This is a genomic window from Actinomadura gamaensis (assembly GCF_042652125.1).
Taxonomy (GTDB): Bacteria; Actinomycetota; Actinomycetes; order Streptosporangiales; family Streptosporangiaceae; genus Spirillospora; species Spirillospora gamaensis.
This window is the reverse complement of the sequence record NZ_JBHSIT010000005.1, coordinates 622,168-663,192: the sequence shown is the minus strand read 5'-3', so window position 1 is coordinate 663,192 and position 41,025 is coordinate 622,168. Positions and strand designations below refer to the sequence as shown.

Here is a 41,025-nt window from a genome sequence, read left to right as displayed (position 1 = left end):
GAGCGGGCGCCGCGGAGCCGAACCGGCCGTACAACCGGATAGGCCGGACGGCCGGATAGATGGTGTTGTTCCTCAAAAGGGGGCCCCGGTGCCGCAGCGCGGCGCCGGGGCCCATGTCGGCGTCGGCCCGGCACGCACCCGCATGATCGACACGGAAGGAATGCATGCAACCTGAGACCACCCGCGCCACCGCCACCGGCACCGGTCCGGACCCGCTGGACGACAAGCTCAACGACGAGGACTACCCGGCCTACAGCATGGGCCGCGCCGCCGAACTGCTGAACGTCGCCCCCGCCTTCCTGCGCGCCCTGGACGCCGCCAAACTGTTCGTCCCCCAGCGCTCGGCCGGCGGCCACCGCCGCTACTCCCGCTACCAGCTGCGCCTGGCCCAACGCGTCCGCGACCTGGTCGACCAGGGCACCGCCCTGGACGCCGCCTGCCGCATCATCATCCTGGAAGACCAGCTCGCCGAAGCCCACAAGATCAACCTCCAACTCCAGCAACGCCTCGACCAGAACCTCAGCAAAAGCCCCTGAACGGGTCTGGCCTGCTGGCCATGGCCGTCGGGTTCTTCCCCGGCGGCCTGGCCATCCGGCGGCGGCAGAGGGGCGGCTGGACGCCGCCAGCGCGCCAGCGGTCCTCTGCGAGGTCCAGCGAGCTCCTGGCGAAGGCTTCCGGGCAGCGAATCACCCTAGATCTGTCGCAGGCGTCCTTCGGCGATTCCGCCGGGCTGAACACGTTCGGGCGGCTGGGGAAACAGGCCAGAATCACCGACGGAATTCGGTGCTGGTACTTCGCCGAAAGTTGCTGTTTCCGGGTCCCCCGCAGGGCCCGTCCACCTCGGCGGCTGACGCCCAAAGTTGCCGTGGGGGGCTGAGCCCAGCGGATTCTGCCGATCTGGTGTAGGGTCGGTACCAATGGTTGTAGTCGAGTTTTGCGAACGTGAAAACGCCCGCGGAGTTCTTCCGGCGGGCGTTTTGCCTTTTGGGGGCAACTCCAGACGGGCGTACGGCCAGCAGCCCGGATCGCGCAGCCGCGCGGTCCGTCGCCCGATGAGAGGACACCCCAATGACTCAGGGAACCGTGAAGTGGTTCAACCCCGACAAGGGATTCGGGTTCATCGCCCCCAGTGACGGCACCGGCGACATCTTCGTCCATCAGTCGGTGATCGACACCGACGGGTTCCGCACCCTGGAAGAGAACCAGAAGGTGGAGTTCACCTCCATCCGCGGCCCCAGGGGCATGCAGGCCGACATGGTCCGCGCGCTCTAACGACGCGCACCAGCAGCAGACCACCGACGGGCAGGACCGCGCGAGCGGCCCTGCCCGTCGGCACGAGATCCACCGAACACCCCAAGCGCGCAGGGCCAACGGGACGCCGAAAAACGCCACCGAGCAGGACCGGGGCCGCGGCGCCGGCGTCTGCCTCCCCGAAGTGTTCTTTGCGCCCGCGCCCCTGTCCCCGCGCCGCTCTCCAGGCGGACGGGCGGCCATCGCGATGGGCTTGTACCGAAGTCGACCGGCAGCCACCCTTGCTGGTGCCGGGCCGATCGAAGTAGGCCCGCGCGTCGGCTGCCCGTTTCTTCAACGTGCGGCCGAGTGCGGTGACCTCGACCAGTGAGTTCGGGACACCGGTGCTGATCGGGTGAGCAGCCCGGCACCGGTCTGCAGGGTCCTGCGCGCGGAGTAGAGCGGGTCGTTCTTCATGCCGCGGTGACCTTGGATCGCCAACTGGCCCCGGCGGCGGCACCGGCAGCGGCACCGGTCCAGCGCATCGGTCGGCCAAGTGCACGACGTGGAAGGGATCCATGACCGCTGTCGCGTCGGGGAGCTCTTCGGTGGTGGCGGTCTTGAAGCCGGTGACGGCTGGGCCGAGCTCATCGAGCCGGCACAACTTGGTCAGGTCAGGGCAGGCGAAGGTAGCGGCAGGCGAGTCGAGGTTTGCCGATCTGGAGGATCTCGACTTCCATCCCAGGGCAGCGATGCACGAACGCAGCCGAAGGCCCGGTCTGGTGTCACCGTCGCAGTGGACTTCTTCGCGTGCTCGCTCAGATCGGTCACCGGCGCACCCGGTAGCGCAGGTGGAGCACCCGGTTGCCCTGGATCACCACGTCTGGATCCTCCAAGAGGTGCTGTGCGTCGACGGAGCCGAAGTAGCGCTTGCCGGACCCGAACACGACGGGCGCGATGTCCATGCGCACCTCGTCGACCAGCCCGGACGCGAGCATCTGGCCGCCGACGTCGCCGGCGGCGACCTCGACCGTACGGTCGCCCGCAAGCTTCTGCGCCTCGGCCATGGCGGCCTCGATGCCGTCGACGAAGTGGAACGGCGCCCGGGTGTCCCAGCCCTCGGGCGTCGGCCGATGCGTCACGACGACCACGTGGGCGACGCCGGACGGTGGCGTGCCGTCCCAGCCGTCGGTCATGTCGAAGACGTGGCGGCCGGCGATCGTCACTGCGATCTCGTCCCAGTACGGCCGGGTGTAGTCGTAGGACGCCTGCGACACCTTCAGTACGCCACCGTCGTCCAACGGCACGTCACCGCTGGTCAGCCACTCGAAGATCGGACCGGGATCGTCGTTCTCGGCCGCGATGAATCCATCCACCGAGACCGACGCGCTCATGACCACTTTCCCCATGGTTCCTCCTCGTTTCGGGGGCCCCAGTCTTGTGCGGCATGAGACGTCGCTCTTGTAAGAAATCAATCGGCCGGCAGCGGCCAGCCGTCCAGTGCGTGGCCGGGATGGTCGCGCAGGAATCGCCGCCGGACTTCGATGTACCGGGTCGGCGTGAGCCCGGTGAACTCCCTGAACTCGTGCACGAAATGGGCCTGGTCGAAGTATCCGGCGTCAGCGGCGACGTCTCCCCAGTCGATCGGTGCGGCGACGTCGATCGCCAACACGGCGGAGCTGAAGCGGTAGCTGCGAGCCAGCCGTTTCGGCGTGACGCCGACGATGGCCTTGAACCGCTTCGCCAGGTAGGTGCTGCTGGCGCGGGCTGCGACACCGAGGTCGCTGATCGGCACTGTCCCGCCTGTCTCCGCGATGGCGCCGCTCGTTCGGCGGATCAGGTCCAGACCATCGATCACCCGCAGCCGTCGCTCCAGTTCCTCCTCGAGCACCATCAACATTTCGTCCGGTGCGTCCGCCAGGCTCAGCCGGCGTCGCAACTCGGTGATCGCGGGCCGGCCCCAGATCTGCTCCATCGTCGCCGGTCGGTCACACAACTCGGCCGCGGGCACCGGAAGGAACGGTGCCAGGCCCCACGGCTTGAAGTGGACACCCACGGAGCGGGTCGGGGTCGGGTAGCCGAACTCCCACGCGCGGGTGGGTGTGGTGACCGCGCAGCCGTCGGCGTACTCCAGGGCCTCAACGGCGGTGCCGGCGCGGATGAGGAACGGGTCCCCGAGATTGACGATGAGCAACGGCGCCGGTGCCGCCGGCAGCATCAACCGGGAGTACGGCGGGACGCCCTCCAGGTAATAGATGTCGTCGATCAGCCCGTCCAGCGGCGGACGCGGCACTCTGGACCCGTACTCCACGCCCACATCATCGCCGACGGCCTGCCTGGCGTCGCGCGCCGGGACGGTCCGGCCGCGCCGCCGCCCGGCAGCGATATCCGGCGCCGATCCATGACGGACCCCCGGTGCGGGCCGTCAGCAAGCGATGGAGGCTGACATTTGCCATCGAAGAGGAGCGGACGGAGCACGACCAGCGAAGCGAAGGGTCAGGTCGTGGCCGGGGTGAGGGTGGGGAGGAGGTACTCGCCCACTCGGTAGGCCTCTTCCAGGTGGGGCCAGCCGGACAGGATGAACTCCTCGATGCCCAGGGCGGCGTACTCGCGGATCAGGGTGGTGACCTCGGCGTCGGAGCCGACCAGGGCCGTTCCCGCGCCCTCGCGGACCAGGCCGACGCCCGCCCAGAGGCCGGGCGAGACCTCCAGGCTCCGCGTGTCGCCGCCGTGCAGGGCGGTCATGCGGCTCTGGCCGGTCGAGTCGAAGCGGGCGAAGCGTCGCTGGGCCGCCTGGATCCGGGCGGGGTCCATGCCCGCCAACAGGCGGTCGGCCTCCGCCCAGGCCTGCTCGGTGGTGTCCCGGGCGATGACGTGGAGGCGGATGCCCAGGCGGAGCGCGCGGCCGCGGGCGGCGGCCGCGGCTCGCAGCCTGGTGGCGCGCTCGGCGATCGCGGCCGGGGGTTCGCCCCACATGAGGGCGACGTCGGCGTGCTCGGCCGCGACGCGTTCGGCGGCCGGGGACGCGCCGCCGAAATAGATCTCCGGGGGGTCGGTGAGGGGTGTGGTCAGGCCTCCCTTCTCGATGGTGTAGTGGTCGCCGCGGAAGTCGAAGGGGTCTCCCGTCCAGGTGCGGCGGAGAGCGTGAAGGAACTCGGCGGTGCGGTCGTAGCGGGCGTCGTGATCGAGGAAGTCGCCGTAGGCGCGCTGTTCCACGGGGTCGCCGCCGGTGACGACGTTCAGCAGGAGCCGTCCGCCGGAGATCTCCTGGAAGGTCTGGGCCTGCTGGGCGAGCAGGGTGGGCAGGGTGGAGCCGGGCCGGAAGGCCACCAGCAGCTTCAGCCGGTCGGTGTGCTGGGCCACCGCGGCGCAGACGATCCACGGGTCGGGGCAGCCGGCGCCGACCGGGGTGAGCGCGGCCTCGAAACCGGCGTCCTCGGCGGCGCGGGCCACCTGGGAGAGGTAGCGGACGCTGCCCGGGCGTGACGCGGAACGGGACGCGTCGGTGTTCATGATCGCCGTACGGACGTCGTGCCCGTCGCCGGTGGTGGGGAGGAACCAGTGGAAACGCACGGGGCATCCCTTTCTAGTCAGGCGGTGTGGACGGCCCGGCCGCCGACGATGGTCTGCAGCACCTCGCTGTCCTTGATCGCGTGCGGCCGGACGGTCAGCGGGTTCTCGGCCCGTTGTTCGGGGCCGAGGAAGATGTCGCGGCGCGGGTCGCCCCAGTAGTAGGTGTGCGAGACGAAGAACGACGCCTGGACGCCGAGCCGTCTCACGCGGTCCGGCTGGTCCTCGCGAACGGTCTGGGCGTGCTCGATCCGCATCCTGTGGTCGCGCCGTCCGTGCTCGGCGATGGCGGACTCGTAGGCGTCGAGCAGGTCGTCGATGGCCGCGTCGCCGTTGCCGTGGATACGGACGTCGGCCACGCCCATGTGGACGTCGGCCACGCCCATGTGGACGTTGGCCACGCCCATGTGCGCGTTGGTGTGCGCCGCCCAGATCGGCAGCGTGCCGCCGGCCCGGTCGAGGTCGGCGGCGGTCGAGCGGTGGCCCTCGGCGAGCAGTGCGGTGCCGGCGGCGGCCAGCGAACCGCCGAGGACGGCGCGCCTGCCGACATTGTCGGAGCACAGGATGCACATGGTGGTGGTTCTCCAGTGGTCAGGCGGCGGCCGCGCGCACGGTGGCCGCGAGCTTCTCGCGAAGGGCGAGGAAGCCGGGGTGGGCGTGCGGGGACTCCTCGCGCGGCAGCGTGGAGGTCTCGTCCAGGACGACGCGGCCGGGGCGCCTGCTGAGGGCGATGATCCGGGTGCCGAGCAGGACGGCCTCGTCGACGCTGTGCGTGACGAAGAGGACGGTCGTGCCGGTCCGCCGCCAGATCTGGCGCAGCTCCTCTTGCAGGCGCTCGCGGGTGAGGGCGTCGAGAGCCGCGAACGGCTCGTCCATGAGCAGGATGCGGGGGCCGGGGGCCAGGGCGCGGGCGATCGCGGCGCGTTGCTGCATCCCGCCGGACAGCTCGTGCGGCAGGCGCGTGGCCGCCTCCGACAGCCCGACCAGGTCGAGCAGTTCGGCGGTACGCGTCCGGCGGTCGGCCACGGGGACACCGGTCATCCGCAGGCCGAACTCCACGTTCCGGCGCACGTTGAGCCAGGGGAAGAGCCGGGGCTGCTGGAACACGACGCCGCGGTCGGGGCCGGGACCGGTGACCGGCTCACCGGCGACCTTGACCTCGCCTCGGCTCGGCCGGGCGAAGCCCGCGACCAGGCGCAGCAGCGTGCTCTTCCCGCAGCCCGACGGTCCGACGATCGTGACGAACTCGCCTGCCGGGATGTCGGTGTCGACCTCGCGCAGGGCGTCCACCGTGTCCGTTCGGCCGAGCAGACCGCCCAGCCGCCGGTCACCGCCGTACGTCACCGAGACCGCGTCGAGCGAGACCGCCGCCGCCTGGCCGCCGGAGGGCGTCGGGCCGTCCGAGGTCGTCGGGCCGTCCGAGGTCGAGGTCGGGCCGTCCGAGGTCGGGATCGGGCTATCGGAGGAAGGCATCGCCGAGTTCCTTGCCGGCCAGGCCGCGCTGGAAGACGTCCAGGTCGGGCACGGTGGGGATCTTGTTCTGCGCCTTGAGGAACTGGGCCGCGCTGTACAGGTTCTGCGCCAAGGCTCCCGGCCGGGACGCCGTCCCGAGGTACTGGGGCCCTGCCTGCTGCCTGCCGTCCAGCAGGACGAGCTGGTCGATCTGCTTGGACGCGTCGTCCGGCGACACGTTGAGCTGGCGGCCCACCGCCGCTGCGGCCGTCGTCCTGTCGCTGCGGATCAGCTTGATCGCGCGGTCCTCCTGCTGGAGCCAGACCGACAGCGCCTTGGGGTACCTGTCGGCGAACGCCGTCCGAACGACCGCGAGGTCGGCCGTCACCTTGCCCTTGGCGGCGAGGTCCTTGCTGGTGACGAGGACCTTGCCGGTCTTCTCCAGCTCCGACAGGACGGGCGTCCAGACGTAGGCGGCGTCGATGTCGCCGCGGCTCCAGGCGGCCTGGATGTCCGGCGGCTCGAGGTCGACGATCTTCACGTCGGTCTCCTTGAGCCCGGCGTCCTGGAGCGCGGCCAGCAGGCTGTAGTGCGAGGTCGAGGAGAACGGGGTGGCGATCTTCTTCCCCCTCAGCTCGGCGATCCCCGTGGCCCTGCGGGCGACGAGGGCCTCGTTCTCCCCGATCACATCGAAGATCCACGGCACCTTGTACCCGATGTTCAGCGGCGCCGACAGGCCCTTGGTGACCGGGCTGGACCCGGCCAGGCCGATGTCGATCGAACCGGCGATCATCGCGGTGTTGACGTCGCCGCCCGAGTCGAACCTCGACCACGTGATCCTGGTCTTGGGCAGGGCCTTCTCCAGCCACCGCTGGTCCTTGACGACCAGATCGCCGTTCGGGATGAGCTGGTAGCCGATGCGCAGCGTCTTGGGACTGCCGTCGGAGTTCGCGGCGCCGCCCCCTGCAGCCTTTGCCGCTCCCGTACCCGAGGAGCAGGCGGCGAGTGCGAGGGAGAGCGCGGTGGCGAAGGTGGCGAGCAACGCCGGGCCGTGGGTCTTCTTCATGGATGCCTTCTGTCCGTCAGTGTCGTACGGGGGTCAGGACTTGCCGCGCCAGGGCGCCAGGCGGCGTTCGGCCAGCTGGAGCAGGCCGTCGATGAGCAGGCCGGAGGCGCCGATCGTGAGCAGCCCGAGGACCACCACGTCGGTCTGCGTGTAGCGCTGGGCGTCGCGGATCATGCCGCCGATGCCGGGCACGCCGTTCACGGTCTCCGCCGCGACGACCGTGGTGTAGGCGACGCCGACGGCGACCCGGACGCCCGTGATGACCTCGGGGAGGATCGAGGGCAGGACGATCCGCAGCGGGATCTGCCATCGGCGCGCCCCGAGCGACCGGGCCGCGAAGACGTAGTCCTCGTGCACGCCGCGCACGGCGTCGGCGGTGGCCACCGCGACCGGCGGCAGGGCGGCCACGAACAGCAGCACGATCTTGGGTGACTCGTCGATGCCGAACCAGATGATCAGGAGGCTGAAGTACGCCAGCGGGGGCAGCGTCCGGACGAAGGTCACCAGCGGGCCGAGAAGCGCGCGCACCGTCGGAACCAGCCCGAGCACCAGCCCGAGGACGATGCCGCCGACCACGCCGTAGAGGCTGCCGAGCAGGATGCGGCGCAGGCTGGCCAGCAGGTGTTCATAGAGGAGGTGGCCGCCGTAGCCGCGCTGCCCGTCGTGCGTGGTGGACGTCTGGACGAGCTGGTGCCAGACGGCTCCGGGGGACGGGACGAAGACCTCCGACCAGAGGTGCGTGGCCGCGACGCCCCACCAGATCGCCAGCAGGGCGAGCACTCCCCCGGCCCGCAGCCCGACGGCTCGCAGCACACCGGACCCCTTTCGATATAACCGACCGAAATAGTTGGAAATGGATCGTAGGCGCTGGAGTGGCTCCCTGCAAAGAACCAGTTCGTTCAGTTCGGCAGGTACCAGATGGCTAGCCGAGCAGCTTCTTCGCCTCGTCGGCGATGACGGCCACGCCCTCGTCGATCCGCTCGGGGGCCAGGGCGCCGAAGCCGAGCTTGATCCAATGCCGCGGGATCGGGCCGCGCGCGGGTCCCGGCGAGTCGAAGAAGAACGTGTCGCCCGGCTCGATCAGGACGCCGCGCGGGTCCAGGCGCGCGGCCAGCTCGCGGGTGTCCAGGCCGGGAGGGCCGCCGATCCAGACGCTGACGCCGCCCGCGCGCGGGCGCATGACCCAGTCGGGCAGGTGCAGGCGCACGGCTGCGACCGTCCGTTCCCAGCGCACCCGCATCGCCTCGCGCAGGTGCCGTACGCCGCGCCGGTACTCCCCGGACGCGATGAGCAGGGCCAGCGCCCGCTGCTGGTGGCCCGAGGGGTGCCGGATCGTGTACCGGCGCAGATCCCGCAGGTGCTCGAGCAGGACGGGATGCGCGGACACGAAGCCCAGGCGCAGCCCCGGGGCCAGGAACTTGGAGAAGCTGCCCAGATAGATCACCGCGTCGGGATCCAGCGAGGCCAGCGCCGGTGAGGCCCGGCCGACGTAGCGCAGCTCGCTGTCGTAGTCGTCCTCGACCAGCACGATGTCGCGCTCCCGGGCCAGCGCGACCAGGCGCTGGCGCCGCTGACCGGTCATCGTGACGTTCGACGGGTAGTGGTGGGCCGGGGTCGTGACGCACAGGGCGACGTCCAGAAGCCGCTCGTCCACGATGAGGCCGCCGTCGTCCACCTCGCCCGGCACCAGTTCGGCGCCGGCGCGCGCGAGGATGTGCCGGGCGTCCGGATACCCGGGATTCTCGACCATGACCCGGCTGCCCTCGCCCACCAGCGCACCGGCCACCAGGTGCAGGCCCTGCTGCGATCCCACGGTGATCAGCACGCGCTCGGGGTTCGCGGCGATCCCCCGGCCGGCCAGGATCTCCCGGCAGACGAGCTCGGTCAGCAGCGGATCGTCGACGTCGATGCCGTCCTGCAGGCTGAACCGCCGGTGCTCGCCCCGCAACGCCTCGCGCAGGGAGCGCAGCCAGGCGCGGTCGGGGAACGCCTCGGAAGGCAGATGCCCTGTGACGAACGCGTACCGATAGCGGTCCCAGTGCTCGGGCTTGCGGACGTGCGGCAGGTCGTCCGCGCCCGGCGGTGACTCGAGCCGTGCGAGCCAGCCGGGCGAGGCGTGCTCGGTCGGGTCCGCCCTCCTGCGCGCCGCCAACTCCTCGTTCACCACATGCCCGGACCGCGGCCGGGCGATCACCACCCCGTCGGTGATCAGCTCCTGGTAGGCCAGGTTCACGGTGTTCCGCGACACCCCGAGCTCGGCCGCCACCTCCCGCGACGACGGCAGCCGCCCGTCCTCGAAGCGCCCGGCGAGGATGGCGTCCTCCAGGCCGCGCCGCACCCTCCGGTACAGCGGCCCGTCCTCGTCTTCTCCCAGCGGAAACAGCAGCCCCATCCGCGCCAGCCTAGGCGCCCGCACGTCGGCAAGGTCCTGGCGCCCGCCGTACGTGACGGGCGCGTCACCGCCGCCCCTCCGGAACGGCACGGTTCGCCCCACCGCTTCGACCTGGCCGTCCATACGAACGGAGCCCGTGGGCCGGAGGGTTCTCTCCGGCCCACGGGCTCGTCGGTCCTCCAGCCGGCCGCCGCAGCGGCGCCGGTCGTATCCGGCTCGACGGGTCGGTGCCACCGCCCGTCCTCGCTCGCTGCCGGGCGTCAGGTGGTCAGGCGCTTCTTGAGGAGTTCCTTGGCCTGCTCGGCGCCCTTGCGGCTGTCGGCCTGGGCACGGCGGAAGAAGTCGGACAGTTCCTGGTCGCCGGCCCGCTGCGCGTCCTGGATGTAGGTCTCGAGGCGAAGGACGTTGCTCAGACACGCCTCGGTGAACCAGATGATGTTGTAGTCCTTGTCCTTCGTGCCGGTCACCTGACCGGTCTCCTCATGGGACATCTCGTCCTCCTCGTCTTGTCCTCTGCGCCCGTCTACCCGCGCTCTGGGTGCGAAACCTCCACCCTTCGGGCACTTCCGGACACCTGTTTCGCCGCTGGTGACGGGAGATGGGAGCAGGGAGGCGCGTGGGACTCGCCTTTTGCTGGTATGAGCGGCGCAGCACACCCTCAGTCTGGCGATGCTCCTCTGCGGCGGGACGCCGACGCCTTCGAGGCCCGCTGTTCCCGATTCGATCGTGCCGCGGCATCGGCTGCGCGGGCAGCTGTCCTAGGCGGCGAGCGCCGCCGCCCGCTTCGCCGTCCGCTCTGCTGTTCGGAGTCTCACCTCTTCACTCCCTCAACCCCTGAGCGGCGCGATCAGTCCTGCCCGCTCTCTAGAGCGTGGACGGTTGGGACGGCTGCGCGTCGAGTGGACCGCACTCGTCGAGGAATGCGATCACGGCGTCGGCGAACTCGTGCGGGGCCTCTTCGGCGATGTGGTGGCCGCAGTCGATCGTGCGGTCGCGCACGTCCGTCGCCCAGGTGCGCCATATCTCCAGCGGATCGCCGTACAGGTAATGCATGTCGTCCTGGGCGGCCCACACCAGCAGGGTCGGTGCGGTGACGACGCGTCCGGCGGCGCGGTCGGCGTCGTCGTGGGCTCGGTCGATGCCGAGGCCGGCGCGGTAGTCCTCCAGCATCGCGTGCACGGTGTCCGGGTCGTGGATGGCGGCCTGGTAGTCGGCCCAGGCCTCGGGCTCCATGTGGGCGTCGGTGGCCTTGTACCACGCGTCCGGGTCGGCGTTGATGATCCGTTCGGCGGGCTTGGCGGTCTGGCCGAAGAAGAACCAGTGCCACCAGGCCGCGGCGAACTTCGCATCGCAGCGGGCCAGTGCCTCGCCGATCGGCACGACGTCCATCGCGACCAGCGCCGCCACGGCGTCCGGATGATCCAGCGCGATGCGCGTCGCCACGTAGCCGCCGCGATCATGCCCGGCGACCGCGAACCGCTCGTGGCCGAGTGCCCGCATCAGCGCGACGCAGTCACGGGCCATCGCCCGCTTGGAGTACGGCGCGTGATCGTCGGTGGTCGGGGGCTTGGACGACCGGCCGTACCCGCGTAGGTCCGGGCACACCACCGTGTAGCGCTCCGCGAGGAGCGGCGCCACCTTGTGCCAGGTCGCGTGCGTGCGGGGATGCCCGTGCAGCAGGAGGACGGGCGGACCCTCACCGCCGTACCGCACCCGCAGCTCGGCCTCACCGACGTCCACCCGCTCCAGCGCGAACCCCTCAAAGATCATTACCGCCCGGTTCCCTCGGACATCCGGTGTAAACGGTGCATTGAGGCCCCTCCCTACAGGCGGGTGAAGATGGTGGGGACTCCGGGCGCGGTCCCAGCCGAGCGCGGCGGCCAGTTCGCTCTGCCGAAGGCCGCCGCCGGCCTTGTCGATCAGGAGGTCGGGCTCGGAGAGGCCCGCGGCTTCGGCGACCTCGGCGATGCTGGCGAGGCTCGCGCCCGGACGACCTCGCAGGCGCGCTTGAAGGCGAACCAGAGCTGCACGGCGGCGTCCACGGGCAGAGCGGCACCGCCCTGTGGTGTTGATGTGCAACACCACCCTTCCTACTGTTGATGGGTCAACGCTTGCAGGACGCGCCCACATCCCCCAAAGGCGGTCTTCCATGCGGTTCCGTCGTCTCGGCACCGAAGGCCCCCTGGTGGCGCCCATCGCGCTCGGCTGCGAGGCGCTGTCCGAGGGCACCGATGAGGCCGATCTCGTCGCCACCGTCCGCGCGGCTCTCGACGCGGGGATCACGGTCCTGGACACCGGCGACTTCTACGGCATGGGCTACAGCGAAGAGATCATCCGCAAGGCGCTGGGCGCGCATCGCGACAGGGCGCTGCTCAGTGTGAAGTTCGGCGGGCTGCGCGACCCCGACGGGACGTTCGTCGGCATCGAGGGCCGTCCTGCGCACGTCAAGAACGCGCTCGCCTACTCGCTGCGCCGCCTCGGCACCGATCACGTCGACATCTACCGGCCCAGCCGTCTCGACCCCGCGACCCCGATCGAGGACACCGTCGGCGCGATCGCCGAGATGGTGCAGGCCGGGCACGTCCGGCACATCGGCCTGTCGGAGGTCGGGGCCGGGACGATCCGGCGCGCCCACGCCGTCCACCCCCTCTGCGACGTGCAGATCGAGTTCTCCCTGTTCAGCCGCTCCCCCGAGACCAACGGCATCTTCGACACCTGCCGGGAACTCGGCATCGGCGTCACCGCCTACGGCGTCCTCAGCCGCGGCCTTCTCACCGGCGCGTACGCGCCACCGCCCGGCGGCGACCCGCGCGCCGGCTACCTGCCGCGCTTCCGCCCCGAGAACCTGCCCACCAACCTCGCCCTCGCCGACCGCCTCCGCCCCCTGGCCGACGCCCGCGGCGTCACCATCGCCCAGCTCGCCATCGCCTGGGCCTTGACCCGCTTCCCGTCCCTGGTCGCCGTGGTGGGCACCCGCCGCCCGCACCGAATCCCCGCCACCGTCGCCGCCGCCGGACTCTCCCTCACCCCCGACGACCTGACCGCGATCGACCGCGCAATACCCGCCGAGGCCGTAGCCGGAAGCCGCTACGCCGCCCCCCTCATGCCTCTCCTGGACAGCGAGCGCACCTGACCCAGAACCTGCAGACGATGAGAGGGAGTTTCGTCCTGCCTTTGAGGGTGTCAAGTGCCTCGCCAGGTAACGGCGTTCGCGCCGGTGAGGCGGCGTGTCATCAAGTCACTCACCGCGATGTGGATGATGGCGGCGGAGAGACCAGCGCAAAGTACCTCGGCAAAACGCACTCACTCGTCCTAAGAGGACTGACATGCCCCCCAGAAAGACGGTGACGCCGTCCGTGGTGCGTCCGGCGGAACGCGGTTAGCGTTCCGCCGGACGCACCATCGTCAACACCCCCGGGCCCCGAAATCGCCGGTTGCACTTCCACCCTCTGGGGCGAACAGACCGGTGGGTGCTGGTGCCTGACCACACCGTATCTGGGCGGCGGTGGTGTGCGCGGGATGGCCCGTGATCCGCTGTTCGGTGGCCGGCTCCCACCTCACCGGGTCATCGTTCGAACGCAACTTCTGACCTTGCCGTTCAGCCCGCTTCGATGCTTCCCTCAAAGTCTCTGCGGAACGAGCTACCGATCGACGGTGACCGGGACGCCGCGAAGCCGCAGCCGCGTCATCAAGAACTCCATCTCCGGAAGTGTCCCCGTCAAGCCTCCACGGCTCAGTTCTTCAACCAGCTCACGAGCCCCCGGCAGCGTGGCCCCTGAAACCTCCCGGAAAACCTTCAACGCGGGCACCAAGCGGCGGAGCGGGCCGGCCAGTCGCAGCCTCGCCGGTCCGTGGACAGCGAGCAGCGCTTCTCGAACGTGGTCAGGCGCCGGACCCGGCCCCGAGTGTTCACACAGGCGGGTGCCGCAGGACGTGCAAGAGAACTCCGAATCGCACCACAGCTCATCATCATGGACGAACTGGTTCACCTGTCGTCGCGCCAGACCGCCGCACTCGCAGCGCACTGAGATCGTCGCGGTTTGACCAGACATCCGTGCCTCCCTCGACTGAATGCGGACGGCGCCTTAGGAGGACCTGCTGCGCGTCCGTCCACATCGCCCCCGGTCAGGGCCAGGCGTCCCAAAAAGTTCGCGGCGTGCTCCTGTCCCCTACGGCCAGGCACTCACCATCATGGCCGACGCTGCATCTTCGATGCTTCACCGGAAGTGTCGGGGTGAACCGGCACAATCGCTCCGCTAGGTGATCACCAGATCCGTACCGGAGGCTGCTCATGCCCGCGCTCGACGACTTCGCCACCTGGGAGCCGCTGCTGCGGGTCATGCGGGACGCCCTCGGCGTGCCCGTGGGCCAGGCCACGGGTTCGATCTCCACCAACGGCTGGAGCACCGCGCTGAAGCCACCGCCCACGGACCCCGAACGAGCCGTCCGCTTCACCCCCACTCGGGCCACCGAGGAGGCTGTGAAGCCGGTGCAAGCAGTTCTCGGCGACAACACCGTCATCGACGAGGTCGCGTTCGTCGCCGATTTCGAGGCGTCCGGACGGGTCGTCCTGCGGTGGATGGCCTCCCTGGACGTCCCCCGGACGAGCCTCGGCCCCGAGGGCCCGCAAGAGCTGATCCTCGTGGACGGGGCTGTTGCTGAGCCATGGCGCAGGCTGCCTGAGCCGACCCCGCACGCCACGCCCTCGCCCACCGCCGACCCGGCGCTGCTGGAGCGCACGCTGCGCGAGCGGCTGCCCGAGGCGATTCCCGCCACCGACGCCGAGATCGCCGCCGCCGAGGCGCGGCTCGGGTTCCTGCTGCCCGAGGAACTCAAAGCCGTCTACCGAGTCACGCGCGGGACCCGGTGGAGCGACTTCGACAACGACGTCGCGGCGGTGGGACGGTACACCGACGCCGTCCGCTTGGAACTGTACGAACTGGACGACCTCCGTATCGCCGATCCGGAGTCCCGCCCGGACCAGTGGCGGTTCGCCGCCTTCGAGGCGGTCGTCACGCGCCCGGACTCGCCCGTCCAGGGCCTGGTCGGATCACCGGGCTGGATCGCGTTCGGGGAGGACGGCGGCGGCGACGTCTACGCCATCGACCTCACCCCCGGCCCGGCCGGGCACACCGGCCAGGTGATCCTGCTCAGCCACGAGAAGAGCATCGGCGCGGACCTGATCGCCCACTCGCTCACCGACATGATCGTCGGCGGTCAGGAGCTCTACCTGAGACAACCGCCGGCCGGGACACCGCAGGTCGCCTACATCACCGACCGCAGCGTTCCGAGCATCGAGGCCGCCGCGCACCCCGACCTGGAGGTGCTGAGCCTCGGCACGGGGGAGGGCGACCCGGTCAGCCTCGCCGCGCTCTTCGACTGCCCGAAACTACGGACCCTGACCGCCGCCCCCGGCACGCTCGCCGATCCGCTGGAGATCGTCCGCCTGACCGGCCTGGAATACCTGTCGCTGCCCGCGGCGTACTGGCGCGTCCTGCTCGACGCCGACGCCGTGCCGCGAAGCCTGCTGGCAGCCGGCTTCGCGGGCTTCGAGGGCTACACCGACGACCCACTGGGATGCGTGGAAGTCGCCAACCGGCTACTAGACCTGTTCACCGGGCCGCCACTCACCCAGACAGTCGTTGAAGGCGTCCTGTAGGGCCGGGCCCGGTGCAATCCCAGCCCACCCGCTCGCACCGGCAAAGGCGCTGACAGGCATGCGGCGCCCGGCCCAGGCGGCGCGGCCGAAGGCTACCAGCAATGACCGGACCGAACGATACCCACGACTCCGAAGTTGGCTCGCCATCCGTCTCGCGAAACCCCCCACGACTGCACGCACCGTGATACTGCACGGATGCGGCCGACCAACTGGTGCAGCGCGCTTGCAGCGGCCCACCCGGTGGCACCGGTTCTTCGGCGTCTTTTGAATACCCAGTCCGGGGCGCCGGTGCCGAACGGGTGCAGGATCTGCTCGGCGGGGGTGGGTTGGCCGTCGCTGTGGTGGCCGCGTTGTGCCTGGAGGGGTGGGGGTCAGGCGGCGGTTGTCCATCTGCGGGGTGGTTCGGTGATGTCGGCGAGGGCTTCCTGTCGTTGTGCCCACGCCGCGTCCCATGTCCGCTGCTGCTCGGGGGTGAGGGTCAGCGGGTCGGTGATCTCGGCGGCGAGTGTCGACAGCACCGCCTCGGCTTGACGGAGGCGGTGCCGGGCGTGGAGCCGGGGCGCGGGGCTGTTCACGGGGCGATCGTACGGGACGCCTGTGACTGTTTCGGGGTGTCCTTTGCGTGATGGTTCTCTGCTGGGGTATGTGACCTGCGCCGTCGCAGTCGGGTGGCCTGGGAGGTTCGTTCTGGGGCCGGGTTGAGGTGAGGGAGATCAGTCGAGCTCGGTGACCTGGTCGGCGACGGTGAAGGCGGCGCCGCATTCGGTGCAGGAGGCGGTGCCGAACAGGTGCAGGATCTGCTCGGCGAGGGTGGCCTGGCCGTCGCCGTGGGCGGTGTCGTACAGCCGCTTGCCGATGGTCTGTAGCTCGGCGGGATCGGCCGGGTGCAGGGCGAGCGCGTGAACCTGGTTTTGGAGGGCGTAGTCCTCGGCGGTGGAGAAGTAGCCGCGCGATCCCAGCGCGATGAACAGGCTGGTCTCGCAACCGGGGCATTCCACCTCGTACTCCTCGCCGAGGAGCTGTTCGAGATTGGAGCCCCAGATCGGTACGCCCTCCAACGCCAGGATCGTCTGCAGCAGCATGGTGTAGGTCTCGTGATCGGCTTGTGCGTCCAGCAGGGTCTGGGCGGCTTTGTGAAGTTGGGAGATCTCCGCCGCATACTGTCGCCGGACGTCGCCGGCGTCGTGCATCTGGTGCTCGTCGGACATGATCGCGCCGCCGAGGCCGGCCGCTTGCAGACGGTCGTCGCGGTGCCGTTCATCGTCGGCGGCCAGGGCCGCCAAGGGGGTGAGCGCGGCGAAGCTCGCCGAGTACACCGTGCCCTGGTGCCACAGCGCCGACCACAGCTGCTCCCACGCCTGGTCGTGATCACCGGGCACATCGAGTTGCTCGAACAGGCCGGGAATGTCTTCGGCCGAGCCGTAGGCGTGGGTGAGATCGGACCAGGTCGTCATGTCGGAGATCAAACCACTCCGTACCGACGTTCCTGGTCTGAGGTCGGCGTCCTGGACGGCGTCGGGCTCGTCCCTGGAGAGACCGTCGCGTTCCTGCTCCACAACAGCGGCCGTGCCTCCGCCGCGTCCTCGCGGCCCAGGCCGTCGGCGGGGTCGCCAACCCCGTCAACCCGCTGCTGCCCGAAGAGCACGTCCGCAACGTCCCAGCCCTGATGACCTCGACGGCGCCGTCAGCCTCTCGGGACTGCCCCCGCTGTTTTACGTCAACGCGGTGCACGTCACCGGGCTCGCACCCGTCCGGTAAGCGACACCGGCTCGGCACCCGCAATACAGGTAGGGCCCGGTTGATCAGCTAAAGGTCTCCCGGCGTCAGCCGAGGACTTCGCGGAGCTTGCGGGCGAAGGCCTCGGGCTGTCCGGGGTAGCCGGTCTCGGGGCCGGCGAAGCCGCCGTGGTGGCTGGGGAAGACGACGGCTTCCCGACCGAGCAGGGCGGCCGTCGCCCAGGCGGTGCGTCCGGTGAGGGCGTCGCCGGTCTCCTCACCCACGGCGATCACGACGCGGGTGGAGGCGCTCCTCAGGGCCGGGAAGTCGGGCTCGTAGCCGGTGATCGGCCGGGACGCGTCGGACAGCAGGGGGTCGCCGCGGCTGCCGTCGTCCTCGGACGGCATGCCGAGCGCGGCGGGGTCGGCGGCGGGCTGGGCGAAGTAGGCGTCGGTGAACTCGCCCTGCCAGGACGTCATCGCGATGAAGGCGGCCATCCCGGCGAAGAAGCCCCTGGCCTCGTAGGCCTCGCGGACGGCGTTCCGGGCGCGTTCGGCGGCGTCCGCGTCGGGAAGGACGGTGAGGAGCGGCGGCTCGTGCGCCACCAGGGTCGCCACGTCGCCGGGGTGGGCGGTGACCAGGGCGAGAGCGGTCACGGCGCCGCCGCTGCTGGCGAACATCTCGACCGGACCCGCGCCCAGCGCCTCGATGATCGCGTGGACGTCGCGGGCCTGGGTCTCGGGATCGTTGTCGGTGCGGTCGTCCCGGCGCCTGCTGCGCCCCAGGCCACGCGGGTCGTAGGTGACCACGGTCCGGTCGCCGAAGTGCGGCGCGAGCGCGCGGAAGCCCTCGGCGGTCATGGGCTGGCCGATCATGACGAGCGGCGGCCGTCCGCCCTCCGTCGGGAGCGGCCCCTGGACGTCGTAGACGAGGTCCACCTCGGGCGTTTCGAGCACGTTGAAGGTCATATCGACTCCTGCGGATTCGCGAACTCGTCGGTTCCGTCACCGGGCCCTCGCGGGCCCCTTACATCTCTTGGTCGGAGCCGCCGCCGACTTCTCGACATCCCCGAGAAGAAAGCTGGCACGCCTACGCCGCACTCCCTCCGATCTTAGGCGCGCATGGCCCACGACCTCGTGGAACGCATCCGCCGCGCGGTCGCGCCTCACTCCAGCCTCCCCTGCGGCATCCTGTTCCGGCCTCGCCGATCCGTTCGGGCTTGGCCCCTCGGGAAGTGAGACCATCGGACGGCACCTGATTCATCGGCGAACCCGTCCGTGCCGACCTGCTGGTCGCAGAAGCGGTGCGGGACAACGGGGACCGCGTCTGGGCGCAGAGATCCCGCCTGCGTTTCACCGACGGGTCAGCAGCCGAGTTGACCAGCGAGATCGAGGAAGTCGGCGGCGTTGATGTCGAACTCGTCCTCGAACACCACATCGACCACGCCATGAGGGCCGAACTCATCGGGACGCGCCACGAAGGCGGTTCGAAAGCCCAGCGCTCCGGCCGCGCGGAGGTCGTACTTGTGACACGCCACCATCATGATCTCTCCGGGCGGCAGCCCCAGATAGGCGGCGGCCATCCGGTAGACCGCTGGATCCGGCTTGAACGCCCCCGCCATCTCGGCGGCGAAGACGGCGTCCCACGGCAGGCCACCGCGCTTGGAGATGTTCACCACCGCGGACACGTCGGCATTCGACAGGGTCGCGAGCACGAAGCGCTTCTTGAGACGAGTCAGTCCCTCGATCACGTCCGGCCACGGCGTCAGTCTCTGCCACGCCGACGCCAGCTCCTCGCGTTCCTCCTCCCCCAGGACGGCGATGCCGTCATGGTCGAGCAGCCTGTCCAGCTCCCGGCGATACACCGAGTGGACGCTCGTCCAAGCCTCCCGGGACACCGTTGCCGACTCCAACGCAGCGAAGTACGCGGCACGCCACCGCGTGACGAAGGCGCCCCAATCCACGCCTTCGCACCGGCCCGCGGAGATCCGTTCGGCCTCACCGCACACCGTGGCGAAAAAATCCGTCGCAGTGCCCTGAACATCGAACAGCAACGCCTTCGGAGCGACCTTCATGACACCCTCCCGAGCTCTCACGAATCGTCCCACTCCCGATCGTCCGGACCGCGGCCCGCACCGACAGGACACCGCAGCGCCCCGGAAGCCATCGGCGGCGGCCACCGGGGGCGAGAAGCCTGCGGACAACCGACGGCGCTGGATTGTCACGTCTGTTTGGGCCCGCTGACCGGCCGTCTAGGGTGAGGGCATGACACGTGGGTTCGAGGTGGTGTGTGAGATCGAGCCGCCGACCCGGCCGGATCTTCGGCGGGTCCGACACCAGATCGGGGTACTGGACGCCGTCGCGGACGCGTTCCTGATCCCCGACAACCACATCGGGCGGGCGACGGTGTCGAGCGTGGCGGTCGCCCACGAGGTGCAGGCGATGGGAGCGACCGGGATCGCCTGCCTGAACGCCCGCGACCGCAACCTGCTCGGCTTCCAGCGGGACCTGCTGACCGCCGCCGCCTACGGCGTCCAGCGGTTCCTGTTCGTCTACGGCGACAAGCCCGCCTCCGGCGACCGCACCGGCGAACTCACGGTGCGGTCCATGCTCGACCAGGCCCGCGCCGCCGCCTCCGACCCCGTCTTCACCGGGCATCCGCGGTTCCGGATCGGCGTCGCCGCCGGCATGCGGCCGCTGCCCGCCTGGAAGCAGCAGGCCGACTTCGTGTTCGCCCAGGTCAGCTACAGCCTGGACGACCTGCTGCGCTGGCGCGAGACCGTCACCGTCGACGCCCCCGTCTACGCCGGAGTGATGGTCCTGGCCAGCGCGACCATGGCCCGCAACCTCGCCGCCACCATCCCCGACATCACCATCCCCGACGCGCTCGTCCGAGCCGTGGAAGCCGACCCCGACGCCGGCATCGCCGCCGCCTGCGACCACGTCCTGGCCATCCGCGACAGCGGCGCCTTCGACGGCGTCCACCTCGTCCCCGTCAGCCGATACCGCCAGACCGCCGCCCGCCTCGAACCCCTCCTCCGCAAGCCGCCCAGAAATCCCCTATGACGTTCGGAGCTCCTTGGCCGAATCGGGCGAGGGCGAGGCAGTAGCCCTGGCCTGCGTAGGGACCGCCGGGGGGAGCCGGTCGGCCTCGGCCCGGGCGGCGTAGGGACCGGCGGGGGAGCCGGTCGGCCTCGGCCTGGGCGGCGTCTCGCTGCACGGTGAGATGTCGGCCGTTTCTCCTGGTCGCGGGCCAGACGCCGGGGCGGCATGCGTAGATCCGGGCTCGTCGCGGTCATGCCAGGGTTCGACAGAGGTCCTCGATTTTCGCGTGCGCGGCATGGACGATCTGGTTCCCGTCCGCCTTGAAGACGACGGTGAACTTGCCGTGGATGATGTACTCACCCGCCGGATAGCCGATGTTGCCCTGCCGGACGCCGATGCTGAGGCCGCCGTCGATCCGTGCGCGGCGCGTGCCGTCCTTGAGGTGGTGGAACCACCCGTAGCCCGAGACCTCCCGGACGACCGAGTGGCCGTTGCCGGTGAAGCGGATGACCAGCGGACCCCGGAACTCCTCCAGCTTGACCTTGCCGTTCGGGTAGGTCTGGAGCGTGCGGACCTCTTCCTCGTCCCGGACGATGTCGCCGTGCACGGTGAACGCGCATACGCCCGTGTCGGTGAACGGGCTGGTCCGGTACGGCCGCCAGCCCCCGTGCTCGGCGGCCGAGGCCGACGGCCCGGCCCAGGTCGCCGCGGCGGCGCAGGCGATGGCGGCGGACGTCAGCATCACCCGGCGAGCGGCGATTCTCCTGTCGAACAACAGACACCTCCGGTTCGATGGACTCGCCGGATAGTGTCCCGACCCCTGGTGCGCAAGGAAATAGAGCGACGAATTTAATCCGGCGTGCGCAAATCCCCGCCCGTGAAAGCGCTGGACAGCGGGGTGGACGCGCTCGTCCATGGCGCGACCTGTTCCGGTCACGCCGCGGACGACGCCCAGAAACGGGGTCGGGCTTCTCCAGGTCGTCGGCGTCGGCGACCTGGCCGGAGTTTCTGAAGATGCTCCGGCGGGCCGAGCTGATCGACTCGGTGGCAGCAGGCGCACGTAGGTCTCGTCGGCGGTCCAAGGCCCGGCTGGGGTCGTCAGAGCACGCGGACCGACGGCCCCGTCATGCGGTCGCGGTGTTCGCGTCCTTGGCCGCACGGACGAACTCGCGGATGCGTTCGCTGGAGTTGGCGGTGAGCCAGACCGGGCCCCACGCGATGGGCGGGGCGTCGTGGATGGGGACGTAGGCGATGTCCGGACGGGGGTAGAAGCGGGCGGCGTGCGCGCCGACGGGGAAGACGCCCTTGCCGGCCGCGATGAGTGTCAGCGCCTCCCCGAAACTGGCGGCCTGCGGCCCGGGAGTGACCGGTCTGCCGTCGGGGGTGCGGTGCGGGAAGCGGTCGGTCCGGAACGTGTGCGGTGCGTCGGTCAGGCCCTGGATCAGGGGATGGTCGGCGAGCATCGCCAACGGCACCGACCGCTCGGCGGCCAGGGCGTGGTCGGCCGGCACCGCCAGCATCCGCGGCTCGGTGAGCAGCGCCGGACCGGCGGTCAGGGCGGGGTGGCCGGCGAACAGCAGATCGATGAACTGGACGTCGACCTCGCGCTGGACGAGCCGCGAGACGGTGTCGTGCCACTGCGTCTCCGCGATCTGCACCGCGCAGTCGGGATGGCGGTCGGTGAAGGTGCCGACCGTCTCCAGCAGCAACTGGCCGGCGGCCGCGCCGAGGAATCCGGCTCGCAGGACTCCGCCGACGCCGCGGCCGGCGTCGACGGCGCGTTGCAGGGCCTGCCGGATCCCGTCCACGTGCGGGCGGAGCTCCTCGGCCAGTTGCTCGCCCAGCGGAGTCGTCCGGACGTGCCGGCTGGTGCGTTCGAACAGCGGTGCGCCGATCCGGCGCTCCAGCTTCTTGATGATCTGGCTGACGCGGCCCTGCGCCAGCCCGAGCCGCTCGGCCGTGCGCCGGAAGTGCAGTTCTTCGGCCAGCGTCAGGAACGTCTCGATCTCATGTCGCTCCACTGCGCCCCGCACCTCCAGCGGTGAGCGGGGCTCACCGGCTCTTCCCGGTATTGATCTTGATGCGGACATTCTCGACCACCGAATCTGAACAGGTCCACTTTCCTGACCTGGAGCCCCAGAGGAATGACCGTGTTCAAAAGCACCAGGCGCTGTGCTCGCATGCTCGTCCCGGCGCTCGCGCTGGCCGTGGGGGCCACCGGCACCGTCGCGGCCGCCGGCCCGGCTCCCGCCGCCACGTCCAAGGCCGCTTTCGCCTCCGGCGGATGGACGACGGGCTGGGCGGCGGCCATGCAACGCCCCAGCACGGGCTTCGAGCCGAACTGGGCCGAAGCGGGATTCTCCGACCAGACGGTGCGGCAGGTCGTGCGCGTCACCGAGGGCGGGACGCGGGCGCGGATCCGGCTGTCCAACCAGTACGGCGGCTCGCCGCTGGAGGTCACCGGCGCGACGATCGCGCGCGCCGGGCGGGGCGCGGCGGTGAGCCCGGGATCGCTGCGGCATCTCACCTTCGGACGCGGCGCGCGTTCGGTGGTCGTCCCGGCCGGCGGCCAGGTCGTGAGCGAGCCGGCCGACCTGCCGGTGAAACCGCTGGAGTCGCTGACGGTCACGCTGTACCTGGCCGGGACGACCGGCCCGGCCACCACGCACCTTCAGGGATACGCCACCACCTACCGCGCTTCCGGTGACCACCGCGCCGACACCGACGGCTCGGCCTTCCGCGAGGGCGCCACCACGCACAGCTGGTACTACCTGTCCGGCGTGGACCTGGCCGGCGAGCCGCCCCACCGCGACACGGTGGTGGCCCTCGGCGACTCCATCACCGACGGGTTCGGGTCCGGCAACGACACCGACAGCCGCTACCCCGACCAGCTCGCCGCCCGCCTGGCCGCCGCGGGCAAGCGGCGCCCGGTGCTCAACGCCGGCATCGGCGGCGGCATGCTCCTGTCCGACTCGGCCTGGTTCGGGGAGAAGCTCGGCACCCGGCTGCAACGGGACGTCCTCGACAACCCCCGCGTCGGCACCGTGATCGTCCTGGCCGGACTGAACGACATCGGCTTCAGCGAGATCGACCGTCCCACCTACAAGCCCGACCCCGACCGCAGCGTCGCCGAGCTGATCGCAGGGCACCGCGCGATCATCCGCCGCGCGCACGCCCGCGGCATCAAGGTGATCGGCGGGACGCTGCTGCCGATGAAGGGCGCCGAGTACTACACCGCCACGTCCGCCGCCAAGATCCGGCAGCTCGACCGGTGGATCCGCACGTCCGGCGAGTACGACGCGGTCGCCGACTTCGCCAGGGCCGTCGCCGACCCCGCCGACCCCGAACGGCTGCGCCCGGAGTTCGACAGCGGCGACCACAAGCACCCCAACGCGGCCGGCTACCGCGCGATGGCCGCCGCGGTGAACCTCGCCGACCTGCGCTGACCTGGACCGCCACCCACCGACGGACACCGCTGCGGGCCGGGCCGGTAAACCCCGGCCCGGAGCGGCATCACCCGAACAGGACATCCATGAAATCCGGCCCGCCCCCGGCGCACCCCGCCTCACCGCTGCGGCACGTCGCCGACCTGCGTGACCGCACCGTCGAGCGTCTGCCCGCCCTCCCCCGTCCCCGGCAGCTCCCGGCCGAGACGACCAGCCACCCCGACCTCGACATCGGCCAGAGCCGCGGCATCGCCACCACCGACCCGCGCCATCCCGACGCCTTCCCCGTTCTCACCGAGGCGGCCCTGGCATGACCGCCGAACCGACGACGACCACGACCACTGGCACAAGCGCCGGCGCGAGCACCGCGGCAGCGCCCCGCGCGATGCCCGCCGCACTTCTGGCACTGGCGGTCGGCGCGTTCGGCATCGGCCTCACCGAGTTCGTCATCGCGGGCCTGCTGACCGAGATCTCCACCGACCTCGCGGTGTCCATCCCGGCGGCGGGCCTGCTGGTCACCGCCTACGCGATCAGCGTCGCCGTCGGAGCGCCGCTGCTCACCGCCGCCGGCACCCGGGTCCCGCGCAAGACCATGCTCGCGGCGCTGATGGCGCTGTTCATCGCGGGCAACCTGACCTCCGCGCTGGCCCCCTCCTACGGCGTCCTGATGGCCGGACGAGTCGTCGCCGCGCTCACCCACGGCGCCTTCTTCGGCATCGGCTCGGTGGTCGCCGCGAGCCTGGTCGCCCCCAACCGAAAGGCCTCGGCGGTGGCCATGATGTTCACCGGGCTCACCGCCGCCAACGTCCTCGGCGTGCCGCTGGGCACCGCACTCGGCCAGCAGCTCGGCTGGCGCGCCACCTTCTGGGCGGTCACCGCCATCGGCGTGGTCGCCCTGATCGGCATCGTCGTCCTGGTCCCGGCACGGCCGGCCGAGCCGTCCGGCGGCCTGCGCGCCGAACTGCGGGTTTTCCGCCGGCCCCAGGTGTGGCTGGCGCTCGCCATCACCGCGCTCGGCTTCGGCGCCGTCTTCGGCACGGTCACCTACATCGACCCCATCATGACCCGCGTCGCCGGCTTCGGCCCGGGCGCGGTGCCCTGGCTGCTGGTCCTGCTCGGCGCCGGGCTGTTCGCCGGCAACCTGATCGGCGGACGGGCCGCCGACCGCCGTCCGATGCCCGCCCTGCACGCCTCGCTCGCCGGCATCACCCTGGTCCTGACCGTGTTCACCGTGACGGCGCATGCCCGGATCCCCGCCGCGCTCACCCTCCTGGCCTTCGGCGTCACCGGGTTCATGCTCGTACCCGCCGTCCAGACCCGCGTCATGGACCAGGCCGCCGACGCGCCCGCCCTCGCCTCGGCCGCCAACATCGCCGCCTTCAACCTCGGCAACGCCGTCGCCGCCTGGCTCGGCGGCGCCGCGATCGACGCCGGCCTCGGCTACACCGCTCCCACCTGGATCGGGGCACTCCTCGCAGCCACCGCCCTGCTCCTGGCCGCCGTCACCGGCGCACTCGACCGTCGGGCGAGAGCGTCTCGGCCATGACGACCATGCCCCGGCCGCTCTCCGCGTATGGCATGACCAAGGGGCGACGAGGACGTCGGTACGTGCGGCGGTACGGGCCGCCCGTCAGGGGCTGTCATGGGCTGGCGGTGAGGGCTCGGGAGTCGGTGACGGCGGGCTGGTCAGAGGCCGGGGACGTGAGGGGTTCGGGGGTGCCGGTGCGCAGGACGCGGTTGACGCGGGCGGTGTCCAGGGTGTGTTCCCAGCGGGCGACGACCAGGGTGGCGACGCTGTTGCCCGCCAGGTTGGTCAGGGCGCGGCATTCGGACATGAACTTGTCGATGCCGAAGATCAGCATGATGCCCGCGGCGGGGACGGTGCCGACGGTGGACAGGGTGGCGGCCAGGGCGATGAACCCGGCGCCGGTGACGCCGCCGGAGCCCTTGGAGGTGAGGAGCATGACGGCGAGCAGGCCGATCTGCTGTCCGAGGCTGAGCGGTGTGTCGGTGGCCTGGGCGATGTAGACCGCGGCCAGGGACAGGTAGATCGAGCTGCCGTCGAGGTTGAAGGAGTAGCCGGTGGGGACGGTGAGGCCGACGATCTCGCGGCGGACGCCCAGCCCTTCGAGTTTGGTCATCAGGCGCGGCAGCACGCTCTCCGACGAGGAGGTGCCCAGCACGATGAGGAACTCTTCGCGCAGGTAACGCAGCAACCGGAAGATGTTGATCCTCAGCAGTGCGGTGATGCCGCCGAGGACGACCACGACGAAGAACGCCGAGGCGCCGTAGAACAGCCCGAGCAGCGAGCCGAGGCTTGTCAGCGTGGAGACCCCGTACCTGCCGATGGTGTAGGCCATCGCGCCGAACGCACCGACCGGCGCGGCCTGCATGACGTAGTACATGATCTTGAAGATGACGGCGCTGAGCCGGTTGACGCCGTCGATAATCGGCTGAGCCGGCGGGCCGACGGCCTTGAGCGCGACGCCGAACAGCACGGACACGAAGATGACCTGGAGAATGTCGCCGTCGGCGAAGGCTCCGATCGCGCTGGACGGGACGATGTCGGTCAGGAAGTGCCACCAGCTCTGATCCTGGCCTTCCTTGACGTACTGGGCCGCGTCTCCGGCCAGGTCGAGGTGGTCAAGGCGGGCGTGGACGCCGGTGCCGGGCTTGAACAGGTTGACCGCGAGCAGGCCGACCGCGAGCGCGGCCAGCGTGCCGGCCTGGAAGTACAGCAGTGATTTCAGGCCGACGCGTCCGACTCGGCGCAGGTCGTCGACGCCGCCGATGCCCGCGACGATCGTCAGGAACACGATCGGGGTGATCAGCATCTTGATCGCGGACACGAACGTGGACCCGACCGGTTGCAAGGAGGTTCCGGCCGAGGGCCACAACCATCCGGTCAAGATCCCTGCGAGGATGGCCATCAGCACCCACAGGTACAACTGCTTGTACCACGGTTTGGCCGGTGTCGCCGGGAGGGCCGGGGTGTGGGGCGCCGGTGCTGCCATGGCTTTCTCCTCAGGGGGGCGGGCGGAGGGATGCAGCGGGGCTCTGATGTCGCGGTGCGACCCACGGGTAGACGCGACGGGCGCGTATCGCGCACCACGGACGGCTCGCGCGACGGGCGCGGCTCGCGCGACGGGCGCGGCTCGCGCGACGGGCGCGGCTCGCGCGACGGGCGCGGCTCGCGCGACGGGCGCGGCTCGCGGGCTGGGGGCGGCTCGGTCATCGGCCGGCGGCCCGGGTGATCAGAGCAGTTCGAGCAGCTTGCCGGTGAACTCGGCGGTGGTCGCGGTGCCGCCCAGGTCGGGGGTGCGCACGTCGGTCTTGGCCAGCACCGCGGCGATCGCGTCGGTGACGTCGTGGGCGGCGTCGGGGTGCCCGAGGTGGTCGAGCATCATCGCCGCCGACCAGATCGCGCCCACCGGGTTGGCGATGCCGCGGCCGGCGATGTCGGGGGCGGAACCGTGCACGGGCTCGAACATCGACGGGAACCGCCGTTCGGGGTTGAGGTTGGCGGCGGGGGCGATGCCGATCGAGCCCGCGACGGCGGCGGCCAGGTCGCTGAGGATGTCGCCGAACAGGTTGGAGGCGACGACCACGTCGAAGCGGGCCGGGTCGAGGACGAACTTGGCCGCCAGCGCGTCGATGTGCTCCTGCTCCCAGGCCACCTCCGGGCGGTGGCGGGCGCGTTCGGCGACCAGCTCGTCCCAGAACGGCAGGGTGTGGACGATGCCGTTGGACTTGGTGGCCGAGGTCAGCCTCCCGCCGCGCCGCGCGGCGAGCCCGAAGGCGTAGTCCAGCACGCGGGTCACCCCGGCCCGGGTGAACACCGCCTCCTGCACCGCCATCTCGTCGGGGAACCCGCGGTTGAGCCGCCCGCCGATCTCGCTGTACTCGCCCTCGACGTTCTCCCGGACGACCACGAAGTCGACGTCGCCGGGCGCGGCGGCGCGCAGCGGGCTGTCGATGCCCTCGAACACCCGGATCGGCCGCAGGTTGACGTACTGGCGGAAACCGCGGCGGATGGGGATCAACAGCCCCCACAGCGAGACATGGTCGGGGACGCCCGGGTAGCCGACCGCGCCGAGCAGGATGGCGTCCTTGTCGCGGAGCTGGTCCAGGCCGTCGGCGGGCATCATCGACCCCTCGCGCAGGTAGCGCTCGCAGGACCAGTCGTAGGCGGTGTAGGAGAACCCGAAGCCATGCCTGGCGCCGACGGCGTCCAGGACCTGCAGGGCGGGCGGGAGCACCTCGGCGCCGATGCCGTCGCCCGTGATCAACGCGATGTCGTGGTGGGTCATGGGCTGATTGCAGCAACCGGCCCCGCCGGGCGTCCAAGTCGCAGCCCGGATCACTCAGATAAGCGTCCCTTATCAGGGCTTCTCGGTGGCGTGGGCAACGAATTCCCGGGCGGCCGGCGACAACTCGCCACGGCGGCTCACCAGCGCGATGTCCAGGGCGCTCTCCGGTTCGATGTCCAGCACCCGCGCGCCTGCCTGCTCGGCGATGCCGCGCCAGGCCTCGGTGACCACGACGACGCCCACGCCCGCCAGCACCAGCGGGATGATCGACACCCGGTGCTCGGTCTCGGCCGCGATGGCGAACCGGACGCCGCGCTCGCGCAGCCCGTCCACGTAGGCGCGCATTCCGGTACCGCGTTGCCCGACGATCAGCCTCAGCCCGGCCAGCTCCTCGCAGCCCACCGCCGTCCTTTCCGACAGCGGCCCGTCGGGCCAGGTCACCACCACGAACCGCTGCCTGCCCACCGGATGCGCGCTCACCTCCGCGTCGGGCAGCGGCCCCGCCGAGGCCAGCAACCCCAGCTCGGCCGAGCCGGTGCGGACCATCTCCACCACGTCCCGGGCGGTGAACGCGGCCTTGATCGCCACCGACACGCCCGGATACCGGCCGGCGAACGAACTGATCATCGACGTCAGCGGTTCCACCGCCTGGGACGGCATCGCCGCCACGTCCAACCGCCCGGTGCGCAACTCCCCGACGGCGGCGACCCTGGCCCGCGCGGTCTCCAGGCTGCGCACCGTCGCCCGCGCCGGCTCGATCAGCGCCCGTCCGGCCTCGGTCAGCACCGCCCGGCGCCCGATGCGGTGGAACAGCGCCCCGCCCAGATCACGCTCCAGCCCCTGCATCGCCTGAGACAACGCCGGCTGCGAGACGTACAGCACCGAGGCCGCCCGAGTGAAACCGCCATGGTCCACGATCGCCAGGAAGTACTCCAACTGCCGGATGTCCATCCCCCGATCCTCGCCCCTCCAGCCCGGCCGGACGAACCGGCCGCCACCCGCGACCGGCCGCCACCCGCAACCGGCCCTCACCCGCGACCGAGCCCTCAGCCACGACCGGCTACCACCGCGGGCCGCGCCACGCCCTGACCGACATGACCGACCAGGACCCGGCTACCGACAGCACCCTGTCCATCCGGCTGCTCAGACGCTGCGGACGCACCATCGCCGAACACGTCGGCACGCCCGCAGCACCGAGCCGTCCGCCCTCGGCCTCGGCGACTACCGAGGCCCGATCCACCTCTACGGCCCCGCCCCCTCCCGCTGACGCCGCGGATGACGGTGACCGAAGGTCACCCGGTGGTCGCCACGAGCCCGGTGGCGGCGGTGGCGAGCAGGTCGCGGGCGGCGGCGCGGGCCGCGGTCAGGGCGTCGGCGTGCAGTTCGGCGGCGAGGTCCCGCAGCTGCTCCATGCCGGGCGAGGCGGCGAGGGTGAGTTCGCGCTCGACGACGGTGAGGTCGGCCTGCCACACGTCGGCGAGGATGCGCCTGAGGTACGGGGTGGAGTGGTCCCAGCCCTCGCGCGGAGTGCCCGGGCCGTAGCCGCCGCCCCGGACGGTGGCGAGGACGGTCGGCTTGCCCTGGAGCACCGGACGGCCCAGCGGCGCCCCGGCGATGACCAGGTCGACCCAGGACTTGAAGTGCTGGGAGACGCCGAAGTTGTAGAGCGGCACGGCCAGCACCACGGCCTCGGCGTCCTCCAGCTCCGCGACGAGTGACCTGGCGAGCGTGAGGGCGTCGCGCTGGGCGGACGTCCGGTCGGGTTCGGGCGTCAGCGCGGCGGTGTGGGCCGACGCCCAGGCGTCCGCGGGCAGCGGATCGGTGCCCAGGTGGCGGCGCACGACCGGCGCGTCCGGATGGGCGGCGGTCCACGCCGCCTCGACGATGTCGGCGAGTTCGGCGCTGGCCGAGGTGGCGGGGCTGATGCTGGCGTCAAGCCGGAACAGGCTCACGGTGGCTCCCTGGGATGCTGCCGCGACGACGCGGCACGGGTGTGGACGGACGACCGCCGAGAGAGATCGCTCGATTTCGGCGGCGAGTCCCGGCGTGCCCCCGGCATGGACGGGCCGCCCGCCGGACTCGTGCAGTTCGACAACACACGTTCCGGAAATGTCAGGCGACGGCTCGGACCTGACGTTCCGCCTGGCTGTCTTGTCGGGCAGGGTGAAGTCGGATGTGACCGAGGGAGCTGCATGACGAACACACCATCCGGGCCGGCGCCGGACCGGAGCGACCCGAGCCTGGACGCGGTCATGAGCGAGCGGCGCCGGCTCATCAACCTCGCCTACCGCCTGCTGGGCTCGCTGGCCGAGGCGGAGGACGCCGTCCAGGAGACCTACGCCCGCTGGTACGCCATGTCCCGGGAGCAGCAGAACGCCATCGACTCTCCCGGCGCCTGGCTGACGACGGTCGCGGGCCGCGTCTGCCTCAACGTGCTCGGATCAGCGCGGGCGCGCCGCGAGACCTACGTGGGCGAATGGATCCCCGAGCCGCTTCCCGGGCGCGCCGACGGCGGCGCGGCCACCGATCCGGCCGACCGGGTCACCCTGGACGAATCGGTCAACCTGGCCTTCCTGGTCGTGCTCGAAGCGATGACCCCGGCCGAACGCGTCGCGTTCGTCCTGCACGACGTCTTCCGCTACCCCTTCGCCGAGGTGGCCGAGATCGTCGGCCGCACCCCGGCGGCCTGCCGCCAGCTCGCCTCCTCGGCCCGCCGCCGCATCCGGGCGGCGCAGCCCTCCACCACCTCACCGGCCCGGCACGCCCGCATCGTCCGGGACTTCAAGCAGGCCTGGGAGGCCAAGGACATCGACGCCCTGATCGGCCTGCTCGACCCCGACGCCACGGCCACCGGCGACGGAGGCGGCCTGGCGACCACCTTCCTCGAACCGATCCAGGGCGGCGAGCAGGTCGCGCGCGCCTGGATCGAGATCGCCGACCGCCGGCCCGGCGACATGACGTTCCTGGAACGCACCGTCAACGGCCGGCCGGGCGTCGTCGCCGAACAGGACGGCGCCGTCGTGACCGTGTTCGCCTTCCACGTCGTCGACGACCGGATCAGGCACATCTGGGTCGTCCGCAACCCCGACAAGCTCCGCCACTGGACGGTCGGCCGGGGCTGAGGAACGGTCCCGCCGCGTCCACGGCGTGTGACCGCTTCGCGGAACGCGACCGGCCTCTGACCTGCACGTGGGGGTCAGAGGCCCGTCGGTCTGGTGGAGGTGGTGTTCCTGCCGCCGCCCTGACAGTTCGCCATGGCGGTTCATTTGTCCGGCGGCGCGAAGGGCGCGGTATCGGCCGTGCTGCTGCTCCTCGCACTGGGTCGGAGGAGGTGCCGAGCTCGGCGCCGGCGGTCCGCATGGCCACGGAGTGGTCGGTGGGAGCTCGTCGACTTGACCTTCACGTCGGCGTGAAGGTCGAGGCTCGGCGGTATGGGAATCACGAATCACTCCCGCGCCCTGGCGGTCCTGACGCTGTGCGCGTTCACGTTCGGCACCGGGGAGATCATGATCGCCGGGCTGCTGCCCGAGATGGCCGAGTCGGTCGGTGTCTCTCTGTCCACGGCGGGACTGCTGGTGAGCGCGTTCGCCGCCACCGTGATGGTGGGCGGCCCGCTGCTCGTCCTGGCGACGGGGCGGTCGCGGCGCAGGCGGGTGCTCGTCGCGCTGATGCTGCTGTTCGTGGCGGGCAACGCGGTGGCCGCGCTCGCCCCCTCGTTCGCGCTGCTGGCGATGGGACGGATCGCGGCGGCGCTGGCGCACGCGGCGCTGATGCCGTTGTTCTTCGCGGTGGCCGCCGATGTCGCACCGCCGGAGCGGCAGGGCTCGGCGGTGGCGCGGGTGTCGCTGGGGTTCAGCCTGGCTCTGGTCGGAGGACTGCCGCTGGGTACCGCCCTCGGTCACTGGCTGGGCTGGCGGGCGACGTTCTGGGGGATGGCGGGGCTGGCGGCGGTGGCGCTCGTGCTGGTCGCGCCGGTCGTCCCCGACACGCCGGCGGCCGGGCCCGGCGGCCGGACGGCGGAACTGCGCGTGCTGGCCGACCGGCGGGTCCAGGCGGTGATCGCGGTGACGGTGTTGGGCGCGGCCGGGGCGTTCACCGCCTACACGTTCGTGACACCGCTGCTGACCGGTGTCGCCGGATTCGGCGCCACGACCGTGACCGTCCTGCTGCTGCTGTTCGGCGCCGGCGGGACCGTCGGCGGCCTGGCCGGAGGGCGCCTAGCCGACCGGTCGGTGACCGGCGCCATCCTCGCGGGCATGGCCGCGCTGGCGGTGTCGCTGCTGGGGCTCGGGCTGCTGGCCGGTGAGCGGGCCGGAGCGGTGGTGTTCCTGCTGTCGTTCGGCGCGGCGTACTACGCGGTGATCCCGGTGGTGAACACCCGCATGATCGAGGTGGCGTCCCGCGGTGCGCGAACGCTGGCGCTCACCGTCCAGAGCTCGGCGTTCAACATGGGCATCGCGTTCGGCGGCTGGCTCGGCGGGCGCGTCATCGATCCCGGCCCCGGCCTGCGCTGGACGCCGGTGGCGGGCGCGGTCGTCGCCGCGCTGGGCTGCGCGGTCGCCCTCGTGGAGCACCACCGGTCCGCGGCCGTCCCGCCCGCGGCCGTCCTGCCCGCCGCTGAACTGCCCGCCGCTGAACTGCCCGCCGCTGAACTGCCCGCCGCCGAACTGCCCGAGACGCAGGAGACGCTGGGATGACGAGCGCGCCGCACGGTGTTGACCTCACCGGCGAAAGGAGAGGTGACCACATGCGCATCGGGGAGCTGGCGCGCGTGACGGGCACGACGACGCGTGCGCTGCGCTACTACGAGGAACAGGGGTTGCTGCGTCCGCAACGGTCGGCGAACGGGTACCGCGAGTACGGCCGGGAGGCCGAGCGGGTGGTGGCCAACATCCGACTGCTGCTGGACTGCGGGCTGACCAGCGAGGATCTGCGGGCGATCGGGGCATGTCTCGGCGACGAGCTGTTCGGTGAGCACGTCTGCGCCGAGCCCGGCCCGAAGGCCGAGATCTTCGAGCAGCGGCTGGCGCTGCTGCGGCGGCGCATCGGCGAGCTGATCGCGGTGCACGACCGACTCGCCGCACGCCTGAACGACCTGAGCGATCTGAGCGACCTGAACGACCTGAGCGACCTGGGCGATCTGGGCGACCTGGGCGACTTGGGTTCAGTGCAGCCGGTTCGGGGACGGCTGGCTCGTGGCGGCGGCCGGGGAAGGCGGCGGGGTCCAGCCGACGAGTTGCCTGGCGAGGCCGCTGTCGGTGAACCGTCCAGCCGGCACGAGTCGCAGGAGGGCGTCGCGCACGGGTTGGCGCCAGCCGCCTCCGAGGTGTGAACCGAGGTTGGCCATGATGATCGCCTGACGGGCGACCTTCCGGCACCGGGGACGGCGCGCCAGGTCGAAGGCGGCCAGCGCGGGCGCGAGGGCCGCGCCCGCCGCGACCGGTTCCGCGATCAGCCGTCCCACGCAGGCCGCGTCCTCCAAAGCGCCGGCCACTCCCTGACCCACGGTGGGAAGGATGGCGTGGGCCGCGTCGCCGACGGTGACGACCCGCCCGGACACGTAGGTCGGCAGCCCTCCGGGAAGATGGTGGACGTCGTGGCGCATCAGGTCGTCCGCTCCGGTCGCCGCCAGGATGGCGGTGACCGTCGCGGGCCAGCCCGCGAACATCTCCCGGGCGGCGGCCAGCTCGTCATCGAAGACCGTGCGGGCGGGGGCGAGGAAGTACCCGTACCAGTAGACCTCGGTGGCGCTGATCCTCAGTGCGCCGAACTCCATGCCCGGTCCCCATACCGCGATGTACCGGTCGTCGACGATCTCGGTGTCCTCGATCACCGCGCGCCAGCTCGTCGCCCCCGCGTACTCGGCCCGGACGCCGGGGAACAGGCACGCTCTGGCGGTGCTGTGCACCCCGTCGGCGGCCACCACGAGATCGGACTCGATGGTCTGTTCGCCCTCCGCCGACGTCCAGGTGACCCGGGCGGGTGCTCCCCCCGCGGTGCCCGGGTCGACGGCGGTGACCCGGGCGCCGTTCACCAGGCGGACGCCGCCGGCCGTCTGGAGCAGCGCGGCGTGCAGGCGCTGCCGGTGCACGGCGCACAGCCACGTCGCCGGGCTCTCCTCGACCGGCACCTCGGGCAAACGCAGGACCCAGCGCCCCCGCCGGTTCTGTGACCCGGCCGTGCGGGTCAGGTGACCGGCCGCCCAGACCGCTTCGTCGGCTCCGAGGGCCGCCAGGGCGGCCATGCCGTTGCGGGTGATCGCCACGCCCGCGCCGACCTCGGTGAAGTCGGCGGCCCGTTCCAGGACGGTGACCCGCCACCCCGCCCGCAGCAGGGCGGTCGCGGACGCCAGCCCCGCGATCCCGCCGCCGATCACCGTCGCGGTCGACTGCTCGCTCATGGAAACTCCCCAGCTCGCTTGTCACTACTCTGATAGTACTATTATCGTAGTGACGAGACGCGCCCACCCCTCCGCGGGCCTCGACGGCCCGATTCTGGTAAGTCAGGACGGGTGACGCCTCCAGAGAACCTGCTCCGCCGACGAGCCCTCGCCGACGCGGCGATCGAGATCCTCGGCACACGCGGCATCCACCAGCTCAGCCACCGCGCCGTGGACGACATGGCGGGCGTCCCGGCCGGCACCGCGTCGAACTACTTCCGCAACCGGGACGGCCTGTTGCAGGCCGCCGCCCGGCGCGCCGTGGAGCTGCATCTCGAGGAGATGCGCCAGGAGGTGCAGGCGGGCGCGGGCGCGCCCCGGGCCGCGATCGGCCGGGAGGGGCTCGCCGACCTCATCGGTCAGTCCCTGTACCGCGCCGCGACGCTCCGGCGGACGCGCTTCCAGGCCGTCTTCGAACTCGCCCTGGAGGCCACGCGCTCTCCCGCGCTCGGCGACGCCCTGTACGGCCTCGCCGCCGCGGCGGTGGAGACGACCCTCGGCCACCACCGCGCCCTCGGCTTCGACACCGATCCCGAACAGGTGCAGGCCCTGATCACGCTCTACAGCGGCACCCTGTTCACCCTCGTGACCGGCCCTCCGCAGGCGGTCACTCCCGACATCGCACGCACCCTGGCCGGTTACATGGTCAACGGGGTCCTGGGCGGGGCGAACGTCTGATCAGCCGGCCGGGGGCATGGCCGAGTTCGTGGGCACGAGCGCTGCGGCGGCGGGCGCTGCTGGAGAGCAGCGAACCATGCCGCTACCGCTTCGGTGGTGAAGTGGGCTCAGATCCGGGATCGAGGAGCCCCCTGCCGAGAGGACGATCCTCGGTGACGCGTCTTTGCGCCTCGGCGGCCTGTTCCAGCGGATAGATCCCGTCGATCGCGGGCTTGGTGCTACGGGCCGCAAGGTGTTGCAGCAGGGTGCGTTAGGTGTCGGCGAGTTCCTGCTGGGTGAAGGCGGTGAACAGGAAGCCCTCCACCCGCGCGGTCTTCCAGATGAGGTCGGTGACGTCGATGGCGGCCTTCGTTCCGGCGGTGTAGCCGATGCCGATCAAGACTCCCCCGCGCCGAAGAGTGCCGAGTGCCGGGCCGGTGATGTCGCCGCGGACGGTGGAGATGACCTGGGAGGCGCCGAGGAGCGGAGCCACCTGGGCGGCGGCGTAGGCGACCGCCCTGACGCTGGCACGGGCGATTCGGATCACCACGCTGTCGGCGTCCGGTCACGGCTGTGGCAGCTCGTCGATCCGCAGGGCGTCTCGCTCGCCGAACTCGTGGAAGCGTACGGCGCGCATCAGGCCAGCCTCTGCGCGTTGAGCCAGACGGTGCCGGGGTTGAGCCGGTCCGGGTAGCGGTGCGTCATCTCGTCGAAGAAGGTCCGCGCCGTGGGCTTCTCGGCGAGCACCCGGCGGGCGGCGCGCAGGTATTCGGCGGTCTCGTCGAGGATGCGTGGAGTGTCGGTGCGGGTGACGTCCTTGTGGCCGGCGACCACGGCGGCCGGCCGCAGGCCCCGCACCGTGTCGATGGCGAGCAGCCAGGCGTCGATGCCGCCGTCGAGCCCGCCGTCGGCGAGATACTGGTGCACGTTGTTGTAGGCGACATCGCCGGCGACGACCAGGTCGAGCGCCGGCACGTGCAGCACCGTGGAGTCGTCGCAGTCGCTGTGCCCGACCTCGATCGCATGCAGGGGGTGCCCCTCCAGGGTGAGGCCCTCGGCCGGGAACATCTGGGCGGGTACCCGGATGTCGGGGAGCCGCCCGGGGAACAGGTCGTCCCAGAACGCCTTGCGCCGTCCGGTCGCCGAGTCGCGCATCAGCCGGACGGTGCCCTCGGTGGCATGGACGGTGACCCCGGGAAAGCGCTCGGCCAGCAGGGACGCGCCGAACCAGTGATCGCCGTGCCCGTGGGTGATGTAGATGTGCCTCAGCCGCTTGCCGGAGCGTTCAACCCAGTCTCCGACCCGGCGGGTCTGGTCGATCGTGAACGGCGGATCGACCAGGACCGCGTCGGTGGCGCCGGAGACGAGGGTCGTCGAAATCGGCGACCACTGCTGGCGCGCCCCGGTCGGCAGCGTGCCGGTAGTGGGAATGGGCTCGGACACGAACACCTCGTACGACAGCGCTGCCGCACTCGACTCGGGCATGGCCGCTCCTCACCGGATCACCTTGTATCATTAAGATGGAAGGTATCTTAAAGATAGAAGCCTCTGGGAGTGGTTCATGTCACATCGACAACTGGACCTCGAACACCTCCGGCCGTACTGCCCCTACTACGCCGCCGCGATGGACATGCTCGGCCGCCGCTGGGCCGCGACCGTGCTGCGTGCGCTGCTCGGCGGCGCCGTCCGGTTCAGCGACATCGCGGCGGCCGTCCCGGACATGACGCACAAGCTGCTGTCGCAGCGGTTGAAGGACCTTGAGGCCGACGGGCTCATCGAGCGCAGCGTGCACCCCACCACTCCGGTGCGGATCGACTACCGGCTGACCGAGAAGGGCGCCGCGCTCGGCCAGGTCCTGCTCGCCCTCAATCAGTGGGCGCTGGAATGGATCGAACTTCCGGGCGAGCCGTGACGCCCCCGGCATCAGTTTCATCCGCGCTCGGGGGCGCCGTTGGATCGCACGTCGGCGGGGTCCAGGAGATGGGTTCAGGAGATGGGATTCAGGAGGTGGGACTCAGGAGGTGGTGATGATGACGTAGTACAGGTAGACCGGTGAGGTGCCGTTGTTCTTGGCGCATGCGGTGTAGTCGCCGGGACCCTGCCAGTTCGCCGAGCCGGTGCCGGTCGAGGTCTTCCAGTAGGTGTAGGGGCCGGGGCTGGTGTTGATGACCAGGCCACTCTGGGCGATGAGCTTGAACTTCAAGCCCGGGGAGGCGCTCTGCTGCGAGGCCTCCAGGTAGGTGGTGGCGTGGGCGGCGGCGCAGGCTTCCTGGCCGGGAGCCAGCCAGGTGTTGGTGACGCTGTTGGCGTCGGCGTGGGCGGTACCCGCCACGCCCAGCAACGCCAGGGCGCTGCCGCCGGTCAGGGCGAGCCCGGCGGCGAGACGGCGGGCACGGCGGCCTTTGACGGTGGGGCTGATCGTGGTCATCGTGACTCTCCATGTCCCGGGGCCGCTTCCTCCGCGTCTGCGGGATCGCGGTCCCATCTGGTTGATGTCACGAAAGGTAGGAGCGGCAGCCATCCGGCTCCGAGACCACTTATCCGCCGATTCATGGCCAATCTGTGTTCAACGTGCGCGGTCGGGGAGCCGTCATGCCCGGTGCCGATTCCCCAAGTGCTCTGCGCGGGACCTCACGGCCGAGAGCAGGCGCGGGCAGCGTCCGCGGGGTGAGGGTTCGTGATCTCGGCTGCGGCATGCGGTCCATGGTGGGGGCGCATGCCGGCAGCGCGAGCATGGTGTTCCCGCTGGTAGTAGTACTACCAGCCGACCTCACTTGCGCTCGCTGATCGGGCACTGATTGTCGGCTGGCAGGGTGGCTGAGGACTCCCCCACGACATCGACGATCAGGTTGAGAATGTTCGCGTTGCATGCACTCTGGAGGGCGGATCGTCTTCTCGCTCTGTGGGCTGAAACCTCACGTCCGGTCCAGGGCAAGCAGCCTCCGCTCGCACACCCGTTCGCCTGCTCCGCGGAGCAGGTCGGGCAGTTCTTGAGCGGAGCCGGTCTCTCCCTCGAATGGCTGGTGGGCGCCAAGGCCCGGGAGGGGACGACCGATCTGGTGCTTCCCTCCCATGCCGGAGCGCCCTTCCGTTCTCCGGAACTCACCGGCCCGTACGGCGAGGACCTTCCCCGGGCGTACCCGCCCGGCGCGGTGGCACGCTCCCCATGGCGCGTTCCGGCTCTGCTCTTCGAGCCCTCGGACGCCGCCCAGCTCCTCGGCGAGTTGCACGCGCCGCGTCGCCCCTATCTGGCCACCGAGTCGGTGACGGCCGACGAGCTCGACATCCCGTACGGGGCCTCGTTGCGCTGGCTCACCAACGCCCACGACCTCGCCTGGAGGCTCGTCGGTCAAGGGCAGATCCTTCCCACGCTCGTCACCGGGGACGACGGAGGCCATTACGCCAGGTGGCGGCCGGCGCCCGATGCCGTCCGCCGGCAGGAGATCGCCGACCTGGCCGCCACCACCCCGCCCGTCTGCCTCGCGGAGCCGACCGGCCGACGGCCCGCCCGCCACGCCGCCGAGCTGACCGCGGACCTGCTGGAGGCGCTCGTGGACTGCGAGGCCAGAGCCGTCCTCCGAGACCGCCCCGCGCTGCTGGGCGGAGGCCGACCGGCCGGAACGGCGGCGGAGCGCTGGCTCAAGGCGCTGGCTTCCGAGGACGGACGCATCGGCCCGTCCGGCCCGTCCGGACCATCCGACGCAGCCGACGCGCCCGAGCCGTCCGACGCGGCCGACCCGTTCAACGCAGCTGACGCGGCCGAGATGCGGGCGCTTCAGGCCAGTCTGGCGGCCTGGCACATGTCCGACACCCCGGAGGACGAACGGCTGCGCCTCGGCTTCCGGCTGGCCGAGCCGCTCGGCGAGGGCCCCGATCACGATGATCGCTGGTCCCTGGAACCGCTCGTGCGGGCGGCCGACGAGCCGTCCCTGCTGGTCACCGCCGCCGAGCTGTGGTCGCGGGGCCCGGCGCTGGCCGCTCTCCAGCGGAAAGTGGACGAGCCGCAGAAGCTGTTCCTCGCCCTCCTCGAACGCGCCTGCGAGATCCGTCCCGAGCTGAGGCGGCTGCTGCCGTCCCCGCGACCGTCCGCGATCATCCTGGACCGCGCCGAGACCCTCACCTTCCTGACCGAGACCGCTCCGGTCCTGAGCGCGGCGGGCTACGAGGTGTACCTGCCCGCATGGTGGCAGCGGCCCGCGGGGGTCGGCCTGGCACTGACCACCCGAGCGGCCCGTCCCGACGTCGTGAAGGGCCAGAGCCTGATCGGCAAGAAGTCGATCGTGAACTTCGAGTGGCGGGTGGCGATCGGCGAGCTCGCGTTGGACGAGCGGGAGCTCGCCGACCTCGTGGCGGCCAAGAAGCCGCTGATCCGGTTGCGCGGCCGATGGGTGCGGGTCGATCCGGCCCGGCTCGCCGCCGCGGCGGACTTCGTGGCACGTGAGGGGCGGGGGACGATGCCCGCCAGAAGCGTCGTCCGGACCGCGCTGGACCCCGACGCCAGGGCGGGCGGCCTTCCGGTGACGCAGGTGCTCGCCGACGGACGCCTCGGCGACCTGCTGACCGGCGGGAAGGAGCTGGACGCGGTCGCGTTGCCGGACTGGTTCGGCACCACGCTCCGGCCCTACCAGGAGCGGGGCGTCGCCTGGCTGAGCCTGCTGTCCCAGCTCGGTCTGGGAGCCGTCCTCGCCGACGACATGGGGCTCGGCAAGGGCGTCCAGGTGCTGGGGCTGGTCGCGGCCGAACACCGGCCGGAGGACGGGCCGACACTGGTGATCTGCCCGCTGTCGCTGGTGGACAACTGGCGCCGCGAGATCGAGAGGTTCACGCCGACGCTGCGGGTGCATGTGCATCATGGCGTCGACCGGTTCTCGGGGGACGCCCTGCGAGAGGCCGCCACCACCGCCGACATCGTGATCACGACCTACGCGGTCGTCCGGCTGGACGCCGAGGCGATGCGCCGGATCTCCTGGCGGCGGATCGTCGCCGACGAGGCCCAGCACATCAAGAACCGCAACAGCTCGCAGGCCAGAGCCGTTCGGGCGCTGCCCGCCGCGCAACGCATCGCGCTGACCGGAACGCCCGTGGAGAACCGCCTGTCAGAGCTGCATTCCATTCTCGACTTCGCCAATCCCGGTCTCTTCGGATCGAGCGCGCGCTTCAAGGAGCATTACTCCCTCCCGATCGAGCAGACCGGCAGCCAGCGCGCGGCGGCCACCCTGCGCCGCCATACCCGGCCGTTGATCCTGCGGCGGCTCAAGACCGATCCCGCCATCATCCAGGACCTTCCCCAGAAGAGGGAGACGACGCTCGCCTGCGGTCTCACCGCCGAACAGGCGACCCTCTATCGCGGAGTGGTGGCCGACATGCTCGACGCCGCCCGGCGGAGCGACGGCACCGAACGGCGGGGCATCGTGCTGGCCAGCCTGAGCAAGCTCAAGCAGATCTGCAACCATCCGGCACAATTCCTGAAAGAAGGCTTCGGTGACGGGTTCGCCCGCAGGTCTGGCAAGGTCGCTCGACTCGAAGAACTCCTGGAGGCGACACTCACGAAGGGAGACAAGACGCTCTGCTTCACCCAGTTCGCGGAATTCGGGTTCCTCTTGAAAGCGCATCTCAGCGAGCGATTCGGCAGCGAAGTGCTTTTCCTGCACGGCGGACTCGCTCGGCGCGCGCGTGAGCGGATGGTCGCCCGGTTCCAGGACCCGGACGGTCCGCGGATCTTCGTCCTTTCCCTCAAGGCCGGGGGCACCGGCCTCAACCTGACCGCCGCCAACCAGGTCGTCCATCTCGATAGGTGGTGGAATCCGGCGGTCGAGGAGCAGGCCACCGACCGGGCCTTCCGGATCGGCCAGCGCCGGGACGTCCAGGTCTGCAAGCTCGTCTGCGCGGGCACCGTGGAGGAACGCATCGAGACGATGATCGAGACCAAACGCGCGCTCGCCGAAACGGCCGTCGGCACCGGGGAGGACTGGCTGGCCGACCTGAGCCTCGACGCCCTGCACGAACTGGTGGCGCTGCCGGCCGACGCCGGACGCGACCGGGTG

Annotated in this window: 37 protein-coding genes and 2 pseudogenes (1 of these 39 only partly in view); 14 read left to right on the top strand and 25 right to left on the bottom strand. The window is 71.1% G+C overall.

Annotated features, from left to right (window positions below):
* Positions 1-164: 164 nt before the first annotated feature.
* Both ACFPCY_RS20730 and ACFPCY_RS20725 read left to right on the top strand, forming a co-directional pair.
* Positions 165-536 carry a MerR family transcriptional regulator gene (locus ACFPCY_RS20730; protein ID WP_378257496.1) on the top strand — a complete coding sequence of 124 codons (372 nt, stop codon included), beginning with the start codon at positions 165-167 and terminating at the stop codon, positions 534-536.
* Between the two features lie 532 nt (positions 537-1,068).
* Positions 1,069-1,272: a cold-shock protein gene (locus ACFPCY_RS20725; RefSeq protein WP_378257495.1), complete on the top strand. Its 204-nt coding sequence runs from the start codon at positions 1,069-1,071 to the stop codon at positions 1,270-1,272.
* A 256-nt stretch (positions 1,273-1,528) separates the two neighbouring features.
* Here ACFPCY_RS20725 and ACFPCY_RS20720 read toward each other — a convergent pair.
* The 11 genes and pseudogenes from ACFPCY_RS20720 to ACFPCY_RS20670 all read right to left on the bottom strand — a co-directional run.
* Positions 1,529-1,861 (bottom strand): annotated as a pseudogene (locus ACFPCY_RS20720) (transposase); the annotation flags it as partial.
* A 196-nt stretch (positions 1,862-2,057) separates the two neighbouring features.
* Positions 2,058-2,639 carry a dihydrofolate reductase family protein gene (locus tag ACFPCY_RS20715; RefSeq protein ID WP_378257493.1) on the bottom strand — a complete coding sequence of 194 codons (582 nt, stop codon included), beginning with the start codon at positions 2,637-2,639 and terminating at the stop codon, positions 2,058-2,060.
* 62 nt (positions 2,640-2,701) lie between these two features.
* Positions 2,702-3,541 (bottom strand): AraC family transcriptional regulator, encoded by an 840-nt coding sequence (locus ACFPCY_RS20710; protein ID WP_378257491.1) that lies wholly within the window; start codon positions 3,539-3,541, stop codon positions 2,702-2,704.
* 185 nt (positions 3,542-3,726) lie between these two features.
* Positions 3,727-4,803, bottom strand: coding sequence for an LLM class flavin-dependent oxidoreductase (locus tag ACFPCY_RS20705; protein ID WP_378257489.1), 1,077 nt, complete (start codon positions 4,801-4,803; stop codon positions 3,727-3,729).
* Between the two features lie 17 nt (positions 4,804-4,820).
* On the bottom strand, positions 4,821-5,372 hold the full coding sequence (locus tag ACFPCY_RS20700) for an amidohydrolase family protein (RefSeq protein ID WP_378257487.1): 552 nt from the start codon (positions 5,370-5,372) through the stop codon (positions 4,821-4,823).
* Between the two features lie 19 nt (positions 5,373-5,391).
* On the bottom strand, positions 5,392-6,273 hold the full coding sequence (locus tag ACFPCY_RS20695) for an ABC transporter ATP-binding protein (protein ID WP_378257486.1): 882 nt from the start codon (positions 6,271-6,273) through the stop codon (positions 5,392-5,394).
* A complete protein-coding gene (locus ACFPCY_RS20690) occupies positions 6,257-7,318 on the bottom strand; it encodes a taurine ABC transporter substrate-binding protein (RefSeq protein WP_378257484.1) in 1,062 nt (353 codons plus the stop codon). Before ACFPCY_RS20690 ends, ACFPCY_RS20695 begins: the two co-directional genes overlap by 17 nt.
* A gap of 33 nt (positions 7,319-7,351) precedes the next feature.
* Complete coding sequence (locus ACFPCY_RS20685) at positions 7,352-8,131, bottom strand: ABC transporter permease (protein WP_378257482.1); 780 nt, start codon at positions 8,129-8,131, stop codon at positions 7,352-7,354.
* Positions 8,132-8,240: 109 nt separating this feature from the next.
* Positions 8,241-9,710, bottom strand: coding sequence for a MocR-like pyridoxine biosynthesis transcription factor PdxR (pdxR, locus tag ACFPCY_RS20680; RefSeq protein WP_378257480.1), 1,470 nt, complete (start codon positions 9,708-9,710; stop codon positions 8,241-8,243).
* A gap of 260 nt (positions 9,711-9,970) precedes the next feature.
* Positions 9,971-10,201 carry a hypothetical protein gene (locus tag ACFPCY_RS20675; protein WP_378257478.1) on the bottom strand — a complete coding sequence of 77 codons (231 nt, stop codon included), beginning with the start codon at positions 10,199-10,201 and terminating at the stop codon, positions 9,971-9,973.
* A 373-nt stretch (positions 10,202-10,574) separates the two neighbouring features.
* A complete protein-coding gene (locus tag ACFPCY_RS20670; protein WP_378257476.1) occupies positions 10,575-11,480 on the bottom strand; it encodes an alpha/beta fold hydrolase in 906 nt (301 codons plus the stop codon).
* Positions 11,481-11,859: 379 nt separating this feature from the next.
* Between ACFPCY_RS20670 and ACFPCY_RS20665 the strand changes: the two genes are divergently transcribed.
* Both ACFPCY_RS20665 and ACFPCY_RS20660 read left to right on the top strand, forming a co-directional pair.
* Positions 11,860-12,843 carry an aldo/keto reductase gene (locus ACFPCY_RS20665; protein ID WP_378257474.1) on the top strand — a complete coding sequence of 328 codons (984 nt, stop codon included), beginning with the start codon at positions 11,860-11,862 and terminating at the stop codon, positions 12,841-12,843.
* Between the two features lie 1,158 nt (positions 12,844-14,001).
* Positions 14,002-15,369 carry an SMI1/KNR4 family protein gene (locus ACFPCY_RS20660; RefSeq protein WP_378257472.1) on the top strand — a complete coding sequence of 456 codons (1,368 nt, stop codon included), beginning with the start codon at positions 14,002-14,004 and terminating at the stop codon, positions 15,367-15,369.
* Positions 15,370-15,740: 371 nt separating this feature from the next.
* Here ACFPCY_RS20660 and ACFPCY_RS20655 read toward each other — a convergent pair whose 3' ends face one another.
* The 4 genes from ACFPCY_RS20655 to ACFPCY_RS20640 all read right to left on the bottom strand — a co-directional run bounded on the left by ACFPCY_RS20655 (position 15,741) and on the right by ACFPCY_RS20640 (position 19,159).
* Positions 15,741-15,944, bottom strand: coding sequence for a hypothetical protein (locus tag ACFPCY_RS20655; protein WP_378257470.1), 204 nt, complete (start codon positions 15,942-15,944; stop codon positions 15,741-15,743).
* A 138-nt stretch (positions 15,945-16,082) separates the two neighbouring features.
* Positions 16,083-16,823, bottom strand: coding sequence for a hypothetical protein (locus tag ACFPCY_RS20650; protein ID WP_378257468.1), 741 nt, complete (start codon positions 16,821-16,823; stop codon positions 16,083-16,085).
* Between the two features lie 369 nt (positions 16,824-17,192).
* A complete protein-coding gene (locus ACFPCY_RS20645) occupies positions 17,193-18,053 on the bottom strand; it encodes an alpha/beta fold hydrolase (RefSeq protein WP_378257466.1) in 861 nt (286 codons plus the stop codon).
* A gap of 395 nt (positions 18,054-18,448) precedes the next feature.
* Positions 18,449-19,159: a haloacid dehalogenase type II gene (locus ACFPCY_RS20640; protein WP_378257464.1), complete on the bottom strand. Its 711-nt coding sequence runs from the start codon at positions 19,157-19,159 to the stop codon at positions 18,449-18,451.
* A 190-nt stretch (positions 19,160-19,349) separates the two neighbouring features.
* Between ACFPCY_RS20640 and ACFPCY_RS20635 the strand changes: the two genes are divergently transcribed.
* A complete protein-coding gene (locus tag ACFPCY_RS20635) occupies positions 19,350-20,150 on the top strand; it encodes a methylenetetrahydrofolate reductase (protein ID WP_378257463.1) in 801 nt (266 codons plus the stop codon).
* Between the two features lie 229 nt (positions 20,151-20,379).
* Here ACFPCY_RS20635 and ACFPCY_RS20630 read toward each other — a convergent pair whose 3' ends face one another.
* Both ACFPCY_RS20630 and ACFPCY_RS20625 read right to left on the bottom strand, forming a co-directional pair.
* Positions 20,380-20,904, bottom strand: a complete 525-nt coding sequence (locus ACFPCY_RS20630) for a hypothetical protein (protein WP_378257462.1) — start codon at positions 20,902-20,904, stop codon at positions 20,380-20,382.
* Positions 20,905-21,253: 349 nt separating this feature from the next.
* Complete coding sequence (locus tag ACFPCY_RS20625) at positions 21,254-22,150, bottom strand: LysR family transcriptional regulator (protein ID WP_378257460.1); 897 nt, start codon at positions 22,148-22,150, stop codon at positions 21,254-21,256.
* A gap of 123 nt (positions 22,151-22,273) precedes the next feature.
* Here ACFPCY_RS20625 and ACFPCY_RS20620 point away from each other — a divergent pair, with 123 nt between their 5' ends.
* The 3 genes from ACFPCY_RS20620 to ACFPCY_RS20610 all read left to right on the top strand — a co-directional run bounded on the left by ACFPCY_RS20620 (position 22,274) and on the right by ACFPCY_RS20610 (position 25,121).
* The gene (locus ACFPCY_RS20620; protein ID WP_378257458.1) at positions 22,274-23,575 is read left to right on the top strand and encodes an SGNH/GDSL hydrolase family protein; all 1,302 of its coding nucleotides are present in this window, start codon (positions 22,274-22,276) and stop codon (positions 23,573-23,575) included.
* Between the two features lie 86 nt (positions 23,576-23,661).
* A complete protein-coding gene (locus tag ACFPCY_RS20615; RefSeq protein WP_378257456.1) occupies positions 23,662-23,889 on the top strand; it encodes a hypothetical protein in 228 nt (75 codons plus the stop codon).
* A gap of 71 nt (positions 23,890-23,960) precedes the next feature.
* Positions 23,961-25,121, top strand: coding sequence for an MFS transporter (locus ACFPCY_RS20610; protein WP_378257455.1), 1,161 nt, complete (start codon positions 23,961-23,963; stop codon positions 25,119-25,121).
* A 94-nt stretch (positions 25,122-25,215) separates the two neighbouring features.
* On the opposite strand, the gene dctA is transcribed toward ACFPCY_RS20610, so the two are convergent.
* From dctA to ACFPCY_RS20590, 4 genes are all read right to left on the bottom strand, one after another.
* Positions 25,216-26,589, bottom strand: a complete 1,374-nt coding sequence (gene dctA / locus ACFPCY_RS20605) for a C4-dicarboxylate transporter DctA (RefSeq protein WP_378257453.1) — start codon at positions 26,587-26,589, stop codon at positions 25,216-25,218.
* A 240-nt stretch (positions 26,590-26,829) separates the two neighbouring features.
* Positions 26,830-27,885 carry a tartrate dehydrogenase gene (locus ACFPCY_RS20600; RefSeq protein WP_378257451.1) on the bottom strand — a complete coding sequence of 352 codons (1,056 nt, stop codon included), beginning with the start codon at positions 27,883-27,885 and terminating at the stop codon, positions 26,830-26,832.
* A gap of 72 nt (positions 27,886-27,957) precedes the next feature.
* Entirely contained in the window at positions 27,958-28,836 is an 879-nt protein-coding gene (locus tag ACFPCY_RS20595; RefSeq protein WP_378257449.1) for a LysR family transcriptional regulator, read from the bottom strand.
* Between the two features lie 341 nt (positions 28,837-29,177).
* On the bottom strand, positions 29,178-29,837 hold the full coding sequence (locus tag ACFPCY_RS20590; RefSeq protein ID WP_378257447.1) for an FMN-dependent NADH-azoreductase: 660 nt from the start codon (positions 29,835-29,837) through the stop codon (positions 29,178-29,180).
* Positions 29,838-30,077: 240 nt separating this feature from the next.
* On the opposite strand from ACFPCY_RS20590, the gene sigJ reads away from it, so the two are divergent.
* From sigJ to ACFPCY_RS20575, 3 genes and pseudogenes are all read left to right on the top strand, one after another.
* A complete protein-coding gene (gene sigJ / locus ACFPCY_RS20585; protein ID WP_378257445.1) occupies positions 30,078-31,007 on the top strand; it encodes an RNA polymerase sigma factor SigJ in 930 nt (309 codons plus the stop codon).
* Between the two features lie 309 nt (positions 31,008-31,316).
* Positions 31,317-32,582 (top strand): MFS transporter, encoded by a 1,266-nt coding sequence (locus tag ACFPCY_RS20580; protein ID WP_378257443.1) that lies wholly within the window; start codon positions 31,317-31,319, stop codon positions 32,580-32,582.
* Positions 32,579-32,812, top strand: a pseudogene (locus ACFPCY_RS20575) (MerR family transcriptional regulator); the annotation flags it as partial. The gene ACFPCY_RS20580 and the pseudogene ACFPCY_RS20575, both read left to right, overlap by 4 nt.
* 237 nt (positions 32,813-33,049) lie before the next feature.
* Here ACFPCY_RS20575 and ACFPCY_RS20570 read toward each other — a convergent pair.
* Complete coding sequence (locus tag ACFPCY_RS20570; RefSeq protein ID WP_378257442.1) at positions 33,050-34,285, bottom strand: FAD-dependent oxidoreductase; 1,236 nt, start codon at positions 34,283-34,285, stop codon at positions 33,050-33,052.
* 111 nt (positions 34,286-34,396) lie between these two features.
* Here ACFPCY_RS20570 and ACFPCY_RS20565 point away from each other — a divergent pair, with 111 nt between their 5' ends.
* A complete protein-coding gene (locus ACFPCY_RS20565) occupies positions 34,397-35,002 on the top strand; it encodes a TetR/AcrR family transcriptional regulator (RefSeq protein WP_378257441.1) in 606 nt (201 codons plus the stop codon).
* A gap of 250 nt (positions 35,003-35,252) precedes the next feature.
* Here the strand turns inward: ACFPCY_RS20565 and ACFPCY_RS20560 are convergent, their stop codons facing one another.
* On the bottom strand, positions 35,253-35,531 hold the full coding sequence (locus ACFPCY_RS20560; RefSeq protein WP_378257439.1) for an MDR/zinc-dependent alcohol dehydrogenase-like family protein: 279 nt from the start codon (positions 35,529-35,531) through the stop codon (positions 35,253-35,255).
* Between the two features lie 86 nt (positions 35,532-35,617).
* Positions 35,618-36,466, bottom strand: a complete 849-nt coding sequence (locus ACFPCY_RS20555) for an MBL fold metallo-hydrolase (protein WP_378257437.1) — start codon at positions 36,464-36,466, stop codon at positions 35,618-35,620.
* Positions 36,467-36,542: 76 nt separating this feature from the next.
* Here ACFPCY_RS20555 and ACFPCY_RS20550 point away from each other — a divergent pair, with 76 nt between their 5' ends.
* Positions 36,543-36,893 (top strand): winged helix-turn-helix transcriptional regulator, encoded by a 351-nt coding sequence (locus ACFPCY_RS20550; RefSeq protein ID WP_378257435.1) that lies wholly within the window; start codon positions 36,543-36,545, stop codon positions 36,891-36,893.
* A gap of 102 nt (positions 36,894-36,995) precedes the next feature.
* On the opposite strand, the gene ACFPCY_RS20545 is transcribed toward ACFPCY_RS20550, so the two are convergent.
* The gene (locus ACFPCY_RS20545) at positions 36,996-37,409 is read right to left on the bottom strand and encodes a hypothetical protein (RefSeq protein WP_378257434.1); all 414 of its coding nucleotides are present in this window, start codon (positions 37,407-37,409) and stop codon (positions 36,996-36,998) included.
* 562 nt (positions 37,410-37,971) lie between these two features.
* Here ACFPCY_RS20545 and ACFPCY_RS20540 point away from each other — a divergent pair.
* Positions 37,972-41,025, top strand: partial view of a DEAD/DEAH box helicase gene (locus tag ACFPCY_RS20540; protein ID WP_378257432.1) — the 5' portion only. The gene runs 9 nt beyond the window's last position; 3,054 of the gene's 3,063 nt are visible here — the first part of the coding sequence; the start codon lies at positions 37,972-37,974; its stop codon lies beyond the right edge, outside the window.

Excerpts from the sequence above, each read along its gene's own strand:
- ACFPCY_RS20730 (WP_378257496.1), top strand. The coding sequence starts at position 165 with ATGCAACCTGAGACCACCCGCGCCACCGCCACCGGCACCGGTCCGGAC.
- ACFPCY_RS20725 (WP_378257495.1), top strand. The coding sequence starts at position 1,069 with ATGACTCAGGGAACCGTGAAGTGGTTCAACCCCGACAAGGGATTCGGG.
- ACFPCY_RS20715 (WP_378257493.1), bottom strand. The coding sequence starts at position 2,639 with ATGGGGAAAGTGGTCATGAGCGCGTCGGTCTCGGTGGATGGATTCATC.
- ACFPCY_RS20700 (WP_378257487.1), bottom strand. The coding sequence starts at position 5,372 with ATGTGCATCCTGTGCTCCGACAATGTCGGCAGGCGCGCCGTCCTCGGC.
- ACFPCY_RS20695 (WP_378257486.1), bottom strand. The coding sequence starts at position 6,273 with ATGCCTTCCTCCGATAGCCCGATCCCGACCTCGGACGGCCCGACCTCG.
- ACFPCY_RS20690 (WP_378257484.1), bottom strand. The coding sequence starts at position 7,318 with ATGAAGAAGACCCACGGCCCGGCGTTGCTCGCCACCTTCGCCACCGCG.
- pdxR (WP_378257480.1), bottom strand. The coding sequence starts at position 9,710 with ATGGGGCTGCTGTTTCCGCTGGGAGAAGACGAGGACGGGCCGCTGTAC.
- ACFPCY_RS20675 (WP_378257478.1), bottom strand. The coding sequence starts at position 10,201 with ATGTCCCATGAGGAGACCGGTCAGGTGACCGGCACGAAGGACAAGGAC.
- ACFPCY_RS20670 (WP_378257476.1), bottom strand. The coding sequence starts at position 11,480 with ATGATCTTTGAGGGGTTCGCGCTGGAGCGGGTGGACGTCGGTGAGGCC.
- ACFPCY_RS20665 (WP_378257474.1), top strand. The coding sequence starts at position 11,860 with ATGCGGTTCCGTCGTCTCGGCACCGAAGGCCCCCTGGTGGCGCCCATC.
- ACFPCY_RS20660 (WP_378257472.1), top strand. The coding sequence starts at position 14,002 with ATGCCCGCGCTCGACGACTTCGCCACCTGGGAGCCGCTGCTGCGGGTC.
- ACFPCY_RS20650 (WP_378257468.1), bottom strand. The coding sequence starts at position 16,823 with ATGACGACCTGGTCCGATCTCACCCACGCCTACGGCTCGGCCGAAGAC.
- ACFPCY_RS20645 (WP_378257466.1), bottom strand. The coding sequence starts at position 18,053 with ATGACCTTCAACGTGCTCGAAACGCCCGAGGTGGACCTCGTCTACGAC.
- ACFPCY_RS20640 (WP_378257464.1), bottom strand. The coding sequence starts at position 19,159 with ATGAAGGTCGCTCCGAAGGCGTTGCTGTTCGATGTTCAGGGCACTGCG.
- ACFPCY_RS20635 (WP_378257463.1), top strand. The coding sequence starts at position 19,350 with ATGACACGTGGGTTCGAGGTGGTGTGTGAGATCGAGCCGCCGACCCGG.
- ACFPCY_RS20620 (WP_378257458.1), top strand. The coding sequence starts at position 22,274 with ATGACCGTGTTCAAAAGCACCAGGCGCTGTGCTCGCATGCTCGTCCCG.
- ACFPCY_RS20615 (WP_378257456.1), top strand. The coding sequence starts at position 23,662 with ATGAAATCCGGCCCGCCCCCGGCGCACCCCGCCTCACCGCTGCGGCAC.
- ACFPCY_RS20610 (WP_378257455.1), top strand. The coding sequence starts at position 23,961 with ATGCCCGCCGCACTTCTGGCACTGGCGGTCGGCGCGTTCGGCATCGGC.
- dctA (WP_378257453.1), bottom strand. The coding sequence starts at position 26,589 with ATGGCAGCACCGGCGCCCCACACCCCGGCCCTCCCGGCGACACCGGCC.
- ACFPCY_RS20600 (WP_378257451.1), bottom strand. The coding sequence starts at position 27,885 with ATGACCCACCACGACATCGCGTTGATCACGGGCGACGGCATCGGCGCC.
- ACFPCY_RS20595 (WP_378257449.1), bottom strand. The coding sequence starts at position 28,836 with ATGGACATCCGGCAGTTGGAGTACTTCCTGGCGATCGTGGACCATGGC.
- sigJ (WP_378257445.1), top strand. The coding sequence starts at position 30,078 with ATGACGAACACACCATCCGGGCCGGCGCCGGACCGGAGCGACCCGAGC.
- ACFPCY_RS20580 (WP_378257443.1), top strand. The coding sequence starts at position 31,317 with ATGGGAATCACGAATCACTCCCGCGCCCTGGCGGTCCTGACGCTGTGC.
- ACFPCY_RS20570 (WP_378257442.1), bottom strand. The coding sequence starts at position 34,285 with ATGAGCGAGCAGTCGACCGCGACGGTGATCGGCGGCGGGATCGCGGGG.
- ACFPCY_RS20555 (WP_378257437.1), bottom strand. The coding sequence starts at position 36,466 with ATGCCCGAGTCGAGTGCGGCAGCGCTGTCGTACGAGGTGTTCGTGTCC.
- ACFPCY_RS20550 (WP_378257435.1), top strand. The coding sequence starts at position 36,543 with ATGTCACATCGACAACTGGACCTCGAACACCTCCGGCCGTACTGCCCC.
- ACFPCY_RS20545 (WP_378257434.1), bottom strand. The coding sequence starts at position 37,409 with ATGACCACGATCAGCCCCACCGTCAAAGGCCGCCGTGCCCGCCGTCTC.